Here is a 57,671-nt window from a genome sequence, read left to right on the forward strand (position 1 = left end):
GAATTTACATATTCATAAAAAGTAGTATTCAGTTCGGTATTTATGTAATAGGAAAGTTTTTTGTCGGTAGTTTCCAATAGTGAAGCAGTTTCTCTCAAAGAAAGATTTTGTTTCTTAAAAACTTGGTCTGTATCGAAAAGCTTTTCTAATTTTTCTTTTAATTCTGGAGAATTAGAAACTTTGCTTTTTTCTTTTTCTTCTGCTGGTACCTCAAGAATTTTCTCTTCTTTATTAAATTCTCTTTGCAATAAAAAGACTTGTGTTTGATTCAAACCATAATATCCAATATACCATATTAAGGCAGTTAAGAATAGGAGATTAAAAGCTAATACAAATTTTAAAGATGAATAAACAAGTAACAATCCACCCGAGATTCCATCAATAAGAACAAAAATAATCAGTCCATATAACCAAATAGACAGCCATTTTAAATCGATGTTTTTTATGTAAGAATAGTTTTCTTTAACCTTTTTTCTATTAGTTTTTAAAAGTTTAAAGCTTAGGAATAAATAATATATAAAATACCCATAACCCAAAAAAGGAATGATAAAACTTAGTAGAATAATATTGTTTTGATAATTACTGCTGAGGTTTGGTATAAAATACCTTGGAATACTAAATAATAAAAAGCCAATAAAAAAAGGAATCAAATTTTTAATAGTCTTTTTGGTATCAATTGCAGAATTGTATATAGATTTTATATAGTTAAATAGGAGGGGACCTAATGCTAATGGAACTATAGTTCCAATTGGTGTTATAAAAAAAGAGAGGTTTGTATATTCTAAATAATATGACGAGTAGGTTAGAAATAAAATTAATAAGCAAAAAAATATTCCAATTAGAATCTTGTTAGAAAAATGCTGATGTATACGTTTTAAAATTAAAACAATTAATAAAACACATAAACTAAAACCAGAATAAAAAAGGAAATTGAATAGCTCTTTCAAAAGTCAGGGATTTTATTTACAAAGATAAAAGACTCCGTTTATTTAATAACAGAAAACCCTATATGAATGTTCCCTGTTTCTTTATCTACAAACAATTCTCTTTGTTTTACTGTTCCATGACAAGTTGTTTTTGAGCAAAATAGAGAGCCACCAGCAAGTCTAACTAAATCACCTCTTTTAGTTTCGGTTATATCCCATACATTTCCTAAAATATTAACTTTGTTTACAGGAGATATAGGGAGTTCGTTTTCAGAAACAACCACTCTTTTATCCGTTTTAATTAATTCCCAGTATTCATCATAATTAGGCAATCGAGTACCAGACCATTTACAGTAGGCTATGGCATCGTTATAACTTACTTGAGTTACAGGTAAGTCTTTAGAATTTATGGTGTTTATACCATCAGGTTTTTTCCAGTTGGCGCCATCAACTTTTTTAAAATCATAAACATTTACTTGTACTATAGACCATCCGTATTTTTCAGCATCAGTTTTATAACCAGTTTGTTCTACAAATGTTGCAAATTGAGCATAACTTACAGGGGATAAATCATGATGATTTTTCTTACAAGAAAAAACTATGGATAAAGCTATAAAAGCTATGAGTTTGGTAAGGCTATTAAATTGTTTTATAAAGTACATTTTATGAATTAAGAGTCTTGAAAAATAAATATAAATAAAAAAGACCGCTAAAAACTAATTTAACGATCTTTAAACAAACAACTAAATTCTAAAACCTATAAAGTTATAGAAGCTTTTTAATAATAGTTTACCAGATAATAATTACATAATGAGATAAACTATTTTATTCTTTTTAGAAGCAATATTTATTTTCTGCTTTTAACTTTTCTGCAATTGTATTACGTAACTCAACAACGTTAGGATAGTTCGCATACTTTGTAAAACGCTTTAATCCCATTAACATCATACGTTGCTCATCACCTTCAGCAAAAGAAATAATTCCTTCTCTTCCGTTTTTAGTAATAATTTCTACAGCATTGTATAAGTATAATTTTGCCATTGCAATCTGTTCTTTTTGAGCTTCTTCACCAAAACGTTTTGCGTTTTTCTCAGTTCTCAAAATACCAGACTCTGCCATGTAAATTTCAATTAAGATATTAGATGCAGCAGTTAATAATTGTTGGTGTTGTTCTAATTCAGTTCCAAATTTTTGGATAGCAGCACCAGCAACCATTAAAAATACCTTCTTTAATTTTGCTATAATTTCTTTCTCTTCTGCAAACAACTCAGAATAATCTGGTGTGTCAAAAGATGGAATACCCATTAACTCTTCACCAACAGCCATAGCAGGATTTAATAAATCTACATGTCCCTTCATGGCTTTCTTAACTAACATTCCTACAGATAATAATCTGTTAATTTCGTTAGTTCCTTCATAAATACGAGCAATACGAGCATCTCTCCAAGCAGATTCCATTGGAGTTTCTTCAGAGAATCCCATACCTCCGTAAACTTGGATTCCTTCATCAGAACAGTTTTGAACGTCTTCAGAAACAGCTACTTTTAAAATTGAACATTCAATAGCGTATTCCTCAACACCTTTTAATTCTGCTTCTTGATGTGTGTTTCCTTCCGACTCACGGATAGCGATTCTATCTTCAATGTTTTTAGCAGCTCTATACGATGCAGACTCTCCAACATAAGCATTGGTAGCCATTTCAGCTAATTTCATTTTAATAGCTCCAAATTCAGAGATAGGAGTTTTAAATTGTTTACGTTCGTTAGCGTAGTTTACAGCATGATCAATAATTCTTCTTTGAGAATCTAAACAAGCAGCTGCTAATTTAATACGTCCAACGTTTAATGCGTTCATAGCGATTTTGAATCCACCACCACGAACTGATAACATATTTTCTACTGGTACTAATGTATCGTTAAAGAATACCTGACGAGTAGAAGAAGCACGGATACCTAATTTATGCTCTTCCTCACCTAAAGTAACTCCGTTAGGATTGTTTTTATCATATTCTAAGATAAAACCAGTAATGTTTTTATCATCTTCTATACGAGCAAAAACGATAAAGATTTCAGCAAAACCTGCATTGGAAATCCACATTTTTTGTCCGTTAATTTTATAATGTTTACCGTCTTCAGTTAATTCGGCAGTAGTTTTACCAGAATTAGCATCCGACCCAGCTCCTGGCTCAGTTAAACAGTAAGCTCCAAAACGCTCACCCATTGCTAAAGCAGGAACAAATTTTTGCTTTTGCTCTTCTGTACCATATAAAGTAATTGGCATTGTTCCAATACCTGTGTGTGCACCAAAAGCAGTACTAAAAGAACCAGTTCCACTTGAAATATAATCACAAGTTAACATAGTAGAAACAAATCCCATTCCTAATCCACCGTAAGCTTCAGGAACAGAAACACCTAAGAAACCTAATTCACCAGCTTTACGCATAGTTTCTTCAGTTAAGGCATAATCTTTCTTTTCAAAACGTTCTTTATGAGGAATGATTTCACGGTCGTTAAATTCTTTAACCGCTTCTTTCATCATATTTTGCTCTTCAGAAAAATCTTCTGGAGTGAATACATCTTCACAGTTTGTTTCCTTTACAAGGAATTGACCACCACGTAAAATATCTTTCTTTAATTCTGACATAATATTTTTAGATTTTAGTAATCAGTAGTGAGTATTGAGTTACTAACTACTTTTTTGATTTTAAATTTATTTTTTAGGAGTAGAGAAAAACCTCAATACTCATTACTTATATCTTATTCCTAGTTTAAAAATTCGAAAATACCAGCAGCACCTTGTCCAGTACCTACACACATAGTTACCATACCGTACTTTCCTTGCATGTTACGCTTACGCATTTCATCAAATAATTGAACTGATAATTTAGCTCCAGTACAACCTAATGGGTGTCCTAAAGCGATTGCTCCACCATTTACATTAATGATGTCTGCATCTAATCCTAATTCGCGAATTACTGCTAATGATTGAGAAGCAAATGCTTCGTTCAATTCTATTAAGCTAATATCTTCTTGTTTTAATCCAGCTTGTTTTAACGCCTTTGGAATAGCAGCAACTGGTCCAATTCCCATAATTCTTGGTGGAACACCAGCAGCAGCATAACTTACCATACGTGCTATTGGTTTTAGGTTTAATTCCTTAACCATATCTTCGCTCATAACCATAACAAAAGCAGCACCATCACTTGTTTGTGAAGAGTTACCCGCTGTAACACTACCACCAGCAGCAAATACTGGTTTTAAGCGCTCTAATCCAGCTATGTTTGATCCTTTACGTGGACCTTCATCTTTTGTTACTGTAAATTTTCTTGTAGCTCTTTTACCATTAGCATCTACATAAGTTTCTTCAACTTCAATAGGAACTATTTGGTCTTGGAAACGATTTTCTTCTTGAGCTTTTAACGCTTTTAAGTGAGAGTTTAAAGCAAACTCATCTTGATCTTTACGAGAAATGTTATATTTCTGAGCAACCTCTTCGGCTGTATTTCCCATTCCCCAGTAATAATCAGCATGACCATCAGCTACGATATCGTAGTTTAATTCTGGTTTAAACCCTGTCATAGGTACAGAACTCATACTTTCAGCTCCTCCAGCAATAATACAATCTGCCATTCCAGATTGAATCTTTGCTACTGCCATACCTATAGTTTCTAGTCCAGAAGAACAGAAACGGTTTACAGTTACTCCAGGAACATCTTCAGTTTTTAATCCCATTAAAGAAATTAAACGAGCCATGTTTAATCCTTGAGAACCTTCTGGCATTGCGTTACCAACGATAACATCGTCAATTCGTTTTTTATCGAACTCAGGTAACTGCTTCATCATATAATCGATTGTTTCAGCAGCTAACTCATCAGCTCTTTTAAATCTGAACGCACCTTTTTTAGATTTACCTACGGCGGTTCTATATCCTTTTACTATATATGCTGTTTTCATCTTTTAGTTTCTTAATGGTTTACCAGTTTTTAACATGTGTTGAATACGCTCTAACGTTTTACGTTCTGTCGCTAAGCTTAAGAATGCTTCACGTTCAAGGTTTAATAAATACTGTTCAGAAACTTTTGTTGGTTCTGATAAATCTCCACCAGCCATTACATAGGCTAATTTGTTTGCAATCTTTTGATCGTGCTCTGATATAAATCTACTTGCTTGCATAGAATCTGTAGCTACTAAAAATGCACCTAATGCTTGCTTTCCAAGTACTAATACATCATCTTTACGAGCAGCAGGTTGTGTATATCCAGCCTCAGCTAGTAACAATGCATGTTTCTTAGCTTCTGCAATTTGACGATCTCTATTTACAACAACTACATCTTTACCTTTTTCTAATAAACCTAAATCGAAAGCTTCATATGCTGAAGTTCCTACTTTAGCCATACCAATAGTTAAGAAATACTCTTGTAATACATTTAATTGTACATCTCCTTTACGGAAAGTGTCAGAGGCACGTAATGCCATTTCCTTAGAACCACCTCCACCAGGGATAACTCCAACTCCAAATTCTACTAACCCCATATAAGTTTCAGCAGCAGCAACAACTTTATCAGCGTGTAATGATAATTCACATCCACCACCTAAAGCCATACCATGAGGAGCAGCAACTGTAGGAATTGCAGAATAACGCATACGCATCATAGTATCTTGGAAATACTTGATAGCCATATTTAATTCGTCATATTCTTGCTCTACAGCCATCATAAAAATCATTCCAATATTAGCACCAACAGAGAAGTTTGCTCCTTGGTTACCAATTACTAATCCTTGGAAGTCTTTTTCAGCTAAATCAACTGCTTTGTTTAATCCCGCTAAAACATCTCCACCAATAGTGTTCATTTTAGATTGGAATTCACAGTTTAAGATACCATCTCCTAAATCTTCAATAACAACTCCTGAGTTTTTAAATACCTCATTTGTTTTACGAATATTATCTAAGATGATGAATGAATCTTGACCTGGTTTTTTAGTTTGAGCTTTTGCAGTTACATCATAGTAATAAGTAGCTCCTTCTTTAACTGTATAGAAAGATTTAGATCCTTTTGCAAGCATTTCAGTAACCCAAGCAGCTGGCTCTTTTCCTTCAGCTTTCATTAATTCGATACCTTTTTCTACACCTACAGCATCCCAAATTTCGAAAGGTCCATTTTCCCATCCGAAACCAGCTTTCATGGCATCGTCAATTTTATATAAATCGTCAGAGATTTCTGGAATTCTATTTTGAACGTATGCAAACATTGCTGCAAAGTTCTTACGGTAAAATTCACCCGCTTTATCTTTTCCACCAACTAATACTTTAAAACGATCAATTGGTTTATCTATAGTTTTTGTTAATTCTAACGTAGCAAACTTCGCACGTTTTTTAGCACGATATTCCATCGTATCTAAATCTAACGATAAGATTTCTTTCTTTCCTTCTGCGTTAACAGTTTTCTTGTAGAAACCTTGCTTAGTTTTACTTCCTAACCATTTATTTTCCATCATTGTATTGATGAAATCTGGTAACTTGAATAATTCGTGCGCTTCGTCGTTAGGACAGTTGTCGTAAATACCATTAGCAACGTGTACTAAAGTATCTAAACCAACAACATCAACAGTACGGAAAGTAGCAGACTTAGGACGTCCAATAACTGGTCCTGTTAATTTATCTACTTCTTCAATAGTTAATCCTAATTCTTTTACTTGGTGGAATAACGATTGGATTCCGAAAATACCAATTCTATTACCAATAAAAGCAGGAGTATCTTTAGCTAATACAGAAGTTTTTCCTAAGAATTTAGAACCGTAATCCATTAAGAAGTCAGTAACTTCTTGCTTACAGTTAGGTCCAGGAACAACTTCAAATAATTTTAAATAACGAGGAGGGTTAAAAAAGTGAGTTACAGCAAAGTGCTTTTGGAAATCTTCACTTCTTCCTTCATTCATAAATTTGATAGGAATACCCGAAGTATTTGATGAAATAATAGTACCAGGTTTACGGTACTTTTCTAATTTTTCAAAAACGATTTTTTTAATATCTAATCGCTCTACAACAACTTCCATAATCCAATCTACATCAGCAACTTTAGCGATATCATCTTCTAAGTTACCAGTAGTAATTCTACTAGCAAACTCTTTTTTGTAAATAGGAGATGGCTTCGATTTTAACGAAGCAGCTAAAGCATCATTAACCAAACGATTACGAACAGCTTTGTCTTCTAACGTTAATCCTTTTGCTTTTTCTTTGTCGTTAAGTTCTCTAGGAACAATGTCTAATAATAAGACTTCAACGCCAATGTTGGCAAAATGACATGCAATACCACTTCCCATAATACCAGAACCGATAATTGCTACTTTTTTAATTCTTCTTGTCATTTGTTTGTTGGTTTGTTTTATACAGCTTTTTTGTCAATATCATCATCGTATATTAACTTGTCTGTAATAAGTTTGTTTATTGTAGTTGTTACTTTAAAGAAGTTTTCTAATTCTTCTTCAGTAATATATTCTCTTACTTTATTGTTAAATTGATATACATGGCCTTTAGAAACTTCTCGCATTTCTTTACCATAATCGGTTAACTTAATAATAACACTTCTACCATCATTTGGGTTTTTTTCTCTACATATAACTCCTTTATCTTCCATCGTTTTTAATAAACGAGAAAGACTTGTAGGTTCCATTCCCATTAGAGGTCCTAATGCTGTAGAAGGTGTACCATTTTCAAAATCTATGTTCAATAAAACAAAAGCAGTGGCCATTGTACTATCGTGCTTTGCAGCTTGTTCGTTATACAATTTTGCAACAGCTTGCCAAGTAGCTCTTAATTGGTGATCTATTGATTTACTTTTATCCATCGTTGTCAAAGATATAAAAATTTATTATGCATGCATAGTATTTTGTAAAAAAGTTATGCGTGCATAGTAAAATTAACATACAGATAACGTAACGAAAGGCACTAAGGACTTACTAATTAGTAGTTTTAAATTGTATATGATGAAACGTATAATTGGTATTGATGTAGCTAGAGCATTGGCTGTAATAGGAATGATTATAGTTAATTTTAAAGTTGCGTTTGGAAATAATGGAAATCAGACATTAAAATACTTTACAAGTTTGTTTGAAGGAAAGGCTGCTGCTACTTTTGTGGTGTTAGCAGGAGTGGGACTGGCATTTATGTCTAACTCAAGTATTCAAAATAGAGATCAACAAAAGCTTCATAATGTTAGAAACAAAATTATAAAAAGAGCTATTTTTCTATTTATAATAGGTGTGGCGTATTTGCCTATTTGGATTGCCGATATTCTACATTTCTATGGAGTTTACATGCTTCTAACCGTATTATTCTTAACAGTAGATAAATCAAAAGTATTATTTGTTGCTGGAGCGATTATACTTTTGTATCCAGTTCTTATGCTATTCTTTGATTACGATATTGGCTGGGATTATAAAACATTTGAATATCATAATTTTTGGACACTATCCGGATTTACGAGGAATCTATTTTACAATGGTTTTCATCCAGTTATTCCTTGGGTATCTTTTATGTTAATTGGTCTTTGGTTTGGGAAACAGAATTTAGCAGATGAAAAATTTGTTAAGAAATCTATGATTGTAAGTATGTGTGTTTTTGTAATTACGGTGATTGTTTCTAAAATTCTACTTTATATATTTTCTGAAGGTAATACTGAAACCTTGAATGAGTTAAGTCAGGTTTTAGGAACGAGTCCTATGCCTCCTTTGCCGTTTTATATGATTGCTGGAAGTAGCTTTGCTATAGGAATAATCTCAATATGTATTTTAATTTCAAATAAATACAAAGAACATTTTATTATTCAGGTATTAAAAAGTACAGGTCAATTAGCCCTGACATTTTACGTAGCACATGTTGTTATAGGAATGGGAATAGTTGCTGTTTTAAATCCAGAAAATATGGGGAGTTATTCAATTACGTTCTCCTTTACCTATGCTTTATTGTTTAGTTTTTTATGTATGGTGTTTGCTTATTTGTGGACACAAAAAAAAGAACAAGGACCTTTGGAGTGGATAATTAGGAAATTAACTAATTAAAGTTCTTTACAATAAAAAAGAATTGTTCTGTGTAACAAAATGGAAAAGGAATATACTAATCTATATAAAATATGTAAGTTTGTCATTAGCTGTTCTTTGACAAACAGTAAGCAATTAATCAACTTTAAAATCTATGGATAATTTATTAGAAATTAATAATGTAGTAAAACGCTATGGGGAGTATACTGCATTAAACAATGTATCTATGCACATTCCTAAAGGAAGTGTTTTTGGTCTTTTAGGACCTAATGGTGCAGGAAAAACATCTTTGATTAGAATTATTAATCAAATAACAATGCCCGATAGTGGTGGCGTTATTTTAGATGGTGAAAAATTAGCTCCAAACCACATAGAGCACATTGGATACCTACCAGAAGAAAGAGGTTTGTACAAAAGTATGAAAGTTGGAGAGCAAGCTTTGTACTTAGCGCAGCTTAAAGGATTGAGTAAATCGGAAGCTAAAAAACGCTTAAAGTATTGGTTTGATAAGTTTGATATAGGAGCTTGGTGGGGTAAAAAAATAGAAGAGTTATCTAAAGGAATGGCTCAAAAAGTACAGTTTATAGTAACTGTTTTACACCAACCTAAATTATTAATTTTTGATGAGCCTTTCTCAGGGTTCGATCCTATCAATGCACAATTAATAGCAAAAGAAATTTTACAATTAAGAGACGAAGGAGCTACGATTATTTTTTCAACACACAGAATGGAAAGTGTTGAGGAAATGTGTGATTATATTGCTCTAATTAACAAGTCTAACAAAATATTAGATGGTAAATTAGATGATATAAAGAAAGAATTTAGAACTAATACTTTTCAAGTTGGTTTAAATACTTCAAACGGAAAAGAGGTAGAAGCGAAATTAAAAGAGAACTTTAAAGTATTACCTGCAGATTTCAGATTATTAAACGATGGTTTGAAGTTAAATGTAAAACTAACAGAAGGAAATACAGCAAACGATTTATTATCGTATTTAACAACACAAGGACAAGTACAACATTTTGTAGAATTAATACCAAGTGCCAACGATATCTTTATTGAGGCAGTAAATAAAAACAGTTAAGCTATGAGTAGATTAAAGTTAATTATAGAACGCGAGTTTATTGCTAAGGTTAGAAATAAATCATTCATAGTAATGACTTTCTTAAGTCCTTTACTAATGATTGGTATGGGAGCATTGGTGTTTTTCTTAATGAAGAAAAACGATGAGAAAGTTAAAAAAATCGTTTTTGTAGATGAGTCAGGATTGTTTGCAAAAGATGTATTTAAAGATTCAAAAACTGTAAAATATGAAGACTTTACAGCTTTAGGTCTCGAAGATTCTAAAAAGAAAGTTGAAGAAGGAGATTATTACGGAGCTTTATACATTCCTAAAAAAGATAGTTTAGAAATATTAGCAAACTCAATTGAGTTTTTCTCAAAAGATTCGCCTAGTATGACTATCATGGCAAGCTTAGAGAATAAAATAGAAAAGAAACTTAGAAACGAAAAGTTAAATAAGTTTGGAATAGATTTAGAACATATTAAAGCATCCAAAATTTCATCAGATATTAAGATGTTTAATTTCTCAGGAGAGAAGTCGTCTAAATTAATCAATGGATTAAAAATAGGAGTAGGAGCTATAGCAGGATATTTATTAATGATGTTTGTAATGATTTATGGAACATCTGTAATGCGTAGTGTTATTGAAGAGAAAACAAGTAGAATTATAGAAGTAATTGTTTCTTCAGTAAAACCTTTCCAGTTAATGCTAGGTAAAATTATAGGTAATGCTTCGGCAGGATTGTTACAATTCTTTATTTGGGGTATTTTATTCTTTATAGTAAGTTTAGTAGCATCTTCATTTTTTGGAATAGATATGATGGAAATGCAAACAGCAAAAGTATCGCCAGAACAAATGGAGGCTATGCAACAAGCAGCTGGAAGTAAAAGTGAAATGATTATTCAGGAAATATTTAGGTTACCATTATTAAAAATGTTCTTATTATTTATTTTCTATTTCTTAGGAGGTTATATGTTATACAGTTCATTATTTGCTGCTGTAGGAGCTGCTGTTGATAATGAAACAGACACGCAACAGTTTATGATGCCAATTATGTTGCCATTAATATTAGGAGTATATGTTGGTTTTGCAACTGTAATAAACGATCCTCATGGACCAGTTTCTGTGGTGTTCTCATATATACCATTTACATCGCCAATAGTAATGTTAATGCGTATTCCATTTGGAGTTGCTTGGTGGGAAATCGCAATTTCGATGTTGTTGTTAGTCGTTACGTTTGTCTTAATTGTATGGGTAGCAGCTAAGATTTATAGAGTAGGTATTTTAATGTATGGTAAGAAACCGAGCTATAAAGATTTATGGAAATGGATTAAATACAACGGATAAAAAACAAAATAGTAAAAAGCAGTTATCAGAAAAAGATAGCTGCTTTTTTTAACTAAAATTATATATTTACTACAAATATATTTTTGTGAAAGAACTAAATAAAATACTGAACTACACTTTTCAATTTAATAAAGAAATAGGTATAAGCGTAAAATCGATTCTAGTACTTATAGTTGTATTAATTTTAGCATCGTTCTTACTAAAGTATTTTAAAAGATTTGTAAAAAAAAGATTACAAACGGAGGATAAAAATAAGTTTGATACTGTTTTTTCTTTTGCAAGTTGGTTACTTTATATAATTATTTTTCTAACTACTTTAAACACCTCAGGAGTTAATGTAACAGCCATATTTGCAGCATCAGCAGCATTATTGATTGGTGTTGGTTTGGCATTACAAACCTTATTCCAAGACATCATTTCTGGTATTTTCATTATTGTTGATCAAAGTGTTCATGTAGGTGATATTATTGAAATTGATGGAAAAGTAGGTAGAGTAGAGGAAATAAAACTAAGAACCACCAGAGCAGTTACCATAGATAACAAAGTACTGGTAATACCCAATCATAAATATTTATCGAATAGTTTATATAATTGGACTCAAAATGGAACTACTACTCGTGAAAGTGTATCGGTAGGTGTGGCTTATGGAAGTGATGTTCAATTGGTAAAAGAACTGTTATTAAAAGCTGCTAACGAACATCCAAAAGTGTTTGAATATCCAGCGCCATTAGTTGTATTTGAAAACTTTGGAGACAGTGCATTAGAGTTTAAGTTGATTTTTACTTTAAATGATAGTTTTCAAGCATTAATTCCGCAAAGTGAAATTCGATTTAAAATAGATCAGTTGTTTAGAGAACATAATATTTCTATACCATTTCCGCAAAGAGATGTTCATATTATAAAGGAATAATATGAAGGTTAAGTTTTTAATTATTAGTTTTCTAGTTTTATATAGTTTTAACTATTGTTTTGGTCAGGAAAGAGATTCTATTTTTTTACAGATAAATAAAAAAGAGTTTAGTAAAATTGTTTTTATTAATAAGTCTGAGTTTTCGAAAAAGATAGACAAAGGATTTAAGTTTTCTGAAGATTATTATAATAACTATAAGGAGCAATCAATAAAAGATATCAGGGAAATAGCAAAAGAATACCCAAACTTAATTAAAGTTCATTCTAAAGATTCTATAGAAATAATAGGGTTAGATAGAAAGGAAGTAATTAAAAACTTTAAATCATTAACAAATGATAGGGATTTTGAATTTTTTAAATCTTATGCTATTGAAGGTAATTTGTTTTTTGTTGTTAACGGTTATGAAACATGGCATACAATTATACTAAACATAGATTCGTGTAAAGTTTTTGAACTTTCTAATAACCCAATGTTTTTAAATAAGAATGAATTGATTTCATTAAATCATTATTATGGGGATGATGAATTTGAGTACTATAATATTGAGAATAATAAATATTTTGGTTTTTCACTAAATGCAAGAGAAATAGAAAATTACTATATTTTAAATAAAGTAGCTTATTTTAAAGTGCTAAGGTTAGGAGAGAAACATGCTACTTATTTTAAAATTAATTTAAATGAGTTAACCGATTTAAAATAAATCAATTATTTAGAGAGTATAGTATTTGAATGCTATTTCCTGAAAGAAATATTCTATATTACAAAGGAGTAATTATGAAGAAATAAAACAGCTATGATATTAAATTTTTCATTTAAAAAAACATTAGGTATAGTTTTTGCCATATCAATTTTATTATATATGTTAATAGGATATAAATATGATTTTGAAGTCTCAACTTTCTTAAGCTTTTTATATTCATTTTTTATTTTAAGTGATTCTATAAGGTATCTTTTAAGACGAAAACAGTTAGTTGAAATAGGTGAGTTGGAACGTTTTCATAGAAAATATCTGGATTTAGTTTTTCTTTTATTGTTATTTTTTCTTCTATCAAAACTAGTAGAATGGTCAAGTTTTGTGAATTTGAGAGAGGATTTTAATGATAATTTTGTACTAGTAGTTTTTGCTCCTCAAATTATACAGTTTATAATTGGTGTATTTTCTAGAGAGATGGGTACATTTTTATATGTAACTGACAGAGGCATTTTATCAAGTATGGAGACTAAGGAATCATATCTTTGGGAAGATTTTAATAATTATAAAATAATTAAAAATCAAAAACTCTTTAGATTTGAAAAAAAGAATAATAAATACCTTTTCATTTCTTACGATGGAGAATATTTTGAAAACAATAGAAAAGAAATTCTGGAGATAATAAAACAAAATTTAAAAGAGGATGAGTAAAATATTAATCATAGAAGACGAAGCGGCAATCCGTAGAGTTTTAAAAAAAATCATTACAGAAGAGAATGATGCTTATGAAGTAGAGGAGGCTGAAGATGGTTTGGCTGGAATTGAAATGATTAAGAATAAAGATTACGATTTAGTATTGTGCGATATTAAAATGCCAAAAATGGATGGTGTTGAGGTATTAGAAAAAGCAAAAAAACTAAAACCAGAAACTGCAATGGTTATGATTTCTGGTCACGGTGATTTAGATACTGCTGTTAATACTATGCGTTTAGGTGCTTTTGATTATATATCGAAACCACCAGATTTAAATAGGTTATTAAATACAGTTCGTAATGCTTTAGATCGTACAGAGTTAGTTGTAGAGAACAAGCGCCTTAAAAAGAAGGTGAGTAAGAGCTACGAAATGATTGGTGAGAGTGATGAAATTACTCATATTAAAGATATTATTGAAAAAGTAGCCGCTACCGATGCACGTGTTTTAATTACAGGACCTAACGGAACTGGAAAAGAATTAGTTGCACACTGGTTGCACGAAAAATCAGATCGTTCAAAAGCACCAATGATTGAGGTAAACTGTGCTGCAATTCCATCGGAATTAATAGAAAGCGAATTATTTGGTCATGTAAAAGGATCATTTACAGGAGCTAATAAAGATAGGGCAGGTAAGTTTGAGGCAGCTAATGGAGGAACTATTTTCTTAGATGAGATAGGAGATATGAGTTTGTCAGCACAAGCAAAAGTATTACGTGCTTTACAAGAAAATAGAATTTCGAGAGTAGGTTCGGATAAGGATATTAAAGTAAATGTTAGAGTTGTAGCTGCAACCAACAAAGATTTAAAAAAGGAAATAGCTGAAGGACGTTTCCGTGAAGATTTATATCACCGTTTAGCAGTAATCTTAATCAAAGTTCCTGCTTTAAATGATAGAAGAGGCGATATTCCTTTATTGGTAAACTTCTTTGCCGATAAGATTTCTAAGGAACAAGGGATGCCTAAAAAGGAGTTTTCTAAAGAGGCAATAACATTATTACAAGAATACGATTGGACTGGAAATATCCGTGAGTTGAGAAACGTAGTAGAGCGTTTAATTATTTTAGGAGAAAAAACAGTTTCTAAAAACGATGTAAAATTGTTTGCTAGTAAATAGCTAAACAATAATGAATAAAAAAAGGTGATCGTTCAGATCACCTTTTTTTATTTAACAAACAAAATTCTATTTTACATCAAAACGATCAAGGTTCATTACCTTGGTCCAAGCTGCAATAAAATCGATTATAAATTTTTCTTTTGCGTCATCGGCAGCATATACTTCAGCAATGGCTCTTAGTTCAGTATTAGAACCAAAGATTAGATCGGCTCTAGTAGCTGAAAATTTCATGGCTCCCGTTCTTCTATCTCTACCAATAAATTCTTTGTCGCTAGAAGAAGCCGCTTTCCAAGTGTAGGTAAAGTCAAGAATGTTGGTGAAGAAATCGTTAGATAATGTTCCAACAGCATCCGTAAATACACCAAAGTCAGAACCATCATAGTTCGTACCTAAAACACGTAATCCACCAACCAATATGGTCATTTCAGGAATGGTTAACGTTAATAGGTTGGCTTTGTCAACTAATAGTTCTTCAGCAGCAACATTTAAATCACTTTTTATAAAGTTTCTAAAACCATCGGCTCTTGGCTCTAAATAGCCAAAAGAAACTACATCTGTTTGTTCTTGAGAAGCATCACCTCTTCCTGAAGTAAATGGTACAGTTACAGTATGTCCACCATTTTTAGCAGCTAATTCAATACCAACAGAACCGCCAAGTACAATTAAATCGGCAATAGAAACAGTTCCACTAAAGTCTTTTTGAATTCCTTCATAAACCGCTAAAACTTTAGCCAATTCAGCAGGATTGTTTACTTCCCAATCTTTTTGAGGAGTTAATCGAATACGTCCACCGTTGGCACCACCACGTTTGTCTGAACCTCTAAAAGTAGAAGCAGATGCCCATGCAGTAGTTACCATTTGTGAAATTGTTAATCCAGAAGCTTCAATGCTAGCTTTTAAAGTAGCTACTTCAGCATCAGATAAGGTATTTCCAGCAGGAATAGGGTCTTGCCAAATTAATTCTTCAGTAGGAACTTCAGGCCCTAAGTATAAGGCTACAGGTCCCATATCACGATGCGTTAATTTATACCAAGCTCTAGCAAAAGCATCTTCAAAAGCTTTGTGATCTTTATGGAAACGCTTTGATATTTCTAAATAAGCAGGATCCATTTTCAAAGCCATGTCGGCAGTAGTCATCATTAGAGCTTGCTTTCCGTTAGGATCACCTGCTTTTGGTGCCATTCGAGCATTCGACGCAGCGGTTGGTGTCCATTGATGTGCTCCGGCTGGACTTTTAGTCAATTCCCAATCGTAGTTCAATAGTACATCAAAATAATCGTGATCCCACTGTGTAGGATTTGGCGTCCAAGCTCCTTCAATACCACTAGTAATTGCATCATCTAAAACTCCTGTTCCAAAGCTGTTTTTCCAACCTGTACTCATTTCTTCTATAGCAGCTCCTGCTGGTTCTGCACCGACATAAGTATCTGGATTTGCAGCTCCGTGTGCTTTACCAAAGGTATGACCACCTGCTACCAAAGCAACCGTTTCTTCATCGTCCATTGCCATACGCCCAAAAGTTTCTCTAATATCAACACCAGAGGCAACAGGATCAGGTCTTCCGTTTGGACCTTCTGGATTTACATAAATAAGTCCCATGTGTACAGCTCCTAAATCGCTTTCCAAATTACCGTCTGCATATCGATCTTCATTACCCAACCATTCTGTTTCACTTCCCCAGTAAATATCTTGTTCTGGTTCCCATACATCTTCACGACCACCAGCAAAACCATAAGTTTTAAAGCCCATAGATTCTAAAGCACAGTTCCCTGCAAGAATCATTAAATCTGCCCAAGAAATTTTATTTCCATACTTTTTCTTTACAGGCCATAATAATAAACGTGCTTTATCTAAGTTTCCGTTATCTGGCCAACTATTTAAAGGAGCAAAACGTTGTGTTCCTGAACCTGCTCCTCCGCGACCGTCTCCAACACGATAAGTTCCCGCACTGTGCCAAGCCATACGAATCATAAATCCACCATAATGACCATAGTCGGCAGGCCACCAATCTTGCGAATCAGTCATTAAATCGATCAAATCTTTTTTAAGTGCATTATAGTCTATACTATTAAAGGCAGCAGCGTAATCAAAATCGGGATCCATAGGGTTCGATTTTGCAGCATTTTGCCTTAAAATATTTAACTTTAATTCGTTGGGCCACCAATCTCTATTTCGAGTTCCTCCTCCAGCAGTTTCTTTTTGAGTTCCTCCCATAAATGGACATTTTGTAATGTCTCCAGAAACCCCGTGTGCGTGTTTATCTTCCATAATATATTGTTTTGTAAGTTGTTGCACTCAAATTTACGATAAATCATTGAATAATTTTTATCTATATTTTTTATTTAATTATAAGTTAATGTTATTGTTGTGATTGTTTGTTTTTATGGTTAACGCCCTAAGTAATTGATTTTGTTTATGTAGCGAAGTGCAAAATTGTGGTTTTTTGGAGGCTGTTTTTGACTGTTTTTTACCACATCGAAAAAACCTATAGTGGAATAAAAAAATAAAGTTGTTTTTAAGCTTTTAAAGCTTGAAGAATAAAATATCTTTGCCGCTGTAAAAAAATTTTTAATCATTAAAATAATATAAAATGGCTACATTAGTTGGTAAGAAATTCCCAAATTTAAGCGTTGATGCAATGAACGAAATGGGAGATACTTTTAAGTTAAATGTTTTAGAAGAAGCAGCAAACAACAAGAAGAAAGTATTATTATTCTGGTACCCAAAAGATTTTACTTTTGTTTGTCCTACTGAATTACACGCTTTCCAAGCAGCTTTAGGTGAGTTTGAGAAAAGAAACACTATGGTAATTGGAGCTTCTTGTGATACTCCTGAAGTACACTTTGCTTGGTTAAACCAATCTAAAGATAACGGAGGAATTGAAGGTGTTACTTATCCTTTATTAGCAGATAGCAACCGTAACTTATCTTCAATCTTAGGTATTTTAGATATTACTAATGAAGTATTTGACGAAGCTACTCAAACTGTACAAGTTGAAGGTGATAACGTTACTTATAGAGCTACTTATTTAATTGACGAAGAAGGAACTGTATTTCACGAAGGTGTAAACCACATGCCAGTTGGTCGTAACGTAAACGAGTTTTTACGTTTAATCGATGCTTACACTCACGTACAAGAAAAAGGTGAGGTTTGTCCAGCAAACTGGGAAGAAGGTAAAGAAGCAATGCAACCTAACGCCAAAGCTACTGCAGAATATTTAGCTGTAAACTAATATAATAATAAAAGAAAGGAATCAAGTTCGTGTGAGATAAGTGAAGGGGTCGAGCACGAGCTCCTTTCGGAAACAATATAAACTATGGTACAAGAATTAAGTCAAGATAATTTAACAGAAATCGTTTCAAGCAACTCAAAAGTAGTAGTACAATTTTCGGCTACTTGGTGTGGTAACTGCCGTATTATGAAGCCAAAATTTAAAAAGTTATCTTCTGAAAATGAAGACACTGCTTTTGTAATTGTTGATGCTGAAAAGTTTCCTGAAAGTAGAAAGTTAGCAGATGTAAGTAACTTACCAACGTTTGCAACTTTTGTAGATGGTAAATTTGTAAACCAAGTTCAAACGAACAAGTTTGATGTTTTAAAAGACTTGGTAAACGAAGTAGTAGCATAATAAAACGTCATTACGAACGTAGTGAAGTAATCTTTTTTAAACTAACAGATTGCCACAGCAAATTCTATTTGCTTCGCAATGACAAAATAATAATATGAAATTACCAGTTATTAAACACTTAACTTCTTTTATTGAAGAAAACGACCAAGATTACGTACTAGAAACGATTGAAACTTTAGAAGCTTTAACTGAAGTTCCTTCTTTAAAAGATGAGGAGTTAGACGTTATAGGTGAGTTAATATCGAATATGTACGGTGCTATTGAGGTTGATAAAATGGTAAAAGATGGTACCCCTAAAAAAGAAGCGTTGAATAATTTTATGAAACGTGTTTTAGGATCAATTGATAAATAGTTTAAACCTATACTATATAAAAATCCCGAGTATGATACTCGGGATTTTTTGTTTACAGTTGTTGTAGATGAATTATTAGTATTGCTTTAATACTTGAAATTCATCGTAAGTTAACAACCATTCCCCATTTACCTTTTCCCACTTTTCTAGGTAAATTTTTCCTTCTCCAATATTCATGCTCCATTGTGATGATAAGGTAGCACTGTTGGCTGTTTTAGCTGTAAATATTGGATTGTTATATATTAAGTTCTTAGCACCTTTGGCTATTAATTGTGTCCAAAATCCTTGAATGTCTTTTTTAGCGTTTAATGATGCAAATGGTACTGCATTCATAGTTGCTTTTTCTGAATATCCATTACCGCATACAGCTCCTTTTCCTGCATTGAATCCTTGAATCCATTGTATCGATGCTTTAATTACTTCTTCTAATGCTATATGACTTGCTACTGGATTTGTTTTATTTTCTTGTGGTGTTTTAAATTTCTCTAAAACCTCAAAGTTATCGTAGCTTAGTAACCATTTTCCTTCTTTTTTCACCCATTTTTCTTGATAAATAATTCCTCTACCTACATTCATACTCCAGTTTGCCGATAAGAATGCTGTTGTTTTATTAGCTACTTCTATTTGTACATTGGTATAAATTAAATTGGTAGCTCCCGATTGTATAAAAGGCGTCCAAAATTCTGAAATTTCTTTTTTCCCTTTTTTAACTCCAAACGGTTGGGCATTCATTACCGCATTTTGTGTATAACCATTTACACATGCTTTTGCATTTCCTTTGTTAAAGTTGGTAATCCATTCTTTGCTTGCCTTTAATACTTCTAAGGCTACTTTATGTTGTGCAGTTGGTTTGTATGCTGAAAATGCTTGGGTGTTTTGTCCAAAAGTTAAGGCGCTTACTCCTAATAATACCGTAAGTATTCTTGCTCTTAAATTTCTCATATCGATTGTGTTTTATATCCGATACAAAGAAAAATAGATTGCAGGCGGCATACCTGTGCCTTTTGTCACAAGCTTAGGAATTATTTAGTAAAACAATTTCTTTTTGTCCTAAATGGAGTTGTTTATTTTTTTCTAACTTCTTTAATAAGCGGGAAATAACTTCTCGTGTAGTTCCTAATTCTCTGGCTAACTCTTGGTGTGATTTTTTTACAATATTGTTATCTGCCTTTGCAAGGAGATAATCGAACAAACGATCTTTTAAGGGTTGGAAGGCTAAGTTGGCATACTGATTTATTAAGTGATTGTAGCTTTCTCTAAATGTTTTGGTAGTAAATGTGTTCCAGGATTTGTATTTAAAATTCCAATCTCTTACAAATCGCACTGGAATGTTTATGAGGGTACATTCTTCTTCTACAATAGCATTTACAGTACTTTTACAATCTTCAAAGCAAGCTGAAAGCGATAGGGTACAGGCTTCCATAGCATTTAAATAGTAGATAAGAATTTCTCTGTCTTCATTTTCTTGGTATACTCGTACTTTTCCTTTCAATACAATTTTTAATACTTTTATGTATTGATTGTTTTTAATGATGAATTCTCCTTTTTGATGCGTGCTTATACTAGCAATTTCTCGAAGTTCGTTTTGTAATGTTTCTTCTGTTATTCCTAATTGATTTATAAAATTCTCTATCATTTATTTTTATCTACCTAACTGCAAAATTAGATAAAATTGCTTTCAGTTTTTTATTTTACTGCTATCTTATTACTAATGTTATAGAGCATAATGTAGCTGTCAGTTTAGAGTCTTATTGGTATGGACCTTACTATCTTGGTTTCTTGTAATTGGAGTATATTCTATTAAGAAAGTTTAGCAATTTGTCCAAGGATATGCACATTGATACTTTCTTTCAAGCCAACCAATAATTTCTTTTCCTTTATATATAAATTTTAGCTTAGCCCATGTTCCTGAAACAGCAATTAATTCTGTTGATAAATAGTCAGTAGCAGTGAAAACTACTTTTGATTTTTTATCTGGGTTTTCATAAAAATTCATTTTGATTCCTGAGTCTGGCCCTAAATCGGGTAGAAAAATCTTCATGTCTTTTGCTAATACCCACTTATTTTTAAATTTTCCAATATTATTATTTAATTCATGATTTTCACAACCAGGTAGAACAATGATATTTTCAATTTTTAGCCAACCTTTTTTTGAATCGGATATAGCGAACTTATACCAACAATGAAGCTTGTTTAAAGGAGGGAGTTTTGCTATTTTTTTTCCATTAAAATTATCATAAAGAACTATAGGTTCTTTATTTTTATGAGGATAAAAGCATTCAACAAAGTTACGAAAGAATATTTCTGTACGTTTTTGAGCTGTGAGATTTAATGAATTGAATATTATTAATAGTACTATTATCTTTTTCATATGTTGATTAATCTTGTTATAACGGTTTCGGCTATGGGTAGTTGCGTGGAGTAGTACTTAACTTTGTAAGTACACATCAAACTGAAAATCTGCGAGAATTTTCAGAATTAAGCGAGAACAAGCAATTACTTATAGCCATTGTTGTGTGTTCGTTTTTTATTTCCATTGTTTATTTTTCAGACTTGTCCTTTTATAAACATAACTTGTGTCCATTATTATTTTATTCCATTTAAAAATAACCTTTTCGTTTGTTATAAATTCAGGTATTGCATTCAAGTCCAAATCTTTTATTAAAACGTCAATTTCATTATAATTCGGATTGTCAATTTCAATTTTTTCGCTCTGACTCAAAAAACTATATTCAATATTTTTTATCGAATTGCCCTGAAATTCAGCAATTCCATTTTCATCTGTGGCTTTAATTTGTGCTCTGTCATTTATAAAAATATTAGAAGCTCCCAAAGAGCCGTTTTTATCAGATATTCGAATTTTTACTTTCCCTTTTAGGTTTGGATTTACTTTTCCAATGTATGTCGTTTTAGGAAATTTAGGTTGCTTGAAAGTGTTTATCACGACAGTATCCTTAGAAACTCTTTTCCAAGTTCCCTTTAAAACACTTCCACCACCAACATCGTAAAAAATATAATATTCAAAAGTGTTATCAGATTTTAGTTCAATTTGAGTGCAAGCAAAATAACTTTTTCCGCATTTACCATATAAACCAACAACTGATTTATTCGTTGAACACGAACTTAAAAAAGTCAAGAGTAAAATCAGTTTAAAATATTTCAAAATTTGGTTTTTCAAATGATGCACAACGGTCTCATATAACCATCAGTTACGGTATTAAAGGTAATAATTTTGATAAAGAACTGGCTTTAGCAATTACGAGTGGGTTCGGACGTAGTCAAATCCGCCGTAATAGTGGTTATACATTGTTGTGCTTAGTTATTTTTTCGTTTAATATATTTCTTTTTAGTTTCTTTATTAATCAGATTTCCATTTTTGTCAAACGTTCTGATTATCGTTTTCCTTTTCTTGTTTTTATAAATTTCGTATTCGTTTAACTCTCCACTTTCGTCGAAGTAATTCACACGCACGTAATTCAGAGTGTAATTTTCGTAAAAAGTTTGTGTAAGTAATTTTCCGTTTTTTCTGAATTCGTTTATTTTAATTGGTCTTCCATTTTTAAATTCTCCTACTAGTCTTTTATTTCCATTTGAGTAAAAATCAGTTTCAGTTCCATCGCAAACTTTTTCACAATTCAGATAATTCCATTTTCTTGAATGTAATACACTTTTAAAAGAGAACAGAATTTTAGGAATTCTAATTGTATCACTATTTGTTTTTATAATTGTTGAATATTGTCCAATTAAATCTCCACGTTTTGGAAAAATTGTTACCGTTTTATAGTTCAATTCAGGAAATGAATCAATTTCAAATTCAGGTTTAATTATTTTATTTGTACAAACATCATAAAATACTAAATTCAGCTTTTCTTTTCCGGTATTTTGGCTAAAACACGAGAAGTTGATTATTAGCAGAAAGATTGATTTTATTACTGTTTTCATAATTAAGCACAACGGTTTCGTATAACCGTCAATTACGGATTAATATGCGTTAATTTTTGGCTTAGCACTGACTTTAGCAATTCCGAGTAGATTCGGACGTTGTCGAATCCGCCGTAATTGCGGTTATACATTGTTGTGCATAGTTTTTATTCACATATTTTATTTTTTTCAATCCACGGGTTAATAAATTTCCTTTCAGTTCCGAGTATTGTTTTCGTTTTGGGTTCATCGAAAATCAGATAAAAATTCTTGCCTTTTTCCACGTATTTGAATTTCAATTCCGTACAAAATTTTCCAGTTCCGTGATTCACGAGCATAGTTATAATTCCATTTTCAATTTTTATATCTTTCACTGATTCCACCATAATAAAATTTAATTTTATGTCAGATGGGATTTCTTTTTCGCTATATTTTTCAAGGTCATTCATTTCAATCATCTCGTCAATGATCTCTTGAATCCATTTATTAATAGGTTTTTCTTGGTTTGTTTGGATGTTTGAAACCCCAATTAATAAAGTCAGTAAAATTATTTTCATATTCTTTTCTCAAATTATTCACAACGGTTTTGTATATGGTTTGTTGCGTGGCTTAAGCACTAAATTATATACGGTGTTACCTAATGTTTTTTAACTTATCCATCTTTCAATTTGTTCTTTTTCTTTCCATTTCCCATTTTTAAACTCATAAATTAATATTTCTCCACTTGAATCAAAGTCAAATAATCTTCTAAAAATTACGATGTATGCTAAATCATAGTTTTCATTGAATATTGGTTTAGAAATTGAACAATATCCTTTTTCGCAATTAATATCAATCCATTTCCAAAATTCACGTTTAGATTCTAATTCAATATGTTGCTTTTCTGTTATGATTTTTTTATTCAGAGTTAGTTCTTTTATTATCTTAAATTCATTGAATAATTTTTCTTGCGTCTTAAAATGTAAGCTATCTTTTATATTAAGATATTTATTAGCTTTTTCTTCATAATACAAAAAGTCTGAACTTGTAAATGCTTTTTGATTTTCGGAAATACAACTTGATGATAGATAAGAATCATTTTTATCTATCAGAACTTGAGTAATCAATTCAGTTGTTTTTTTTAAATCTAAATCAATGCTTTTCTTTATTTCAGTTTTAGATTCCTTTCTACAACTGAAAGTCAGAATAATAATTAATGATAATATGTAGGGTTTTGTTTTTCTCAAATGTTGGATAACGGTCTCGTATAACCGTCAGTTACGGGATTAAAGGTAATAAATTTTCATAAAGAACTGGCTTTAGCAATTACGAGTGGATTCGGACGTAGTCAAATCCGCCGTAATAGTGGTTATACATTGTTAACTACTGTCCATTTTCATTATTCAATACATTAAGTTCTATTTCGCAAAATGGTGTAATTGAGTTCATGAATAAGAAAAATATTATATCTTCTCCTTTTACAAATTCGAAAGCTATGTTATTGTCTAGTATCATTTGTTGGATTTCATCATCGGAATATTCTAAGACATATCCAATAAATCCAGTTTGATCATCTTCTCCATAATATCTAAAACCTGCGATTGGTAAATATTGATGTAACCTATCGATATCATGTATGTTAGTTATTTTTGAGGTATAACATTCATCAATCCTAAATGTAGGATAACGTTTTTTGATTTTATCTAACATGTGTTTTTGAAAAAGAATATCTTCTTTATAAAAATCGTATAAATAAGAGTATGGTCTTAATGGAGCATAATCAGATTGTTCAATTGTTTTGTCTTTAATTATGATCTTATCATAGGTAATCTTGCAAAACGGATCAATAACATTGAAATAAAGTAAATTCAATAAACGAAAAGCTATAATAGAATGGATTTCAAAAACTTTATGCTCCTTCATTTCATTTAATAATGAGTACTCAGGGTCTACATCAAGTGTGCCAATGTATTTGGATGCCTTTTCTTTATCTGTTATATTTTCAAGTACTATATTATAAAAATAGTTACCACGTTGTATGGAATACTTGGTTCTGGCTACACTTAATTTATATTCTGTTTTTAAAAAGTTTTCTCTTGAGTTAATTGGTCCAGGAGCAGAACCATATTGTACTATTTCTTCATGTTTTTTACTAATATAACCAATTCCTAAGCCTACAAAACCATGATGCCAATCTCCAGTTTTCATAATCTTTTTAGAATTGATATAAAATTGAAAAAAATCTGAGTATTCTTCGAGATATGTTGGGCCAGGATACCATCTATCATCAAAATTTTCTAAGACATAATTTTTTATGATTTCTTTTGCTTTTTTTTCGTGCATTCGGTGAGCATTGTAGCTAAGAGTCTCGGCTATGAGTAGTTGTGTATTTTAATAGCTAAAATAGTAAATAAATCACAGATAAAAAGTCCTCTTGGGCTAGTATTAGCACTGAATTATAGCCATTGTTGTACGTAGTATTTTTATCTTCTATTAATTAGATATTTTTCGTTTTGTAATAACTTATCAATTTCTATAGTTAATTTTTCTAATACTGGATGATAATAACCACTCATTAAAATGACTTTTTTTGATTCTAAACTATCTCCACTAATTTCAAGAACTTGTCTACCATGAAGATATTCTCCTATATAGAATTTCTTAAGTGTATCTGTTCTTAATTCTTTTAGTTTTTCATAGAAGTTATAAGTTTCTTTTTTACTTAATTTTCTATTATAGATAATTGTGTCCTTGCAGTTCTCAAAATCACAATCGTAATGAATTCTTACACTGTCCTTATCAATGACATACTTTAACATAAATCCTTCTGATCCATACCAATTTGTAAACGCTAAATCGAAACTGCTAATTGAGTAATCTCGATTGCATGAAGTTAATATCATTGAACCAATAAGTATCAAAAAATAAGTATTCCTCTTTTTCATATTACGTACAAAGTCTCGTATAGCAAGCGTAGTTTGCCGTCAGGCAGCTATGATTTGTTATACATTGTTAGTAGCTTTTTTTCTTGTTTTAATCTCAACTTGGCATTCGATACCTACTTGGTTTAGTTCGTCCGCAATATTTTGAAACTCTGGAAAATGATCACACCAAGCTTTTTTTTCGGTGTAAATTATTTTTTCTTCATTATTAACCATTTTTAAAAGTTCCTGACTTGAACATTTAATCACTGATTTTAGTTTTGATAAATATTCCTTTTTGTAAGGAATTTCTAAATGAAAATATTCTTCTAAATTTTGAATATCCAATTCAAAAAGATAAACCCAGTCTACAAAAGGATTAGACCCCATTCTTTCAAATTTGTCAGACTTCTTAGCAATCATTAGAGAACCAGCTCCAATCCATCCAGTTCTTTTAACATTTGAAATATATTTTTCAGACTTCAGACACCAATGAATGGAGTAACATAATTTATATTCCTGAATTGTTTCTCTTAATCCACAGAATAGATAATCAAAATTTTTAGAGTTATATTCTTCTTCAAAATATTTATCCGCTCTAAACAAAACTTGATCTAATATATCATCCGAAATTTTCGATTCAGGATTTGCTTTTGTTTCTTTAATCCAATCGATTATATTATTAATTTCTGATGATTCATATTCGCTAGATGATTTTTTTAGTTTCAATTTTAAAAAGGGCAGAACATCTGTATTATGATTAATTTTAAAGATAGTATCAAGAGTTAAGTCCATTATAAAAACTATCTGTTTTGATTCTTCATCGTCAGAACTATAACTTCCAGAAAAATCTTTAAATACATTATTATCATACTTTGAATCAATCCAATTAAGTATAGGTTTACCTATTTTATTGGATAACACAGAACCGTCCTGTCTTTTTAGGCTGATTAGGTCATTTAATAACTCTATACCAATTAACCAAGATGTTTTGTTAATGGAAAATAGGTTCAACAATTGAAAAATCAATTCCTCTAAAGTATTGATTTCAATATCTCCTTTTAGTTCCTTAAAATCTTCAATTTTGTTTACATTCATTTTTAGCAAATTGCTACTAACGGTCTCGTATAACCGTCAGTTACGGGTTTTAAATTACTGTTTTTCGATTAAGCACTGACGCTCGCAATTCCGAGTGGATTCGGACGTAGTCGAATCCGCCGTAATTGCGGTTATACTTTGTTGTAACATGTTTTATTTATCAAAATCAGATTTTTTTATAATCGTAGAATATGTCCCTTTTCCTTTATCAAAACTCCAATTCTCATTTTTTAAAAAATCACGATTTGAAGCACCCTTACCCATTTTAACAATGAGTTCGTCTATATCATTTTTGACATCATCAAAATATGGTCCTCCAAATGATTCAATTCCATGGGTCGTGTTGAATAAAAGTATTGTCGAATCATTTGGAATAATATAGGTAGAATCAATGTTGAATGTTTTAAGATGTACACCAACTATTGAGTTAGATTTGTTTGTTATTCTATACGAATACCTATATGAATATTCACAACTCGTAAGTATCGATATTGCTCCAATAAAAAGAAATACTTTTTTAGCTAATATTTTATATCCGTTTTTTAATTTTTTCATCAGTCTACTTAAATGTGTTACAAAGGTATCGTATAACCGTCAATTACTAGTTAATATGCGTTAATTTTCGACTTAGCACTGACTTTAGCAATTCCGAGTAGATTCGGGCGTAATCGAAACCGCTGTAATTGCGGTTATACTTTGTTGTAAGTTATTATTCTATCAATTTGTTATCTTTTATTTTGATTTCAATAATTTTTCCAGTTAAATCGGTTTTAATTTGGCTAATAATCTTTTCGGGGTACTTAGTTGCTTTATAAGGTACATCGTGATAATTAGAGTCTATTAATTCATTCAATCTAAAATTATATGTAGAGTCATTTGAATTCAATAATTCAACTCCAAAATCATGTCCAATTCTCCCAAGATTCGATTTATTTCTGTTGTTTAAAATTAAAAGTACTTCAACGAAATCCAGTCCACGATCAAATGTAAAAATAGTATCATTTCTTTTGCCAATGAACAGAGAATCGTAGAAAGATAAATTCAGTTTGTAAAATTCCAAATCTTTATAAAACCTTACATTTTTAATCTTTTCAAGTGTATCTATTTCAAATTCAAAATCTGTTAATTTTCCGTTTTGATTTTTAGCTTTAGAAAAATTAAGACTATACTTCAATCCGTTCGTGAATAATTCAATGTTTTTTTCAGTTTTAGGTTCTTTTTTACAAGAAGTAAAAACACTAAGTATTAATATTGAAATTAGAATTTTCATAGACTTTCGCTAATTACTTACAATTTTTTATTCTTTCAGTTTTGTTTAACTCGTCAGTTTGTTCACTATCAAGCTCTACCATAAGATATGCTTCTCCAAATTTGAAACAAGTAAGATATTCGGTTTCGAACATTTTAGAAAGTCCAATAATGTTTTGATAAAAGTCAACACATTTTAGGTACTCTTTAGTGTATAGTATTATTCCTGTTCGGTCGAATGTCATTTTTACTTTTTAGGAGTTTAATTTACTAAACTTAGGTTGTTGTTGCAAATGAGCTTGATAGAGTTTAAATATATTTAAGAAAGTTATCTGTAGATAATATTAATTAATATTAACCTCTTAATTATATAGTTATCTAAATTAATTTGATTTTTTAATAAAGAGTCTGACATTATTATGGGATGCCAATAATCTCCAATGGTTTCAGTAAAATCTATATAATACTTAATAAAGTTCGATTTAACTTTTATTGCTTTCAAAGCTTTTAAAAAAAGACCAACCAGATTTGGCTGATCGCTATTCTTTGCTCTTTGAATAACTGATTCAATATTTTCTAATTCTTTGTGAAAATAAAATTCTGATTTTGTTTCTATTACTTTGTTGTTAGCTTTTAAGCACTTGTATTTAGTTATTACTGCTTTTTTATTGTTATTAGCAAAATTAGATTTACCAACATAAACTGAGTCAGAAATACAAAAAATGTGTTTTTTTAAAATACTTTTGTTAAAAGTGTTTTTCATTTTTGTTGAGACCACTTTTTTTAAAGTTATTTTTTCTTTCACAATTTCTGTTAAGAACTCTTTGTATGCATCTTTGATTTCAAGTTTTGGGTACTTATTTTTTAAAACATTATTTTCAAAATCATTTAAGAAGAAATTCAGAGTTTCTATGTTTTTTTTGCCTAATACTTTTTCGAACTCTTTTTGTTGGGAATAGGCTAGTGTCGTTGTAAATATTAATAAAATCAGTATTTTAATTTTTTTCATAGCTTTTAAATTTATAAGTTCAATATATTAAACTAAAGTTAGTGTTATAAGAAACTAACTAGGTTTTTGGTATTAAAGTTTATAGTTTTTAGAATAGCAATTAAATATAGATATTGTTAATAATAGTTTTATTTAGCTACTAATTCTTTTCCATGAAAGGGACAAAAGTTCCAGTTTCCATTCATTTCATTGTTGTCTACTGGACATTTCTTTTTATCTATAAGAGAAGAGAGCGGTAAATTCCAAGTAAATTTATTTTGAGAATGTTTAATTATGAAGCTCCCTTTTTTAAATTCATTAATAATATTTTCCCCTTTGTTGTTTTTTACTTTAAAAAGAAAAAGATGCATTCCTTTTCCCATTTTTCCAAACATTTGTGAAAACATAGGAGTTATATTTTTTAATAGACTTTTGGTATTGTAGGAGATTTCACTTTCATTCAAAAAATTATATTCTTTATTGTTAGAGTCTATCAAAGAAAGACTCTCACCCAATTCAGTTTTTGTTTTAAAAGTCATATTCCCTCTTGCACCAATATTGATATCAACTATGCATATAAGAACATAATCCTCAAAAGCCTTTTCAAGCATTTCAATTGTGTTTTTAGGGATGTTAGTATTCCCTTCAAGAGCAATTTTCCAATAGCTATTTGGAATCCAGAGTGATCCACTCATTTTATTGTTTTGTTTTTTCCAAATAGTTAAATCTTTTACTAATTCAGTTTGATTAATTTTCTTTTGTCCGAATAGTGTAAAACTAGTTAATAGTATGATTAATGTTAATTTTTTCATTTTTAAATTATTACGAATGGTCATGTATAACCATTTGATACGAGTTTTGTATGTGATTAATATTTTTGTGTTAAGTTTTTTTAGTAATTCCGATTAGGTTTGAAAGTGCGCGAATTCATGGAAATAGCGGTAATAAATTGTTAGCTAGCATCATTATTTATTTTTTCAATCCAATTCTGTTCAAATTTCTCTTTTAAAAAGTTTTTATTTCGTTCAGGATAAACTTGTGGATAAATATGCTTGAAATAAAATCTATTTTGCGATTCTGTTTTAAATTCTTGGAAATTTCCTTTTTTAGTTTGACTATACATTATAAATTCTATTGTGTCAATCATTTGTTCATTTCTGCCATAGAAAGTCTTACTTAAAAAATCAATTTTTGAATCTTGATTGAAATCATATAACTCAAATTCAAAACCTGTTTGAAACCTTCCAAAATAACTTTCACTTTTTGTTTTCAAATCATAAATCAATTGATAATTTATTCTACAACCAAGACCTGTACAAGGTTCATTGGTAAGTACAAAGCCAAGTATAGAATCGGATTTATAAAGCTTAATTTGTCTAATGTTATTTGCAAAATTTACACTGTCAACACTTTTTCCATAATTATAATTCAGAGTAATTTTTTTTGAAGTATTTATTTTAGTTCCATTGATTATAATTTCTAATGCATTGTCTTTTTTCTCCCATTTGATTTCATTATCATCAAGTCTAATACTAGATTCTTTATTTGAATAATATGGATTATTAAAAATTAGAGTTGGTTCATACTTTTTAGATTCAAGATATTCAGAAATCATAATTCGATATTCAACTTTTTTTGTAAAGTTATTTTTAGGTTTATTCTTATTTTCTCTAGAACAACTAAAAATTAAAAATAGTATGAATATTAATTTAATTACGTATTTCATCTAATGCTTAGTAATACTTTGACTGTTATTTATGCTTTACTAACTGATTTAATAAATAAAATTCGAATAGATAATACTTACCTATTTTGTTTAATTAATTGAGTGTTAGTAATGAATTATATACGTTGTTGGCAATAGTTTATTTAACTTTAGGTTTAAACTTTTCCTTTTTTAAATTAATAAAATAAGTTGTGTAAGAGTATTCTTCAAATCCATCTTTATAAGAGAAGGAATAGTATATTTTTGCCTTTTTTCTGTCGAGTGGATTGTTTTTGTCAAGTTTTGTATCACTACTGTAATATAATCCACCAATTTTTTCTTTTTGAGGTTTTATTTTCCATTTTAAATTATAACAATCAAAAATTCCTTGTTTGTCTTTATTTTCAATACTTGAAAACCCAAATAAATGACTTGAAGTAATAGGATTAGCCATTAATTTGTTTTTAAATTTCGTTTTATTTTTATTGCTTTTTAAACTCCACATATCATTGTTCTCTTGAACAAAAAACCACAATTTTTCTTTGTCTTTAGCAAATTTATTTAAAGAAATTTCCTTGTATTTAAAATTAAATCCTTTTAATGTCTTTCCAGATTTATCAATAACCCCATATTTTCCATTTTTATTTTTAACTATAGCGAAGTATTTGCCTTTAAATTGAAAAGGTCTAATATTCCAAGAATGTTCTTCACTATTGTAATATATATCAGAGTAGTTTAATAAATTCCCATTTTCGTCTATTTTAAAACCTTTATATCCATCAGAGGAAGAAATGATTTTAATGTTAGAGGTATCTTCAGATTCATCAACTTCCATTATGTAGCTTTCTTTTTCAGGTTTATCTCCTTCAAAATTGATTACTCCATTTTTTCTCACGGTAAAACTTTCGCCTTTATAATAGCCTTCCATTGTTGGATTGAAAAAGTTTAATTTTCCATATTTAGGTGGAATTATTATTTCTTTGGTTTTACTATTTAAATATCCCCATTTACTATTGATTTCGAAAGGTATAAGCTCATTGAAAGAATCACTTTTTATAGTTGAAAAATCTTTAGTTATTTCATTTTTAATTTTTTGGAATTCCTTTTCAGAACTTTGACTATAAGAATTAATAGTTATTAATGTAACTATGAATAGTCTAAATATTTTTTTCATTATTTATTGTTTTGTTTAATTATTGAAAACTTATTTATAAGAGGAATTTTAGGGAATCATAAGCAAATATATAAGTAGATACTAAGTGTTAAAGTTTATAGCATTGTTTTTAATGTTTCTTCTTCTGCTTTTGGGGTTCAATGTACTAAACTTAGTTTGGCGATGCAATTAATTATAGATGTTGTTTATTGCTTTAAGTTCGCAATATCACTTTTAAAAATTATTTCAAATTTTTCTTTAATATCTTGTCTGTTGTCTCCGATTAAACTACAAATGAAGTCTCTAATTGTTAAAGCCCTTGTATTAATTGACGGTTTCTCATTTTTTAAAAAATGCCCGAGTATATGATCAAAACCAACTACAATTAAGGTTCCTAGTAAAAAAAGAGCCATAAAGAGTTTAGGATAAGCTAATGAGAAAAGCATAAGAATTTCTTCTTTAGAAACAATTATTGCATAGACAAGCCAGGGGAGAAGAAAAGCACCTAGAAGAAGCAAAGAATATAAAAACAACTTATTATCCTCCTTAAGAGGTAGAGGAATTTGGCTTTTTATTGTATTATAAATTTTAATTCTGTCTTTGTTGGCAATTCTTTTGTCTAAAAATGAATCGAGAGATGCTTCGTTTTTAAAATCATTTCGTTCTTTCAAAGAATTTAATATTCTTGATTTTAAAAATAAAAAAGCAAGATCATGACGCAAAATGATATTACTACGAATGCTTTCTAATTTTTGTTTATTTATTGGAAAAACAAAATTGTGTTTTTTTTCAAGCTCTTTTATGTTTTCTGGATAAGTTCTCATTTAATAGTCTTGATTAAAAATGAAATAGAATATTAATTAAGCAGTAGATTTGGAGTTAATTGAACCTAACGTAATTATGATTGCTTTTTATTGTAACTTATTTTTATTTGATTTAAACTCTCCATCTGACTTTCAAATCCTTTAAATGATTTTTCTAAATCATAAGAATACTTGTTGGGTATCCAATCTTCATATAAATCCAAATATTTTTCTATTTCATTTGTTCCATTAAGTCGATCAGTCCATTTTAGAGCAGACATTGCGTCTGTTTGGTCGAAATATAAATGCTTCTGAGTTAAGTAATAGTCAAGATATTTTTTTAGATATTCAATTCCCTTTTGAGTATTGAAAGAAGCTAAAGTTAAACAATAGCCTGTTCCAGCATAACAAACTTGACTTTTTAAAAGGTGTGTTCCAATGATATCTTCAACTTCTTTTAAATCCATTATCATAGAAAAATATGCTCCGACTATTCGCGTTCTCCAATTAAAATCGCCAAGCAAACCCTTAACCACTTCAGTATTCAAATCGGCTTTTATCGGTTCAAGTTTTTCTATAAATTCATTTGTATTATTTATTTGAAACATATAAAACGGGACACACCATTTTTTTATAAAATCAACTTCGAGCTCTTTTTCGTTTGAGTAATGTTCCAATTCCTCAAATGAACTTAAGTGTCTTATGGTTGCTCCAGCAGAATGTAGTTCGATTTGTTTTTTTGTTTTTTCGTCCATTTTTTATTTTAAAACAGTGTGCAACTTATTTATATAAATAAAACTTTTATAAACTCATAGTCAACTTATAAATAGATGTTAAGTTTTATATTAACTGTATTCTGTAGATGTTTAAGGAAACAACAAGAATTATTTCTTATAGATTTCCATTATTTTGACAGGTAATTTCTCTTTTGATTTTATTAATTCCAAACCGTATTTTTTCAGTTCAGTATGTATTGTTTTTGGGTCTTCGGCTTGCCATTCAAAATTTATGTCATACAATCCATTTAAGTTTGTTTTATCTAAAACAGGAATTGAGGTAAAGTTTTCTAAATATTCAGCTATTTGTGATATTTTAATTTTCTTAGCTTTTAAAATTGTTCCCATAAACATAAACTCTTTTGCTTCTGAATTGGATGGCTTTATTGAGTTATCAATGTTTTTTAGTGTGTAACATTCTAAAGAGTCAACTCCCATTTTAGCATTGAAGTCAAAGTTTTTATTAAGAAAATCAATTCCAATTTCTCTCCATTTTTGTTGGTGTTTCTCAGAAACTTGAATCATAAAATTATATTTATGTTCTTTTTCATAAGGGAAATCTTTTTCACTTAAACTGTCTTTAAAAATTATTCTACTTGGAGAGGCTACATCAAATAAAGTTTGATAAAGTCTAGGAATTGTACTATTCCACATTTCAACTCCATTTATATTACCTTCAGTATCTTTTAAAAATTTTGACCCGCCTCTTTTTTCTTGATCATACCCTTTTAGTTCGATAGTATAATTTGAATTAGCAATAGTTTTTATTGTTTTAACCTCTAAATTTGGATCAATGTAGAAATCATCTTTTAGTTCTAAATTAATTTCATTGTTAGTTATGAAGTTTTTAATGACCTCTTTATTGATGTTTACTGGATTCGTAATAGCTCTAACGATACCTTCTTTATCTATGATAATAGAGTGTGGTACAACATTAAATTTAAAGTTTTTTGAATGTGTGGTATCAGAAACAATTCTTAACGATGTTTTTGAGCTTTTAATAAATTTTTCTAAACGTTCATTACTTTCATTTGAGATAGTTATAATTTCAATTTCATTTTCAAATTGATTTTGTATACTATCTAATTTTTTCATTGCTGGAATACAAGGTCCACACCAAGTAGCCCAGAATTCCAATATAACTGGTTTTCCTTTTAAATTGTGTAGTGAAATTTGTTTTTGTTTACTGTTTAAAATATTTTTAAACGTGTAATTTGGTACTGGTTTTCCTAATTCAGCTATTTCGTTTTTGTTTTTGCAAGAAGCTATGCAAATTATTAAAGTTAGTAGTAGAAAATTCCTTATCATTTTTCAGTTTTTAGATTATTGCTAACTTAATTTTAGGTTGAACTTTTTAGTTATTTAAAGCCAACTGGCTTTAAATGGGATTAAAATAAATGTAAGTATAGCATTGTTTTTATCTTTCTTTTTCAGTTTTAGGAGTTCAATGTACTAAACTTAGGCTGGTCTTGCAAATGAGTTAGAAACTAAAGAATTTTAATTTTTATTCAGACTCTATTATCTCTATTGTTTCATCCTCTTCATCAGATTTAAAGTATATATCATATACAGAATGCAGAAACCCAAAAAGTTCAATTCCTAAAAAAAATAGAATGGTAAACTTTGTTCCAAAAGAATTATGGGATTTAATAGCTAATAAAACAAATAGAAAAATAATTAATGACTGTCTTATAAGAATTGGAGTAATATCGTTTTCATCATCAAAATCTCCCCATAAAAATGTTCTTATGTAAGAATATAATGTAGTTGTAATTATTGTAATTATGTAGATGATTATCGAGGAGAAGAGAATACATAAGTCAAAATAGGTATCATTTTCTTCTATAAAATTTGTTAGATAAGGATAGAGAAGAGATCCTAAGTAGATAACTATTAATACTCTTAAAATTCTTAATGCAAACTCTTTTAATAAACTTTCTTTTTTCATAGTGCTAAACATTGTGGCTATATACTTTTATATTGCTTCATATTTATTTCCAACAAACTTTAATTTCTTAACACATTCATTCAAACAGTCAGCAAATTGTGTTTTCCATATTGTCAATTCGATAAAACTACCATCCTTTTTAACAATTCTATAGTTACCTATTCGAAAATATATTTTAAATCGAAATAGCATAATTTTAATTTTTGATTTACTTTCAATTATTTCCTCTCCATTGATAAATTCCATATAATCAAATCTATCAATATCTTTTCCTAGTATTTTAGTAAGTATGTTTTTATTAATATAATAAACATACTTGGTGGTTATAAGAATTTCCCTCGATCTATTTAGTTTGATGGAAAGAACTTCTAATTCATTATCATCTAGTAGTATATTTTCTTTAAAATGATGATTTGGATTGTCAAAAAAAGTGATTCCTCTTTCTTTACGATAGTACTCTAGCTTTTTTAAAATTTGCTTTTTGATATTTTCCTTTCTCTTTTTCAATAACTTGGTTTTAAAATTCATTTAGAATTTTGGAAGGTTAAATTTACAGCTTCTAAGCTCGTGTAACAAGGAGAGTTCTAAAAATAATTTTGCCTCTAAGTGAAATAAAATTTTCAATAGAAGCAAAATAAAAGAGATTAAAGTTTTTTGGATTTATTAAATCCAGCCATAATAGAGGCATACTAAAAAAGGAATATCAATAAAACCATGTAAAGCAATATTGAACCATAAATCATGCTTTTTAATATGAAAAATAACTGCTAAATACATCCCCACAATACCAGATAGAATTTGGCCGCTTATACCTTGGTATGCATGTGTTAATCCAAAAAGAAATCCTAATAGTAAAACATTCAAAACAAGACTTATTTTACTTGAACCGAAAAACTTGGTAAACTGCCTCATTAAATAACCTCTAAATACAATTTCTTCCCCAAAAGCAGCCGATGCAATCACATAAATTAATAAACTTAATATAGCTGGTAAATTTCCTTTAAAAGATTCGAACTCAGAAAAATCTATAGCTTGTCCTGTAAGTGAAGTAACTACGGGTAGCATTACAAAGGAATAAAATAAAAAAGTACCAATACCTAATAGCGGAGCTATAATAAATAGATTTTTTACGTTTACTTTTTTACGTTGAAATCCTAAAGATTTAAAAGCATCTTTTTTGTATTCTATAATACTAGCTACTATCAATATTAAAGCAGCTATAGTCATTTGGAAATATCCTGATAAGTATAAAATATAGCAAAGAATAATAGCTATAATGGGAGTCAATTTTGTTCTTAGAAAGGTTTTGTTCATTATTTTATCGTTTTAAATTTTAAACGAAGTAACAATAATGAAACATGAAGAACATCAGGAAACACAGGGTTTTTGACCGAATGGTATTAAAAAAATAGCTGAATAACCAGTTGGTTTTATAATTTGTTTTCAAACCAATTCATAAATGCATGTTTCTTATACCGACTAATATTTATTTGAAAAGTTTTTTGATTGGAAATTGTTGGTTTGAGTTGTACAGACAGTTTTCCATTTTCTATTGATTTTATTTCTTCAATAGAACGTGCATGAAGAATGATTTGCCTGTTAGCTCTATAAAAACTTTGTTCGCTAATTTTAGTTTCAACTTCACTTAAAGTAAAATCTGTAATTATTCTAGTTCCATCAATTTTTACAATAGATACTATTTTATTCTCGCTATATATAAATGCTATTTCAGAATATTTAACCAAGGTTATTTTTCCACCTTGTTGCACTTTAAGTGTTCCTTTGATGGTTGAAAGTTTGTGAAGTTTATAAATATCAGTTGAAAACAACAATGTAATTCCAATAGCACTGATAAGCAAGCTAATTGTAAGTCCTGTTAATAGATGATAAAGATTGTATGAATCAATTCCATTAATCAATCCATTTAAACCATAATATAAAAAGAGGTACAATATTGTTATGTAGCCTAAAGTTGAAAATAAGAAACGTAATAATATTTGCGAATTTATTTTCTTACTAAAATGTTTGTCTTTAAAATGATTGAAATTAAAACGAGCAATGAGTACAATTAGACTTCCTGCAATAATAGAAACTGTAATAGGAAACAGAGGGAATTTGTAATCTTTATGAAAGGGGAAGCTTTCTGGTTCAAAAAGATGGTTTACTAAAACAGAAAGGATTATAATGATTAAGCCATTTCTAATCCAAAAATTTGAAAAATTAATATGGTTCTTAAAAGAATTAATTATTGTTTTCATTTAGTGTTTTAATCGATCGTCTTGTTTGTAAGTTGGTAGTGATTAATAATCAGTTTTCATATTTGACAATGTTTTAATACACCTCATAATTAAGAGGTGTATTTGTTAGTTTTTAGTCTAGTTTACTGAAAAAATAATTAAATGAAAGTGTAAAATAACTGTTTTTAGTATTATCAACAATATTACTAAGGCCAAAAGTTCTCCCAATTTTAATGGCAAACCTTTCACTAGTGTTTATTCCAATTCCTATTAAAAAACCAAAATCAGTTTTTTTAATTTTATTAATTAAAGAAATACTATTTAAGTCAGTAATATTATGTTTAATACTAGTTCTGTAATTAATATCTAAACCACTTTCTAGAGTGAAAGTTTTATTTAGAGCGTAGTTAATTTTTAAAGGAATATTTAAAACACTTGATGAAAAACCAATAGCATTAACATCATTACCAAATGTATCTTTGATTCCAGGTTTTTTTATAGAATAATCATAAAAAGGAATAAAACTGATATCTGCATTTAAGGACCATTTATCACTTAATTTAGTTTCAGTTATAAAACCAATGGATCCACCTCCGAGTTGCCAGATATTGGAAGAATCATTAAAGTTTATTTTAGAATTTATACCAAATCTAGTTTGTGAAAATGAATTTAATACTATAAATAATATTACTAAGGTGGTTAAGTTTTTTTTCATGTTTTGAATTTCTCATAGTTTTTGAGCTTTCGAAAGTACTACAAAAATGAATAAAATGGGAAGTAATTTATTGAAAGTTAGATTTCTTAAATTTTGACTGAATGATATCCCTAATAATTCAATTTATCTTTTACGTATAAATGTGCTTTGTAGAACTTTGTTTGAAAAAACTTTTGCCTCTGTGCATTCAAAATCTAATATTTTAGAAAGTTCACCAAATAAAGAAAATCCACCGCCTAATAATTTCGGAATCGTAGTAATAATCATTCTATCGATTAAATCTTCTTTTAAAAAACTTTGTATTGTTTTACCACCGTCAATATACAAGTTATAATGTCCGTTTGTATGAATTTGAGCGAGTATTTCTGTTAATGTTCCCTTAACTAAAAATACCTTGTCTTTTAAATCTTCTGGAACTTCTTTTAGGGTATTACTTAATACATATACTGGTTTAGTATAAGGCCAATCGATATCAAAACTACAAACTGTTTCAAAAGTTGTTCTTCCCATAACTAATGCATGTATTTGCGAAGTAAAATCTGCATAACCCATATCTGAATTATCAGGATTTGGTATTGAGTGTAACCAATCTATTCCTCCATTTTTATCTGCTATATATCCGTCTAAACTAGTTGCTATAAATACCTGATTGCTTGTTTTCATATTAGAAAGTTTTATTATTTGACTGCAAAACTAGTTGATAGTTGTTGCAAATAATTGTACAGAATTTACCCTTGAATTGTATTTGTAAATTCCTTTGGTGTGCTCCCATAAAACTTTTTAAAGAGTTTTATAAAATGCGATTGATCGTAAAAACCAGCAGCCAAAGCAATTTCTGTTAGTTTTTCTGAAGTTCTGTTTTTTAGTAAGTGAATAGCAGTATTTACTTTTTTTAATTTTATGTATTCACTTGGAGTCAATAAATAATGTTTTTTAAACTTTTGAATGAAGCTCTTTTGTGAAAGAGGGATTGAATGATTGAAGTTTTTCAGAGTTCCTTTTTCAAGTATTTCTGAAGAAAGATATTCTTCAAACTTTAGTAAGTTAGTATCTAGTTGCGATTGCTCAAACAGCTTTAATAAATAGTTTTCTGCTAATTCAAAATTAGGCGTTTTTGTATTAAAAACATGTTCATACAATATTTCCGAAGTAGTATTCATTAAAGAGCTATCGAATTTACGAAGGAGCATTCCATAACAAAAAGGTTTTAGAAGTAGTCCAACCGAACCATAGGTTCCCGATACTGTTGTTTGAAAAGGTGTTGTTTTTAATCCAGAAATAATTTGATGATGTCCTTTGTTTGACAAAGTCTCGGTATTCTGACCTTCTACTATAAACGTATCTCCATAATTAAAAATGAGTTCAGTAAACATCGGGGCATGATGACTAGACTTTAGGCTTAAATTAGAAGCTTTGCCTATCCATATCATATCCACAAAATAATTCAATGGCGCATTTGGGCGATATGTTTTTTCTAGAATCAAAGCCTGTAATTATTTATAGTCTATTAAACTCAACATTTAACCTAATGTATATTATCAAAGGTTTTTATAGATAAATCCTTTACATAATAAACCTCATTATTTAATATCCAAGGACCTGCTGTCATAATATTTTTATAAACTTTTATCTTATTATTAGATAGTGAATTAGTTATTAAAGATGAATTATTATATGTGATAATTTCATTGTTATATACACCTAATATTTTAAAATAATTATAAGGTAATATATATTTTTCTTTTACAACTAATTTTTTTAAATCTAGTTCTAAGATTTTCTTTTTAAACTTAAAGAAAATACCCTTGTCGTTATTTGAAATTATATTAGAGTCGAAATCAATGTTTTGTTTTAATTTCCATTCAATATTAAAATTGTTTTTATTTATGGAAAAAAACTCTCTAGATACAATTGATTGACCTGTTCCAAAAATTAGGTTGTTTTGAATTTGCAAGATATTAGTGATAATAGTTTTAGGTAAATTGATTTCAAGAAGCTTTGATTTGTCCTTTAATTTATATGAATATAAAGTATTTTTATTATTAGATTTAAATTTTCCCGAAACGTAAAGAGTATCCTTATTGATTAAAATTTTTGAGTTTGTCAATATTGTTGAAGATTCTGGTAATAATGACCATACTATTTTTCCTGTAGATTTAGAAAAAGAATAAACCCCGTATAATGAAGAAGCTATTATTTCATCTTTGTATATATATAAATTATCAGTAGTAACCGTAAAGTCTTCTTTTACAGTGTAATTAATAGCTCCAGTCATTTTATCAAGTGAAATCACTTTATTTGGAGTTGTGTAATAAATATTATTTTTGGAATTTAAAACTTTAAGTGATAGTTGATAAAGTTTTTGATGTTTCCACACCACTTTTTTAGTTTGACTATTTTTTTTAACTATATATCCATCATTATTTTCATAATAATGGAATTTATTTTCTACAGCTATTATTGTCTTAATTGTATTTTTAATTTTTTCGGTAGTATTATAAATACAAGAAGAAAAAAATAAAAATAATAGTACTAAAAGGTATTTATAATTCAATTTTATAAAATAATTAATTCATTAGGAAAAGAGTCGGTAAATTTAAGAAATGTATTAAGTGTTCTCTTCAAATTCAGGACAATCTAATCGTATTTCTGATTTTAATAATTTCTTATTCAATAAATTACAATAATGCGAATCTTGTTTTTTCTCATAGAATTTGCAGCCATAACAAGTTCGTTGTACACTTAGAATACCATTTTTATTTAACCTATATATCAGTGTACTTAAAGTATCAAATAAGCTTTCCTGTTCTTCTTGATTAAAAAGATTTATTTGTTGTTGTAAAGGGTTTGAAAAATCGTGTACTTGTTGTACTATTTCCTTTCCTTTATCTGATAGCATAATAGCATAGCTTCTACTATCTGCAGAAGAATAATCTTTAATAATCAGTCCTTTTTTGTCTAATGCTCTTATAGCATCGCTAATGGTAGGTTTTGTTACATTAAACTCTTTAGCCAGATGACTTACATTGCACAAGTGTTGTTTGTGAAACGTAATAAAAATAAGTATCTGAATTTGAATAGGACTTAACCCAACCAATTTGGCTTTTTCCCACAATAAGATTTTAAATACTTCTGAAACTCGTTCTAAACCTGCAACGATTTTACTTGAAATATTATTTTCTTGCTCTTCTGGATTGAAATTACTGTTATTCATTGAAATAGCCTGCGAAGTTTGTTCGACAGGCAAAGTTAGTAATCCTAATTAAATTAATTACAATTTTCCATTTCTATAATTGTATAGTTGTCTTTTTCTATTGCAACAACCATTGCTTCTGTGGCTTGCTCAATATGACAAAGACGACATTCGTTTGTAGTTAATTGATTAGTTTTAAAAGGTTTTGTTTTTAAATATTTCATACCATAATTAAATATGGTTTGTTCTTCGGTTATATAATCTGGTACAAGAATATCAAAATGCATTGTTTTACCATCTTCTCTTTGTACATAGGTGTCCCAAACTGCTACTTTCATCATTTTACTTTTTAACTTTATAGGGAAGAGATAAATTACCACTTGCTACACTAAAAACTTCATAAACTCCTAACATAGGTAAGTTTTTATTACTTGTATTTACTTTCATAAACGCAGTTACGCCATCGTAATTGAAATCTGTTTGATTGTTCATACGGTAATTTGGTACTACTACTTTTATAGTATTGCCTTTTGTGGTAACTGGATATCCTGGGGAATCCATATACATAGGCATTCCAGGATTTGTTGGTGGTAAAACCACCGTTTTATCTGCTTTTTTAAATTGTTTAACCGATAAGCCTCCCGCAACCCTTTTGTCTTGGTGTAATATTACCCAATGAGGATGCCAGATAACACCATCGTTATTATAAATTTGATCGTTGTTTTCATCCCAAAGAGGTGTATCATCAAAATCGGGATGTGAAGTCAAAGCTAATGCTACTATTCCATCTGTTTGATTAAAACCTACATCAGTTGGTTTTAAACTCGTTGGGAATACATAGCCTAGTACTGGAGCACCGTCGAGTTGATCATTTTTGATAGGAACTGTTTTTCCTGCTGTTCCATTTACACTTATTTCCCAAACCGTGATTCCTAAGCCGGAGTGTTGTGTTACATTGACCTTCTTAATTGCAAAATCGTTGTTATTGTAATTACTCTTTTGAGCACAAGAAATACTAGTACTTAAAAATAGTATTGCTGTTAGTATTGATAGTATTGTTTTCATATGATTTGTTTTAATAGTTAGGATTCTATTTTAAATTAGGAATCCTAACTATGTGGTTTAAAAAAATTAGCCTTTTACATCTGCCATGGAAGCTCCAAAGTTAATATGTAAAGTATTTCCTGTTGGTGTTACTAATGCTGGTACCGATTTAACTCCTGCTTTTTCTGCTTCGGGAATTCTACCTCGGTCTTCACCAATATTAACTATTTCTACATTTTGCTCTCCAACTAGATTAATAATGTCGTGCTCTGCACTGATGCATACTGGACATCCTGCGTGATAAAAAATTGATTTACTCATACTGTTCTATTTTTTTATGTTTTTATTGTTTTACAAATATAGTAAGGAATCCTAACTTTAAAAGAAATTTCTGTATTTTTTTAAATTATGTACTTATAAGATTTAGTTATTTAGATTTTTTAAAGCTTTAAAATCAGTGTTTTATTTATGGTTGAATAGAAAATGCGTAGAAGAATATATAAAAGCTTTATTTTTTATAGTAATCTATTTTAGAATAAAATGTGAAAGAATGGAAGAGGTCCAAAAAAAGTAAGCACGTTTGTTTATTGTATACAAACGTGCTTACTTTATTGTTTAAGTAAGATGTTATAGTACTTTTTTTAAGAGATTTTTTCCAGTTACAGCTGTGGCTGATAATACTCCAGAAAATAAGGCACCTCCTATACCAGCGGTAACAATATCTTGTCCAGTTAAATAGAAATTTTTAATAGGTGTTTTTGGTTTTAAGAAAGGTTGTCTAAAACGAGAAGGGCTGTGGTCTAATCCGTAAATTTCACCTTTTTGATAGTTTACAAAATGCTCAGTTGTAAGCGGACTAGATAATTCATAATGTTTTATTTTTCCTTCTACTTGTGGTAGTTGTTTATACAATTCCTTTAAAAGACGTTGAGCTATTTGTTCTTTAATTTCTTCGTAATCGTCACCTCTTTTTTTCCATGATGTTCCTTTCCATTTTTCAAACATTTCATAAGGAACAAGGGTAATAATATCAATAGCACTTTTACCAGGATACCTATTTTTCCAATCAGGATCTTTAGCAGCAGGGAAAGACATATATACTACAGGAAATGGTTTTGATAAATCTTCTAAGTAATTATGTACACAAGTATCGTGATCTTCTTTGGCTGGATATACCCAATAATTTGTTTTTGGTATTTGAAGTTCTTCTGGAGTACCTTCTAGTCCTATATATAAACTTACATGTGCTACGGATGGATTAACCGTTTGTAAATGTTTTTTTAATTGATATTTCTTTACAATACTAGTAGGTAAAAGTTTATTGTAAGTAGTGATGAGTCCGGCATTACTAATAATATTTTTAGCTAAAATTTGTTTACCATCTTTCATTTGTACACCTATAGCTTTGCCTTTATTTATAAGAACTTCATCTACCTCTGCACTTACTAATATAGTTCCACCTCCAGCTTCAATAACAGGATCTATTGTTTTTACAATTTGTGACGATCCTCCAATAGGATAACTTCCTCCATCAAAATAATGACGTGCTACGGATGCATGCATAGAAAAACTGCTTTGTTTAGGAGGTAATCCATAATCGCCATATTGTCCTGTTAGCACTTTTATAAGTTCTTCATTATCGGTTATTTCTCGAAGAACTTCATAGGTGGTCTTGTCAGAATACTTATAAAATGGTTTTCTCAAAAAACCACCTGCTATTGCATTGGGTATTGTAGAAAGCGTTTTACTTATATAATAGTTTTTACTCGCTTTTACTGCTTCAAAAACAGTGTCAACATATTTATTAATTGCTTGCTCTTCCTCTGGGAAATAAGCAATTATTTGTTTTTTAAAGTTCTTTACACCTTTTACAAAATCATACTGTTTATTACCAATAATAATTTTATCATAAACATCTCCCATGTCTTCCCATTTTAGGTCGCCATTACTTACATAGTCGAATAGTTTTTTTAAAATGCTTTTGTCTCGTTGTACATCTCCTATATAATGTATACCGACATCCCATTCATAACCTTTTCGTTTAAAAATATGAGTAAAACCACCAGCTGTATAATGCCTTTCTAAGACTAATACTTTTTGACCTTCTTTAGCAAGAATAGCAGCTGTAGCAAGCCCGCCCATTCCAGAGCCAATAATTATAGTATCGTATTTTTCTTGTAGCGTTGGTTTTTTCTTGTAGGATTGAATCATAGGGGCAGAATAGTTAAAGTTTTGTTAGTTATGGAACTAAATATACATCAATTATTCTTCCTACACCATTTCTTAGTATAATCTGTAAATTTTTCTATTTATAATCTTGCAATTTTTTTAGTGTGCTACTTTTTGTAGAATAATTAAATGTGAATTATTAATCTAATAATTATGATAGAAATGGGGATTCCTATTGAGTACAACAAGGAGAAATAGAACAAGTTTCTATGCTTCGTAGATATTTTAATTTTTTTGTAATTTTTATAAGCTATAAAAGCAGTTATAAAGGGGCAAATGAGAATTAAAAAGAAGGTAAGAAGGTAGCTAAAGACGCTAATGCTGTCCATATATTCATTATATCTGTTAAGATTATTAATGCTAGAGATATATAACAAAAATAGATGAAGAATATATGGTTTTTATTAGGAGTAATCTCTTCTTTGTTTGACTCTATTTTTTTCATTTTTAATCAAAGATTATTTTTTGAGTGTCTTCAAAAGATAAGTTTAGTTTTATTAAACTTCTAAGTTTAGATAACTCATTTATAATACTTTTTGTAATTTTAGTATTAGGAGGAATTGTTTTTACATAAAAATCTTCATGTATTTTATACGTATAAAAGCCATTATTGACTAAGTCAATTTTTTGAGTAATTTTCTGATGATTTTTATAATCTTCTATAACGTTCATTGGTATAATGCCAGAACCTTTACTTGAAAATAATCCATAATTTCCATAAATATCTTTAGCAATCCAATCGAATTCAGAATTAATAAAATCTAATCGTTGATTTTCTATTTTCTGATTGTTTTTTAAGTATTCTTCTGAACCAATGTAGTTTATTTTTTCTTGAAGTTGTGTGTCTTTTAGTTTTTCAAGCAGCGAAAGAATAGTTGCTTCATTTTCTGATCTTTCTTTTACTAATTTATTGTTTAGATAAATCCTCCCTGGCATTTTTCCATCAGGCCCACTTATTAAAATATTGTGTTGTTGAATATGTATAGTGTATTTTTCATCAATTTCATTTTTACATATAATGGAAACTGATCCACCATCCATCCATCTTTGTATTTTGTATGTTTTTATATTATTTTCAATCATAGCCTTTTCCAATATTTTAAATGAAATTGAATTTTATTCCAAAATAAATTCCATTCATGTTTTATTCCTCCTAGATGCCAATTGATATCGTATTTTTTAATTTTATTAGTAGCATATGGTGGGACTTCTATTTTGCAATGAAGCATAGGAGGGGTATTTTCTATCGTTTTAAAAAAATCTGTATCTAAAGAAGACTTTAAAAAATACCTTATTTCAATTAATGTATTAGTTTTTTTACTTTGATATACAAAAAGATTTATATCGTACAAATTGCCATAGATTTCTTTTAATTTTTCTGAGGCTTCTTTTAATGTAACTGGCTTCTTTTTAGAATTTAATATTTTTCGTTCTTTTTGTCGCTGTTCAAGATTACTTTGATTGATTTTTATTTCTGATAATATATAACTTGTACGATTAGATATTTTGTTTGAACACGAGTTTCTAGCCATTTCTAGTAAAATGGTAGTTCCTTCTTTTAATTGTTTTTCAAGGTTTTCTTTTGTAATATTTTTCAATCTATATTATGTTTTTTAAGCTGATAAATTGAAAATAAACCAAGTAATAGCTCTGCTGTAATTCCAAAAACATAACCATTTGTAGGGATGCCATCTGCAATCATACTTAATCCTCGTCCTGTTGCTAGTGTTAACATAAATAAGATGTTTAACTCAGTAGCTCTTTTCCAATATTGGGTTTTCCAAATACCTAAAATCCATACCAATGAAATTCCAAAATATAAACACATAATAGCTTTTAGCATATTTGAAAGGTCTATTGTATTAACTTGAATATCTAATTGTTGAGGTAGAATGGATGGTGAACCATAGATAATTGCAGTTGGCACAACAATACCTAATGAAATGAGAAGATGTAAGTTTTTAATAATCCAATTGTATATTTTCATAGCCTGCTTTTTAGTTCCTTAAGTATTTTTGAAACCAATCTAATACTTCTCTGTTTACCTCTTTTTTATTTTTTGTTAAGCCATGGTTACCTTCTTTATATATTTTTAAGCTATATGGTATATTATATTTATCCAACTCTTTTGAAAGTTTAATTGGATTTGATACACTCACCCTTTTATCAGCATCACCATGTAGTATGAGGAGGGGAATATTTTTAGGAAATTTGTTTGCAAAATATAAAGCTGATCTCTTTTTTAATTCTTCCTGTTTGTTTTTCCAATAATTTGGAATAAGTGGTGCATATACATTTGTTTCCATTTCAGCTCTATCAATAATTGTTAAATCTGTGGGAGCTCCACCTATTATTGCAGTTTTAATTTTACTAGTTTTGGTTAATGACAAATAGGTCATCATACCTCCGCGACTCCAACCATACATTCCAATTCTAGTTGTGTCGGCTTTAGGGAACTCTTTAACAACTTTGAGTAAGTTGAGTACATCATTAACGTCTTTTCCTCCAAATTCATCTTTTCCTTCACTTTTTCCACTTTCTCTATAATTACAACCAATAACAATGTAGCCGTTACTTGTTATTTTAGAGAACATAGGAGGGAAGAAAAGTTTATGTTTTTCTTTGGTTAATGATAAAGCACCAAAATCCCTATTTCCTCCTCTGTTAAATATAATTACTGGATATTTTCCTTCTTTTTTGGGAAATGTTGCAAAGGATTGAATTTTTAAACTATCACTTAGGTAAGTAATTTCATATAATTTTACATTTTGTAAAAATTTAAATTGCGCTTTGAATTGTGTTTGTTCGGCATCTTGAAATAAACCCTTATAGTTTTTCCAATCAATTTTTTCCTTTTTTACAATTATTGATTCTTGTGAGCTACATGAAATACTAACTATAATTAGTAAATGTAGGATAAACTTTTTCATTTTATAGCAATTTTTTAATGGTGATTAAGTTGGCCTAATTAAAATAGTTTTGTTTTAATGATGAGTAAGCTTTGTAATTATTGCTTCATGTTGAGGGAATAATTGTATTAATTCTTCTCTTTTAGGTAAAACAAAATCGTTAAAATCAAAACCAGGCGCCACTGTACAACCTGTAAATGCGTAAGAATTTTCTTTAATAACTTCAGCAGCAAACCAATAGGTTGCTGGTACAACAAACTGTGGTTGTTCGTTATTTTCTAAATCATTTCCTATCAACACAAAAGAATATTCTCCTTTAGGAGAAATCATATGAAGTTTTAAGGTAGTGCCTTTGTAAAAGTGCCAAATTTCATCCTGATTTATTTTATGAAAAGCAGAGAATTTATCAGAAGTTAATAAGAAATAAATAGAAGTACTGTAATTTCTATCACCAACAAAATCTGAGCTTAAATTTTCATTTTTAATAATTCCGTTACTTCTATAAGTTTCTTTAAAGTAACCGCCTTCTGGATGTTCTGTTAAATTGAATTTATGTATTATTTGTTGTGCTGTCATTTTTTTTCTGTTCGTTTATTTTTTTAATCAATGCTTTTAAACGTTCCTTATTACGTTGTTTTTCAAGTTTTACCTTGTTTTCTTTCTGTTTCATTAAGCGTGTATGTTTCGCCTTATTAACAGTGTTTTTTGCTTTTCCTTTCCCTTTTTTAGGCATTACGAGTTTGTTTAATAGCTAATAAACCTAAGAAAGTTATTAGTCCGTTTAAGATTAAAACAAAGAATTCAAAATCAAAACTCCATAAAGTATTTGTTAGATAGTTTATTCCAAAAGCCAAAAAAGGTGATAAAACACAAACTAGAGGAACTAATTTGTCTTTTACGTTTAGTTTGGTAAATAAACCAAAAGCATAAAGCCCTAATAATGGACCGTAAGTATATCCTGCTGCTTTAAAAATATTAGATATAACACTATCATCTGCAATTACATATTTAAAGAATAGTATAGTTGCGATTAAAATAAATGAGAATAATACGTGTATTTTTTTACGTATTTTTTCTTTTTCCTGTCCGTCTTCTTTTTTATCAATTTCTAAAATATCAATACTAAAAGAAGTAGTTAATGAGGTTAAGGCGCTGTCGGCACTTGAGTAAGCTGCTGCTATTAATCCTAATAAGAAAAATAGGGAAGTAGCTATACCCAATTCACCACTCATAGCTATACTTGGGAATAAATTATCTTTATGAGCATCAATACCATTTGAAGCAGCATAGTCGGTTAATAAAACTCCTAGAGCTAAAAAGAAGAAGTTAACGATAACCAATACTATGGTAAACCAAAACATATTTTTTTGTGCATCTTTTAAGTTACGACAGGTTAAGTTTTTTTGCATCATGTCTTGGTCTAATCCAGTCATAACAATAGCTATAAAAGCACCAGAAAAGAATCGATTCCAAAAATAATTTCCTGCTTTAGGGTCGTCAAAAAAGAACATTTTGGATAGTTTATTTTCTGAAATATAAGAGAATAAACTTTCTATTTGCATTGCATCTTTAATCATTACAATACAAACACCTACGGCAATTAGCATGAATAAAGTTTGTAGAGTGTCAGTCCAAACAATGGTTTTGATTCCCCCTTTAAACGTATATAACCAAATTAATAAAATAGTAATAGTAACAGTTACCCAAAATGGTATTCCGTAAGCATCGAACAAAATTAATTGTAATACATTGGCTACTAAAAATAAGCGAAAAGCCGCTCCAACTGTTCTTGATAATAAAAAGAATGAAGCTCCTGTTTTGTATGAATACCTACCAAAACGATCTTCCAAATAAGTATAAATAGAAGTTAGATTTAGTTTGTAGTAGAGTGGAAGTAATACCAGTCCAATAACGGCATACCCTAATACGTAGCCGAACACCATTTGCATATAACTCATTTGTTGTCCTTCTACCCAACCAGGAACGGAAATAAATGTAACTCCAGAGAGTGACGCTCCAATCATACCAAAGGCTACTAAATACCATGGAGAAGAGTTATCTGCTTTAAAAAATGTATTGTTATTTGCCGACTTTCCTGTGATGTATGAGATAAGAATTAATACACCAAAATAGGCTAGAATAAGGAGTAATATATGTAGTGGTTGCATACCGTTAAATTATGAATTACGAATGTACTAAATTTATCATTCGCAATTCATAACTTAAATTATATAGATTATAATTCTATAACAACTTCTGCTGTTTTTCTACGAACTTTTTTCAGGTCTTTCATATAATCATCTTCAGCTCTAAATCCAACTGGTAATACTAAAACCGATGTTAAGTTGTGTTTGTCTAAACCTAAAATTTCATCATACTTCTCTGGAATAAAACCTTCCATTGGACAAGAATCTATTTGCTCGTTTGCTGCTACAGTCATTAAATTTCCTAAAGCTATATAAGCTTGATTTTTATTCCAACTTCTTAATTCTTCTGAAGTTTTATTTGCTATTGAAGAACTAAGCATTTCCTTAAATGGATTTAAAATTTCATCAGGTGTATTTCTTACTTCTTTTACCAAAGTAAAATAACTTTCAACATCTTTCACTGTGTATTCTTTAGGGATGCATAAAACCAATACATGTGATGCTTGTGCAACCTGACCTTGGTTCCATGAGTGTTCTACTAATTGTTGTTGAAGTTCTTTATTTTGAATTACGACCATTTTAATTGGTTGTAATCCATATGAAGTAGCTGTTAAATTAAAAGCTTCTTTTAAGGTGTTTATTTGAGTTTCTGTAAGTGATTTATTTTCGTCAAATTTTTTAACAGCATAACGCCATTCTAAACTTTCTATACTATTCATTTTTTCGAATTTATTTGAGACACAAAATTACAATTGCTATTAAGAAAAATAATGATTTGTTTATTACAATAATTGATAGTCCAATCAATTTAATCTTTTATAACGATCTATTATTTTAATAAAAGTCTCTGGTTCTGGTCTTACTCGATAATTATCAGTTAAGTCTGCAAAGATAATTTTATTGTCTTCATCAGTAATAATTACAGTAGGTAACACTACATCCGAGTCGTAACCAAAAACTTGAAAACCTGCTGGTAATCCATTTTCATGTAAAATGCCTAGCTGTTTAGCTACTTTATTTTTTACATCTACTAAAAACTTAAAAGGAACACTATGTTTTTTTGCTAAACTCTTAGTGAATTTATGAGGTTGTGAACTTACCAAAACCATAGTTGTATTTCTTTTTTCTAGTTCTCTATATTGAGCAACGACTTCTTTAATTTGTGCCATACATAATGGACACCAATTTCCTCTGTAGAATAAAAAGACTTTAAAATCACCTTTTAAATTTTTTAGCGTAATTTTTTCTGAGTTTTCGTTTTCTAATACAAAATCAGGAAGTGTTTTACCTTCTTGCAAAATGCTTGTATCTCTCGAATTAAAGGAAGAATACCAAGTTAAATAAGCTAACCATCCTAAGGCCAAACCAACAGAAATAACCAATGTTTTTTGCTCAAAATTGAAAAGATTCAGAGCAAACCCAATTACAATAAATGTAGAGTAGAAACTTAAAGTTTTAGTTGTTCTTGCTACTGGTTTTATAAATAACATAGCAAAGAAAATAACTACTGTAATTGAAGAAATTAGTAAGCCTATATTGCTACTATTAAAGTTTGCATTAGCGATTGTTTTTATAAAAATAATCAAAGCGAAAACTGGAAATGCGCTGATAAAAAGCGACTTAGTGAAATTTTTCATATCTTAATAGTCGTAAAAGAATTGCTAATTTACGGTTATGAAAGAGGAATTTCTACATTTTTTGTGGCAATACAAATTATTTAATATAATTAATTTGAAATCAGTTCACAATGAAAGTATTCAGATTGTCAAGTCGGGTATGCATAATAAAAACTCTGGACCAGATTTTTTAAATGCTCAATTAAAAATAAACCATCAATTATGGATTGGTAATGTTGAAATCCATATCAATTCCTCGGATTGGTATGCGCATAAACATGAAGAAGACGAAAATTACGATGCGGTAATTTTACATATTGTTTGGAATCATGATGCTGAAGTGTTTATGAAAAATAACTTACCGCTTCCTACCTTAGAACTTAAAGAATTAGTTCATGAAAATGTGATGAAAAATTATGAACAGTTATTTTCCAAACAACTACAATGGATTTCTTGTGAAAATCAAATAGTAGATGTTGATTCATTTTTAATTAAAAATTGGTTAGAACGATTATACTTTGAACGATTAGAGAATAAATCGATTTTAATAAAAGAATTGTTAGCGAATTCTAAAAATGATTTTGAAGCAGTTTTGTTTCAGTTATTAGCTAAAAACTTTGGGTTAAAAGTGAATGGAGATGCCTTTTTACAATTAGCGAAATCATTTGATTTTTCGATTCTACAGAAGATTAGATTTAATGAATTTCAGTTATCTGCTTTGTTGTTTGGCCAAGCAGGTTTTTTTGAAGAAACTATTGAGAATGAATATTTTCTTAGTTTAAAGAATGAGTATGATTATTTAAAGCATAAATATCAATTAACCCCCATTCATAATAAACAATTTCAATTCTTTAGAATGCGTCCCAATAATTTTCCTACAATACGGATAGCTCAACTGGTTGCATTATTTCATAAATATCAAAATTTATTTTCTAAGCTTTTAGAGTTAAACAGGAAAGAAGACTTTTACGATTTATTATCTGTTGAGGTTAATGATTTTTGGCAAGCACATTATACATTTGAAACATCTTCAAAAAAGCTCACAAAAAGATTGACAAAGTCATTTATTGATTTACTTCTAATCAATACAATTATTCCCTTAAAATTTGTGTATGAACAATACAAAGGAATATTGAATGAAGAAAAGATTTTAAAACTAATACAGCAGATAAATCCAGAGAAAAATTCAATAATATCTAAGTTCTCTGACTTGAAATTGATAGCTAAAAATGCATTTGAAAGTCAAGCTTTATTAGAACTTAGAAATAATTTTTGTGTGAAAAAACGTTGTATAAACTGTGCTATTGGAAATATTTTACTTAAAAAACATATTTAATTGGTAATTAAAAAAGGGGCTTTGTACATATACATTTCATTATTATCAATCATAACTTTTTCAAAAACATCAGTATTGTTTTTAATATGAAAATCAATTAACTCATTAATTTCTAATACCGGTGAAATACAAATATCTTCGTTTTCAAAAAAGTCTACCCATTCGTCTCTAGTTTTGTTTGAGAATAAATTTTCCAGTAATGTTTTGTCAAATGCACCAGCAATTAAATCAAACTGATTATTTGTTTTCCAAGAAGGTTCATCTATTTTATCACAGAAAGAATTCCAAAATTTAGTTTCCAAGGCTCCAAGCGCAATCCATTTTTTATCGGCACATTCATAAACATTATAGTTTACCATCATACCACTTAGAATAGGAGTTTTTTTATAAGACGCTCCTTGATATTCCATACCTTGTGCTATTGCATTTAAAGGCATGGTGGCTTTTGATAAATTTACATCTACATATTGTGCTTTTTGTTGTTTATGTTTGGCTAACAATGCCGTAGTACAAGCAGCAACTAACATATACGACCCACCAGCAATGTCTGCTACTTGATAGCCTGGTATAATTGGTTTTCCTTTTTCGTCTTTATTCAAATCTAATAAGCCAGCTTGTGCTATATAGTTTAAATCATGACCCGCTTTGTTTTTAAATTTTGAGTTTTGTCCATAACCAGTTACTGAAATATAAACAATGGTTGGGTTTATTTTTTTTACCGTATCAAAATCTAAGCGAAAACCTTTCATTACTTCAGGTCTAAATTGTTCTATAAAAACATCACTTTCTTTAATTAACTCAATAATTTTTGAATAGCCTTTTTCTTCTTCATAATCTATAATCAATGCTTCTTTACCATAATTTAGTGTATAAAACATTGTAGAAGTTTGCTCGATTTTTGGTTCATAATATCGAGTATAGTCCATACGTTTAGGACTTTCAATTTTAATAACTTCAGCACCTAATTGTTTTAATATTTGTGTGCCTAATGGCCCTGGTAGCAAACGCGAAAAGTCTATAATTTTTATTCCTTCTAATGGTAGCATAATGAACTATTCTTCAATTTTTTTAATTAACTCTTTTAAGGTATTAGGTACTGAGATTTTTTTGTGATTTTTATAATCAAAAACTATGATTTCATGAGTTTGTATGGCAACCAATTTATTTTGTGTGTCACTAAAAAAATATGATTTCATTATAAATCGATCTTCTTTTATTTCTTCTGTAATAGTCCCAATTTTTATAATATCAGGATATACTACTGGTGCTATATACTTTACAGATTGAAAACCTAAAATGGGAGCGAATTCCATTTCTTCAGGAGCAGAATTGAAAAAATCGATACTTTTAAAATATTCAATACGAGCAGTTTCTCCCCATTTAACATAGGTTACATTGTTCACATGTCTAAAAGCATCCATATCACCCCATTGGACTGTTATATAAGTTTGAATAGGAAAATCGTTAATAGTCATCATATTGGTTATTTTTAGAGAAAATTATTTGTGATTTTTTTTCATAGCTTTTAACTTTTGAAATAGTTCTTTATATAATCCTCTAGCTATTAATAATTTCATAATTTCATTAGTCCCTGCATAAATTCTAGCTACTCTATTATCGGCATACATACGTGCTATAGGGTATTCCCACATGTAACCATAACCTCCAAATAATTGTAAACATTCATCTACAACTTTACCATGCATATCGGTTGCTGAATATTTTGCCATTGAAGCACTTTCAGCAGATAATTTATGTTGTGCTAAATCTTCAATACATCTATCTAGAAAAGCTTGGTGTAACTGTAATTCAGTAGCACATTCAGCCATTTTAAATTGAGTATTTTGAAAACCAGCAATTGGTTGTTTAAAAGCAGTACGAGTAGAGGTGTAAGAAAGAGTGTCTTCTATAGCTCCTTGCGCTCCACCAATAGCAGCAATAGCAACAGACATACGTTCTCTTGCTAATTCAGTCATCATAATTTTAAAACCCTGTCCTTCATTTCCAAGTAAGTTTTCTTTGGGCACTTTTACATTATCGAAAAATAATTCGCAGGTATCTTGGGCTTTCATTCCTACCTTTTTAAATGGTATTCCTTTTTCAAAACCTTCCCATTTACTTTCCATAATCAATAAAGATACTCCTTCTTCAGCTGTACCAGGATTTGTTTTTACTGCTACAACGGCCATATCACACATATATCCATTGGTAATAAAGGTTTTTTGTCCATTAACTAAATAATGATCTCCTTTATCTACTGCAGTAGTTCTGATGGCTTGCAAATCTGATCCACAGTTAGGTTCTGTCATACCTATAGCTGTAATGATTTTACCAGTAGCCATAATAGGTAAATACTTTTTCTTTTGTGCTTCATTTCCCCATTTTAAAATATAAGGGGCAATGATATCAGAATGTAAAGAAAAACCAGGTCCTGAAATATTTTTTCTAGCAAATTCTTCAATCATTAACGCATTAAAAGTAAAGTCTAGTCCAGCACCTCCGTATTCTTCTGGCATATCCATACACAGTAATCCTAATTCACCAGCACGTTGCCAAATTTCTCTACTTACCATGCCATCTTTTTCCCATTGTTCTAGTTGAGGCTCTACTTCATTCGTTATAAAATCTTGTATCATGCTACGCATCATACTATGTTCTTCTGATGCGTATATTTTTCTTTCTAATAATATATTTTGTAACATTTGGATACTTTTTAGGTTAAAAATTAATTTTTGTAAAAGATTCTATTGTTTTCAGCTTTTGAAATTTTTTCTTTTAAACTTTCTGGTAGCTTAAATCTTTCACCGTGTTTTCGAGCTAACTTTTCTGAATATGCTAAGAATTCATTAGCGCCTATATAATCTATATAAGACATAACACCACCGGTATAAATTGGAAAACCTAGCCCTAGTATTGAACCAATATCTGCATCTTTAGGTTCTTTTAAAACTCCGGATTCTAAACATTTATAAGAGTCTATTACCATGGCAAATAATAAACGTTTACCTATTTCTTCTTCGTCATATTCCTCTTTTACAGGAAAAATAGTTTTCCAATTTTCCCAAATATATTTTTTCCCTTCTTTCGGGTACTCATAAAAACCAGCTCCTTCTTTTTTTCCTGTTCGTTTATGAATGGTTGTAATATCGTAAATGGTTTTTTCTAGCTTTTTTTCAAAATCAGATAGGGTAGGGTCTTCTCCCATGATATCTAGCATTAATTTTAGATTAACCTCGTCGGAAACTGCTAATGGACCAACAGGCATTCCAATTTTTTTAGCAACATTTTCAATTACAGCAGGAGGAAGGCCTTCAGAAAGCATTGCGATTCCTTCATTAACAAATTTTCCAAAAACTCTAGAAGTAAAAAAGCCTCTACCGTCATTAACAACAATTGGAACTTTCTTAATTTTAGTAACATAATCTATCGCAGCAGCTAAAGTTTCATCTGAGGTTTCTTTCCCTACAATAACCTCTACTAGAGGCATTTTGTCTACTGGTGAAAAGAAATGTAATCCAATGTATTTATCTGGTTTAACAGAAGCTTTGGCTAAGGTTGTTATTGGAATTGTAGAAGTATTAGAAGCATAAATTACCTCTGGTTTTATAATAGCTTCAGTTTCTTTAGTAACTGAATTTTTAAGTTTTTCGTTTTCAAAAACAGCTTCTATTATTAAATCGCAATCAGCTAAATCTTCTACTTTATCTGTAGGTTTAATTTTTTCTAAAAGAGCATTCATTTTTATTTCTGTTGTACGCCCTTTAGCTAATTTTTTTTGCTCTATTTTTTCTGAATATGATTTTCCTCTTTCACTACTTTCTATCGATACATCTTTTAAAGCTACTTCTATACCTGCTTTAGCGGTTACATAAGCTATTCCTGCTCCCATCATTCCTGCTCCTAAAACACCTATTTTTTTATAAGAAGCTCTTTCAAAACCTTTTGGTTTAGCTTTTCCTTTAGCAGCATCACCAATAAAAATAAACGATGAACGGATAATATTTTTAGTTTCTTTAGAAAATAAAGTATCAACAAAATAACGAGCTTCTATTTCTAAAGCATTGTCTATGTTTGTTGAACCTCCATGATAAATAGCACTCAAAACATTTTTTATATGCGGCATATTTCCATGGGTAGTTTTGTATGCCATGGCATTTGAAACGGAATAGAATTCTGTAATTCCCGACATTTGTCCAACACCATTTGGAGTTCCTGGAACCACAAAACGTTTGTTGTCCCATGGTTGACTAGCATTTGTATTATCTAAAATCCATTGTTTAGCTAGCTCATTAATATCATCAGTTGGCTCACAAATTTGGTTTACTAATTTGTTATGTAATGCTTGTTCAGCTGTTAATTTTTTTGATTGCGTTATGAACTCAATAGTTTTTTGTGCTCCTAGCATACGTAAATAACGTTGTGTACCACCAGCGCCTGGAAATAAACCTACAGAACATTCTACTAAGCCCATTTTATTTTTAGGGTGGTTTACCATTATTCTATGATGACAAGCCAAAGCTATTTCTACACCACCACCTAAAGCTAGTCCATTCATAGCTGCAACTACCGGTTTTCCTGAGGTTTCTAACAAACGCATTGCTTTGTGAGTTTCCATAAGCATATCAAAACATTCTTCACGAGACTTGTCATAATTTAAAAACCATTTAAGGTCTCCACCAGCTATAAAGTCTTGCTTAGCAGAATTAATTACAATTCCTTTAACAGCAGAATCATTTACAGAACGTGTAACGGTAGTAAAGAATTCGTTCATGGTTTCTTGATTCATTATGTTTACTGGGCTGTTGGCTACATCCCAAGTAATAAATGCAATTCCATCTGAGTCTATTGTATATTTTATATGTTGCATGTTTTTCTTTTAAATACG

At 29.7% G+C, this 57,671-nt stretch carries 67 protein-coding genes and 1 pseudogene (2 of these 68 cut by a window edge); 11 read left to right on the plus strand and 57 right to left on the minus strand.

Annotated elements, in window-relative coordinates; translation table 11 throughout:
- The 8 genes and pseudogenes from Q0958_RS15770 to Q0958_RS15795 form a co-directional block, all read right to left on the minus strand.
- On the minus strand, window positions 1–947 hold the 5' portion of the coding sequence (locus tag Q0958_RS15770; RefSeq protein ID WP_299124767.1) for a helix-turn-helix domain-containing protein. 187 nt of this gene lie to the left of the window's left edge; the window shows 947 of its 1,134 coding nt (coding positions 1–947); the start codon lies at window positions 945–947; the stop codon falls past the left edge of the window.
- A 38-nt stretch (window positions 948–985) separates the two neighbouring features.
- A complete protein-coding gene (locus tag Q0958_RS15775) occupies window positions 986–1,588 on the minus strand; it encodes an SUMF1/EgtB/PvdO family nonheme iron enzyme (protein ID WP_299124769.1) in 603 nt (200 codons plus the stop codon).
- A 172-nt stretch (window positions 1,589–1,760) separates the two neighbouring features.
- A complete protein-coding gene (locus Q0958_RS15780; protein ID WP_150900857.1) occupies window positions 1,761–3,569 on the minus strand; it encodes an acyl-CoA dehydrogenase family protein in 1,809 nt (602 codons plus the stop codon).
- A gap of 119 nt (window positions 3,570–3,688) precedes the next feature.
- On the minus strand, window positions 3,689–4,879 hold the full coding sequence (locus Q0958_RS15785) for an acetyl-CoA C-acyltransferase (RefSeq protein WP_150900858.1): 1,191 nt from the start codon (window positions 4,877–4,879) through the stop codon (window positions 3,689–3,691).
- Window positions 4,880–4,882: 3 nt separating this feature from the next.
- Window positions 4,883–6,109: an enoyl-CoA hydratase/isomerase family protein gene (locus tag Q0958_RS18950; protein WP_366140163.1), complete on the minus strand. Its 1,227-nt coding sequence runs from the start codon at window positions 6,107–6,109 to the stop codon at window positions 4,883–4,885.
- Entirely contained in the window at window positions 6,106–6,222 is a 117-nt protein-coding gene (locus Q0958_RS18955) for a hypothetical protein (RefSeq protein ID WP_366140165.1), read from the minus strand. The genes Q0958_RS18950 and Q0958_RS18955 overlap by 4 nt, the downstream gene beginning before the upstream one ends.
- 160 nt (window positions 6,223–6,382) lie before the next feature.
- Window positions 6,383–7,291 (minus strand): annotated as a pseudogene (locus Q0958_RS18960) (3-hydroxyacyl-CoA dehydrogenase family protein); the annotation flags it as partial.
- Between the two features lie 17 nt (window positions 7,292–7,308).
- On the minus strand, window positions 7,309–7,770 hold the full coding sequence (locus tag Q0958_RS15795; protein WP_272150164.1) for a MarR family transcriptional regulator: 462 nt from the start codon (window positions 7,768–7,770) through the stop codon (window positions 7,309–7,311).
- A gap of 139 nt (window positions 7,771–7,909) precedes the next feature.
- Between Q0958_RS15795 and Q0958_RS15800 the strand changes: the two genes are divergently transcribed.
- The 7 genes from Q0958_RS15800 (at window position 7,910) to Q0958_RS15830 (ending at window position 14,840) form a co-directional block, all read left to right on the plus strand.
- Entirely contained in the window at window positions 7,910–8,983 is a 1,074-nt protein-coding gene (locus Q0958_RS15800) for a heparan-alpha-glucosaminide N-acetyltransferase domain-containing protein (protein WP_299124777.1), read from the plus strand.
- Between the two features lie 133 nt (window positions 8,984–9,116).
- Window positions 9,117–10,046: an ABC transporter ATP-binding protein gene (locus Q0958_RS15805; RefSeq protein WP_235276000.1), complete on the plus strand. Its 930-nt coding sequence runs from the start codon at window positions 9,117–9,119 to the stop codon at window positions 10,044–10,046.
- Window positions 10,047–10,049: 3 nt separating this feature from the next.
- The gene (locus tag Q0958_RS15810; RefSeq protein WP_299124780.1) at window positions 10,050–11,372 is read left to right on the plus strand and encodes an ABC transporter permease; all 1,323 of its coding nucleotides are present in this window, start codon (window positions 10,050–10,052) and stop codon (window positions 11,370–11,372) included.
- Between the two features lie 85 nt (window positions 11,373–11,457).
- On the plus strand, window positions 11,458–12,282 hold the full coding sequence (locus Q0958_RS15815; RefSeq protein WP_299124781.1) for a mechanosensitive ion channel domain-containing protein: 825 nt from the start codon (window positions 11,458–11,460) through the stop codon (window positions 12,280–12,282).
- 1 nt (window position 12,283) lies between these two features.
- The gene (locus Q0958_RS15820; RefSeq protein WP_299124784.1) at window positions 12,284–12,982 is read left to right on the plus strand and encodes a hypothetical protein; all 699 of its coding nucleotides are present in this window, start codon (window positions 12,284–12,286) and stop codon (window positions 12,980–12,982) included.
- Between the two features lie 93 nt (window positions 12,983–13,075).
- Window positions 13,076–13,684 (plus strand): hypothetical protein, encoded by a 609-nt coding sequence (locus tag Q0958_RS15825; RefSeq protein ID WP_299124786.1) that lies wholly within the window; start codon window positions 13,076–13,078, stop codon window positions 13,682–13,684.
- Window positions 13,677–14,840: a sigma-54 dependent transcriptional regulator gene (locus Q0958_RS15830; protein ID WP_150900868.1), complete on the plus strand. Its 1,164-nt coding sequence runs from the start codon at window positions 13,677–13,679 to the stop codon at window positions 14,838–14,840. Before Q0958_RS15825 ends, Q0958_RS15830 begins: the two co-directional genes overlap by 8 nt.
- 66 nt (window positions 14,841–14,906) lie before the next feature.
- Here the strand turns inward: Q0958_RS15830 and katG are convergent, their stop codons facing one another.
- Complete coding sequence (gene katG / locus Q0958_RS15835; protein WP_299124789.1) at window positions 14,907–17,108, minus strand: catalase/peroxidase HPI; 2,202 nt, start codon at window positions 17,106–17,108, stop codon at window positions 14,907–14,909.
- Window positions 17,109–17,430: 322 nt separating this feature from the next.
- Between katG and Q0958_RS15840 the strand changes: the two genes are divergently transcribed.
- The 3 genes from Q0958_RS15840 (at window position 17,431) to Q0958_RS15850 (ending at window position 18,820) form a co-directional block, all read left to right on the plus strand.
- On the plus strand, window positions 17,431–18,072 hold the full coding sequence (locus tag Q0958_RS15840) for a peroxiredoxin (RefSeq protein ID WP_150900870.1): 642 nt from the start codon (window positions 17,431–17,433) through the stop codon (window positions 18,070–18,072).
- Between the two features lie 84 nt (window positions 18,073–18,156).
- A complete protein-coding gene (locus Q0958_RS15845; protein WP_150900871.1) occupies window positions 18,157–18,468 on the plus strand; it encodes a thioredoxin family protein in 312 nt (103 codons plus the stop codon).
- Between the two features lie 94 nt (window positions 18,469–18,562).
- Complete coding sequence (locus Q0958_RS15850; protein ID WP_150900872.1) at window positions 18,563–18,820, plus strand: hypothetical protein; 258 nt, start codon at window positions 18,563–18,565, stop codon at window positions 18,818–18,820.
- 75 nt (window positions 18,821–18,895) lie between these two features.
- On the opposite strand, the gene Q0958_RS15855 is transcribed toward Q0958_RS15850, so the two are convergent.
- The 43 genes from Q0958_RS15855 to Q0958_RS16065 all read right to left on the minus strand — a co-directional run bounded on the left by Q0958_RS15855 (window position 18,896) and on the right by Q0958_RS16065 (window position 51,471).
- Window positions 18,896–19,762: a hypothetical protein gene (locus Q0958_RS15855; protein WP_299124794.1), complete on the minus strand. Its 867-nt coding sequence runs from the start codon at window positions 19,760–19,762 to the stop codon at window positions 18,896–18,898.
- A gap of 73 nt (window positions 19,763–19,835) precedes the next feature.
- Window positions 19,836–20,456 (minus strand): Crp/Fnr family transcriptional regulator, encoded by a 621-nt coding sequence (locus tag Q0958_RS15860; protein ID WP_299124796.1) that lies wholly within the window; start codon window positions 20,454–20,456, stop codon window positions 19,836–19,838.
- A gap of 174 nt (window positions 20,457–20,630) precedes the next feature.
- Window positions 20,631–21,191 carry a hypothetical protein gene (locus tag Q0958_RS15865; RefSeq protein ID WP_299124798.1) on the minus strand — a complete coding sequence of 187 codons (561 nt, stop codon included), beginning with the start codon at window positions 21,189–21,191 and terminating at the stop codon, window positions 20,631–20,633.
- A 156-nt stretch (window positions 21,192–21,347) separates the two neighbouring features.
- The gene (locus tag Q0958_RS15870) at window positions 21,348–21,983 is read right to left on the minus strand and encodes a hypothetical protein (protein WP_299124800.1); all 636 of its coding nucleotides are present in this window, start codon (window positions 21,981–21,983) and stop codon (window positions 21,348–21,350) included.
- A 152-nt stretch (window positions 21,984–22,135) separates the two neighbouring features.
- The gene (locus tag Q0958_RS15875) at window positions 22,136–22,762 is read right to left on the minus strand and encodes a hypothetical protein (RefSeq protein ID WP_299124802.1); all 627 of its coding nucleotides are present in this window, start codon (window positions 22,760–22,762) and stop codon (window positions 22,136–22,138) included.
- A 146-nt stretch (window positions 22,763–22,908) separates the two neighbouring features.
- On the minus strand, window positions 22,909–23,298 hold the full coding sequence (locus tag Q0958_RS15880; RefSeq protein WP_299124804.1) for a hypothetical protein: 390 nt from the start codon (window positions 23,296–23,298) through the stop codon (window positions 22,909–22,911).
- Window positions 23,299–23,388: 90 nt separating this feature from the next.
- The gene (locus Q0958_RS15885; protein WP_299124805.1) at window positions 23,389–23,967 is read right to left on the minus strand and encodes a hypothetical protein; all 579 of its coding nucleotides are present in this window, start codon (window positions 23,965–23,967) and stop codon (window positions 23,389–23,391) included.
- 136 nt (window positions 23,968–24,103) lie between these two features.
- Window positions 24,104–25,063: a hypothetical protein gene (locus Q0958_RS15890; protein ID WP_299124806.1), complete on the minus strand. Its 960-nt coding sequence runs from the start codon at window positions 25,061–25,063 to the stop codon at window positions 24,104–24,106.
- A 140-nt stretch (window positions 25,064–25,203) separates the two neighbouring features.
- Window positions 25,204–25,665 carry a hypothetical protein gene (locus Q0958_RS15895; RefSeq protein ID WP_299124807.1) on the minus strand — a complete coding sequence of 154 codons (462 nt, stop codon included), beginning with the start codon at window positions 25,663–25,665 and terminating at the stop codon, window positions 25,204–25,206.
- Between the two features lie 57 nt (window positions 25,666–25,722).
- Window positions 25,723–26,739: a hypothetical protein gene (locus Q0958_RS15900; protein WP_299124808.1), complete on the minus strand. Its 1,017-nt coding sequence runs from the start codon at window positions 26,737–26,739 to the stop codon at window positions 25,723–25,725.
- A 153-nt stretch (window positions 26,740–26,892) separates the two neighbouring features.
- Window positions 26,893–27,294 carry a hypothetical protein gene (locus Q0958_RS15905; RefSeq protein WP_299124809.1) on the minus strand — a complete coding sequence of 134 codons (402 nt, stop codon included), beginning with the start codon at window positions 27,292–27,294 and terminating at the stop codon, window positions 26,893–26,895.
- A gap of 154 nt (window positions 27,295–27,448) precedes the next feature.
- Window positions 27,449–28,009, minus strand: coding sequence for a hypothetical protein (locus Q0958_RS15910; protein WP_299124811.1), 561 nt, complete (start codon window positions 28,007–28,009; stop codon window positions 27,449–27,451).
- Window positions 28,010–28,022: 13 nt separating this feature from the next.
- Window positions 28,023–28,232, minus strand: coding sequence for a hypothetical protein (locus Q0958_RS15915; protein WP_299124813.1), 210 nt, complete (start codon window positions 28,230–28,232; stop codon window positions 28,023–28,025).
- An 83-nt stretch (window positions 28,233–28,315) separates the two neighbouring features.
- Complete coding sequence (locus Q0958_RS15920; protein ID WP_299124815.1) at window positions 28,316–28,996, minus strand: hypothetical protein; 681 nt, start codon at window positions 28,994–28,996, stop codon at window positions 28,316–28,318.
- A gap of 128 nt (window positions 28,997–29,124) precedes the next feature.
- Window positions 29,125–29,787 (minus strand): hypothetical protein, encoded by a 663-nt coding sequence (locus Q0958_RS15925; RefSeq protein WP_299124817.1) that lies wholly within the window; start codon window positions 29,785–29,787, stop codon window positions 29,125–29,127.
- Window positions 29,788–29,927: 140 nt separating this feature from the next.
- Window positions 29,928–30,701, minus strand: a complete 774-nt coding sequence (locus Q0958_RS15930; RefSeq protein ID WP_299124820.1) for a hypothetical protein — start codon at window positions 30,699–30,701, stop codon at window positions 29,928–29,930.
- A gap of 139 nt (window positions 30,702–30,840) precedes the next feature.
- Entirely contained in the window at window positions 30,841–31,854 is a 1,014-nt protein-coding gene (locus Q0958_RS15935) for a hypothetical protein (RefSeq protein WP_299124822.1), read from the minus strand.
- A 185-nt stretch (window positions 31,855–32,039) separates the two neighbouring features.
- Window positions 32,040–32,657 (minus strand): hypothetical protein, encoded by a 618-nt coding sequence (locus Q0958_RS15940; RefSeq protein WP_299124824.1) that lies wholly within the window; start codon window positions 32,655–32,657, stop codon window positions 32,040–32,042.
- Between the two features lie 74 nt (window positions 32,658–32,731).
- Window positions 32,732–33,391, minus strand: coding sequence for a DUF6000 family protein (locus tag Q0958_RS15945; RefSeq protein WP_299124826.1), 660 nt, complete (start codon window positions 33,389–33,391; stop codon window positions 32,732–32,734).
- Between the two features lie 129 nt (window positions 33,392–33,520).
- The gene (locus Q0958_RS15950; RefSeq protein WP_299124828.1) at window positions 33,521–34,720 is read right to left on the minus strand and encodes a redoxin domain-containing protein; all 1,200 of its coding nucleotides are present in this window, start codon (window positions 34,718–34,720) and stop codon (window positions 33,521–33,523) included.
- 196 nt (window positions 34,721–34,916) lie between these two features.
- A complete protein-coding gene (locus Q0958_RS15955; RefSeq protein WP_299124830.1) occupies window positions 34,917–35,372 on the minus strand; it encodes a hypothetical protein in 456 nt (151 codons plus the stop codon).
- A gap of 15 nt (window positions 35,373–35,387) precedes the next feature.
- Entirely contained in the window at window positions 35,388–35,867 is a 480-nt protein-coding gene (locus Q0958_RS15960) for a hypothetical protein (protein WP_299124832.1), read from the minus strand.
- A 156-nt stretch (window positions 35,868–36,023) separates the two neighbouring features.
- Complete coding sequence (locus Q0958_RS15965) at window positions 36,024–36,674, minus strand: CPBP family intramembrane glutamic endopeptidase (protein ID WP_299124834.1); 651 nt, start codon at window positions 36,672–36,674, stop codon at window positions 36,024–36,026.
- Window positions 36,675–36,790: 116 nt separating this feature from the next.
- The gene (locus Q0958_RS15970; RefSeq protein ID WP_299124836.1) at window positions 36,791–37,618 is read right to left on the minus strand and encodes a LytTR family DNA-binding domain-containing protein; all 828 of its coding nucleotides are present in this window, start codon (window positions 37,616–37,618) and stop codon (window positions 36,791–36,793) included.
- 112 nt (window positions 37,619–37,730) lie between these two features.
- The gene (locus tag Q0958_RS15975) at window positions 37,731–38,312 is read right to left on the minus strand and encodes an outer membrane beta-barrel protein (RefSeq protein ID WP_299124838.1); all 582 of its coding nucleotides are present in this window, start codon (window positions 38,310–38,312) and stop codon (window positions 37,731–37,733) included.
- Between the two features lie 123 nt (window positions 38,313–38,435).
- Entirely contained in the window at window positions 38,436–38,975 is a 540-nt protein-coding gene (locus Q0958_RS15980) for a dihydrofolate reductase family protein (RefSeq protein WP_299124840.1), read from the minus strand.
- 65 nt (window positions 38,976–39,040) lie between these two features.
- The gene (locus Q0958_RS15985; protein ID WP_299124842.1) at window positions 39,041–39,796 is read right to left on the minus strand and encodes a helix-turn-helix domain-containing protein; all 756 of its coding nucleotides are present in this window, start codon (window positions 39,794–39,796) and stop codon (window positions 39,041–39,043) included.
- 41 nt (window positions 39,797–39,837) lie between these two features.
- Complete coding sequence (locus tag Q0958_RS15990; RefSeq protein ID WP_299124844.1) at window positions 39,838–40,866, minus strand: PQQ-binding-like beta-propeller repeat protein; 1,029 nt, start codon at window positions 40,864–40,866, stop codon at window positions 39,838–39,840.
- Window positions 40,867–40,920: 54 nt separating this feature from the next.
- Window positions 40,921–41,526 (minus strand): MarR family winged helix-turn-helix transcriptional regulator, encoded by a 606-nt coding sequence (locus Q0958_RS15995; RefSeq protein WP_299124846.1) that lies wholly within the window; start codon window positions 41,524–41,526, stop codon window positions 40,921–40,923.
- A gap of 53 nt (window positions 41,527–41,579) precedes the next feature.
- Window positions 41,580–41,843 carry a DUF2024 family protein gene (locus tag Q0958_RS16000; protein WP_299124848.1) on the minus strand — a complete coding sequence of 88 codons (264 nt, stop codon included), beginning with the start codon at window positions 41,841–41,843 and terminating at the stop codon, window positions 41,580–41,582.
- A gap of 4 nt (window positions 41,844–41,847) precedes the next feature.
- Window positions 41,848–42,570, minus strand: coding sequence for a hypothetical protein (locus tag Q0958_RS16005; protein WP_299124850.1), 723 nt, complete (start codon window positions 42,568–42,570; stop codon window positions 41,848–41,850).
- A gap of 66 nt (window positions 42,571–42,636) precedes the next feature.
- Window positions 42,637–42,870, minus strand: a complete 234-nt coding sequence (locus Q0958_RS16010) for a conjugal transfer protein TraF (RefSeq protein ID WP_235275976.1) — start codon at window positions 42,868–42,870, stop codon at window positions 42,637–42,639.
- Window positions 42,871–43,176: 306 nt separating this feature from the next.
- Entirely contained in the window at window positions 43,177–44,760 is a 1,584-nt protein-coding gene (locus tag Q0958_RS16015; RefSeq protein ID WP_299124853.1) for an NAD(P)/FAD-dependent oxidoreductase, read from the minus strand.
- Between the two features lie 301 nt (window positions 44,761–45,061).
- Window positions 45,062–45,223 (minus strand): hypothetical protein, encoded by a 162-nt coding sequence (locus Q0958_RS16020; RefSeq protein ID WP_299124855.1) that lies wholly within the window; start codon window positions 45,221–45,223, stop codon window positions 45,062–45,064.
- A 2-nt stretch (window positions 45,224–45,225) separates the two neighbouring features.
- Window positions 45,226–45,861 carry a hypothetical protein gene (locus Q0958_RS16025; RefSeq protein ID WP_299124857.1) on the minus strand — a complete coding sequence of 212 codons (636 nt, stop codon included), beginning with the start codon at window positions 45,859–45,861 and terminating at the stop codon, window positions 45,226–45,228.
- Window positions 45,858–46,376, minus strand: coding sequence for a hypothetical protein (locus Q0958_RS16030; protein WP_299124859.1), 519 nt, complete (start codon window positions 46,374–46,376; stop codon window positions 45,858–45,860). Before Q0958_RS16030 ends, Q0958_RS16025 begins: the two co-directional genes overlap by 4 nt.
- The gene (locus Q0958_RS16035; protein WP_299124861.1) at window positions 46,373–46,765 is read right to left on the minus strand and encodes a DUF4345 domain-containing protein; all 393 of its coding nucleotides are present in this window, start codon (window positions 46,763–46,765) and stop codon (window positions 46,373–46,375) included. Before Q0958_RS16035 ends, Q0958_RS16030 begins: the two co-directional genes overlap by 4 nt.
- A 10-nt stretch (window positions 46,766–46,775) precedes the next feature.
- Window positions 46,776–47,708 (minus strand): prolyl oligopeptidase family serine peptidase, encoded by a 933-nt coding sequence (locus Q0958_RS16040; RefSeq protein ID WP_299124863.1) that lies wholly within the window; start codon window positions 47,706–47,708, stop codon window positions 46,776–46,778.
- Between the two features lie 54 nt (window positions 47,709–47,762).
- Window positions 47,763–48,263, minus strand: a complete 501-nt coding sequence (locus Q0958_RS16045) for a cupin domain-containing protein (RefSeq protein ID WP_299124865.1) — start codon at window positions 48,261–48,263, stop codon at window positions 47,763–47,765.
- The gene (locus tag Q0958_RS16050) at window positions 48,238–48,420 is read right to left on the minus strand and encodes a hypothetical protein (protein WP_299124867.1); all 183 of its coding nucleotides are present in this window, start codon (window positions 48,418–48,420) and stop codon (window positions 48,238–48,240) included. The genes Q0958_RS16045 and Q0958_RS16050 overlap by 26 nt, the downstream gene beginning before the upstream one ends.
- Window positions 48,413–49,855 carry a sodium:solute symporter gene (locus Q0958_RS16055; RefSeq protein ID WP_299124869.1) on the minus strand — a complete coding sequence of 481 codons (1,443 nt, stop codon included), beginning with the start codon at window positions 49,853–49,855 and terminating at the stop codon, window positions 48,413–48,415. The genes Q0958_RS16050 and Q0958_RS16055 overlap by 8 nt, the downstream gene beginning before the upstream one ends.
- Before the next feature lie 68 nt (window positions 49,856–49,923).
- Entirely contained in the window at window positions 49,924–50,553 is a 630-nt protein-coding gene (locus tag Q0958_RS16060; RefSeq protein ID WP_150900906.1) for an NAD(P)H-dependent oxidoreductase, read from the minus strand.
- A gap of 84 nt (window positions 50,554–50,637) precedes the next feature.
- A complete protein-coding gene (locus Q0958_RS16065) occupies window positions 50,638–51,471 on the minus strand; it encodes a peroxiredoxin family protein (protein WP_299124875.1) in 834 nt (277 codons plus the stop codon).
- A gap of 37 nt (window positions 51,472–51,508) precedes the next feature.
- On the opposite strand from Q0958_RS16065, the gene Q0958_RS16070 reads away from it, so the two are divergent.
- Window positions 51,509–52,786 (plus strand): DUF2851 family protein, encoded by a 1,278-nt coding sequence (locus tag Q0958_RS16070; RefSeq protein ID WP_299124877.1) that lies wholly within the window; start codon window positions 51,509–51,511, stop codon window positions 52,784–52,786.
- On the opposite strand, the gene Q0958_RS16075 is transcribed toward Q0958_RS16070, so the two are convergent.
- The 5 genes in view from Q0958_RS16075 to Q0958_RS16095 are tightly spaced (at most 23 nt apart) and all read right to left on the minus strand, a layout consistent with a single transcriptional unit that may run on beyond the window.
- Window positions 52,783–53,832, minus strand: coding sequence for a CoA transferase (locus tag Q0958_RS16075; RefSeq protein WP_299124879.1), 1,050 nt, complete (start codon window positions 53,830–53,832; stop codon window positions 52,783–52,785). The two genes, Q0958_RS16070 and Q0958_RS16075, sit on opposite strands and share 4 nt — an antisense overlap.
- A gap of 6 nt (window positions 53,833–53,838) precedes the next feature.
- Window positions 53,839–54,264, minus strand: a complete 426-nt coding sequence (locus Q0958_RS16080) for a thioesterase family protein (RefSeq protein WP_299124882.1) — start codon at window positions 54,262–54,264, stop codon at window positions 53,839–53,841.
- A gap of 21 nt (window positions 54,265–54,285) precedes the next feature.
- Window positions 54,286–55,488 (minus strand): acyl-CoA dehydrogenase family protein, encoded by a 1,203-nt coding sequence (locus tag Q0958_RS16085; RefSeq protein ID WP_299124884.1) that lies wholly within the window; start codon window positions 55,486–55,488, stop codon window positions 54,286–54,288.
- 23 nt (window positions 55,489–55,511) lie between these two features.
- Window positions 55,512–57,653 carry a 3-hydroxyacyl-CoA dehydrogenase NAD-binding domain-containing protein gene (locus tag Q0958_RS16090; RefSeq protein WP_299124886.1) on the minus strand — a complete coding sequence of 714 codons (2,142 nt, stop codon included), beginning with the start codon at window positions 57,651–57,653 and terminating at the stop codon, window positions 55,512–55,514.
- A 9-nt stretch (window positions 57,654–57,662) separates the two neighbouring features.
- Window positions 57,663–57,671, minus strand: partial view of an acetyl-CoA C-acetyltransferase gene (locus tag Q0958_RS16095; RefSeq protein ID WP_299124887.1) — the final stretch only. Its footprint extends 1,191 nt past the window's final position; 9 of the gene's 1,200 nt are visible here — the last part of the coding sequence; its start codon lies off the right edge, out of view — the gene reads right to left on this strand; its stop codon occupies window positions 57,663–57,665.

This window comes from uncultured Tenacibaculum sp. (assembly GCF_947499065.1).
In the GTDB taxonomy this organism is placed as follows: domain Bacteria; phylum Bacteroidota; class Bacteroidia; order Flavobacteriales; family Flavobacteriaceae; genus Polaribacter.

Coding starts and splice junctions, on each gene's coding strand:
- Q0958_RS15895 (WP_299124807.1), bottom strand. CDS start 25,665: ATGAAAAAGAGGAATACTTATTTTTTGATACTTATTGGTTCAATGATA.
- Q0958_RS16040 (WP_299124863.1), bottom strand. CDS start 47,708: ATGAAAAAGTTTATCCTACATTTACTAATTATAGTTAGTATTTCATGT.
- Q0958_RS15945 (WP_299124826.1), bottom strand. CDS start 33,391: ATGGACGAAAAAACAAAAAAACAAATCGAACTACATTCTGCTGGAGCA.
- Q0958_RS15825 (WP_299124786.1), top strand. CDS start 13,076: ATGATATTAAATTTTTCATTTAAAAAAACATTAGGTATAGTTTTTGCC.
- Q0958_RS16055 (WP_299124869.1), bottom strand. CDS start 49,855: ATGCAACCACTACATATATTACTCCTTATTCTAGCCTATTTTGGTGTA.
- Q0958_RS15785 (WP_150900858.1), bottom strand. CDS start 4,879: ATGAAAACAGCATATATAGTAAAAGGATATAGAACCGCCGTAGGTAAA.
- Q0958_RS15925 (WP_299124817.1), bottom strand. CDS start 29,787: ATGAAAAAATTAACATTAATCATACTATTAACTAGTTTTACACTATTC.
- Q0958_RS15900 (WP_299124808.1), bottom strand. CDS start 26,739: ATGAATGTAAACAAAATTGAAGATTTTAAGGAACTAAAAGGAGATATT.
- Q0958_RS16090 (WP_299124886.1), bottom strand. CDS start 57,653: ATGCAACATATAAAATATACAATAGACTCAGATGGAATTGCATTTATT.
- Q0958_RS16025 (WP_299124857.1), bottom strand. CDS start 45,861: ATGATTGAAAATAATATAAAAACATACAAAATACAAAGATGGATGGAT.
- Q0958_RS16010 (WP_235275976.1), bottom strand. CDS start 42,870: ATGAGTAAATCAATTTTTTATCACGCAGGATGTCCAGTATGCATCAGT.
- Q0958_RS16045 (WP_299124865.1), bottom strand. CDS start 48,263: ATGACAGCACAACAAATAATACATAAATTCAATTTAACAGAACATCCA.
- Q0958_RS15865 (WP_299124798.1), bottom strand. CDS start 21,191: ATGAAAAAGATAATAGTACTATTAATAATATTCAATTCATTAAATCTC.
- Q0958_RS15830 (WP_150900868.1), top strand. CDS start 13,677: ATGAGTAAAATATTAATCATAGAAGACGAAGCGGCAATCCGTAGAGTT.
- Q0958_RS16050 (WP_299124867.1), bottom strand. CDS start 48,420: ATGCCTAAAAAAGGGAAAGGAAAAGCAAAAAACACTGTTAATAAGGCG.
- Q0958_RS15795 (WP_272150164.1), bottom strand. CDS start 7,770: ATGGATAAAAGTAAATCAATAGATCACCAATTAAGAGCTACTTGGCAA.
- Q0958_RS15775 (WP_299124769.1), bottom strand. CDS start 1,588: ATGTACTTTATAAAACAATTTAATAGCCTTACCAAACTCATAGCTTTT.
- Q0958_RS15875 (WP_299124802.1), bottom strand. CDS start 22,762: ATGAAAACAGTAATAAAATCAATCTTTCTGCTAATAATCAACTTCTCG.
- Q0958_RS15975 (WP_299124838.1), bottom strand. CDS start 38,312: ATGAAAAAAAACTTAACCACCTTAGTAATATTATTTATAGTATTAAAT.
- Q0958_RS16075 (WP_299124879.1), bottom strand. CDS start 53,832: ATGCTACCATTAGAAGGAATAAAAATTATAGACTTTTCGCGTTTGCTA.
- Q0958_RS15965 (WP_299124834.1), bottom strand. CDS start 36,674: ATGAACAAAACCTTTCTAAGAACAAAATTGACTCCCATTATAGCTATT.
- Q0958_RS15890 (WP_299124806.1), bottom strand. CDS start 25,063: ATGCACGAAAAAAAAGCAAAAGAAATCATAAAAAATTATGTCTTAGAA.
- Q0958_RS16070 (WP_299124877.1), top strand. CDS start 51,509: ATGAAAGAGGAATTTCTACATTTTTTGTGGCAATACAAATTATTTAAT.
- Q0958_RS15850 (WP_150900872.1), top strand. CDS start 18,563: ATGAAATTACCAGTTATTAAACACTTAACTTCTTTTATTGAAGAAAAC.
- Q0958_RS15940 (WP_299124824.1), bottom strand. CDS start 32,657: ATGAGAACTTATCCAGAAAACATAAAAGAGCTTGAAAAAAAACACAAT.
- Q0958_RS16085 (WP_299124884.1), bottom strand. CDS start 55,488: ATGTTACAAAATATATTATTAGAAAGAAAAATATACGCATCAGAAGAA.
- Q0958_RS15995 (WP_299124846.1), bottom strand. CDS start 41,526: ATGAATAACAGTAATTTCAATCCAGAAGAGCAAGAAAATAATATTTCA.
- Q0958_RS15805 (WP_235276000.1), top strand. CDS start 9,117: ATGGATAATTTATTAGAAATTAATAATGTAGTAAAACGCTATGGGGAG.
- Q0958_RS16080 (WP_299124882.1), bottom strand. CDS start 54,264: ATGATGACTATTAACGATTTTCCTATTCAAACTTATATAACAGTCCAA.
- Q0958_RS16005 (WP_299124850.1), bottom strand. CDS start 42,570: ATGAAAACAATACTATCAATACTAACAGCAATACTATTTTTAAGTACT.
- Q0958_RS15810 (WP_299124780.1), top strand. CDS start 10,050: ATGAGTAGATTAAAGTTAATTATAGAACGCGAGTTTATTGCTAAGGTT.
- Q0958_RS15855 (WP_299124794.1), bottom strand. CDS start 19,762: ATGAGAAATTTAAGAGCAAGAATACTTACGGTATTATTAGGAGTAAGC.
- Q0958_RS15955 (WP_299124830.1), bottom strand. CDS start 35,372: ATGTTTAGCACTATGAAAAAAGAAAGTTTATTAAAAGAGTTTGCATTA.
- Q0958_RS15840 (WP_150900870.1), top strand. CDS start 17,431: ATGGCTACATTAGTTGGTAAGAAATTCCCAAATTTAAGCGTTGATGCA.
- Q0958_RS15820 (WP_299124784.1), top strand. CDS start 12,284: ATGAAGGTTAAGTTTTTAATTATTAGTTTTCTAGTTTTATATAGTTTT.
- Q0958_RS16060 (WP_150900906.1), bottom strand. CDS start 50,553: ATGAATAGTATAGAAAGTTTAGAATGGCGTTATGCTGTTAAAAAATTT.
- Q0958_RS15980 (WP_299124840.1), bottom strand. CDS start 38,975: ATGAAAACAAGCAATCAGGTATTTATAGCAACTAGTTTAGACGGATAT.
- Q0958_RS15950 (WP_299124828.1), bottom strand. CDS start 34,720: ATGATAAGGAATTTTCTACTACTAACTTTAATAATTTGCATAGCTTCT.
- Q0958_RS16015 (WP_299124853.1), bottom strand. CDS start 44,760: ATGATTCAATCCTACAAGAAAAAACCAACGCTACAAGAAAAATACGAT.
- Q0958_RS16065 (WP_299124875.1), bottom strand. CDS start 51,471: ATGAAAAATTTCACTAAGTCGCTTTTTATCAGCGCATTTCCAGTTTTC.
- Q0958_RS15800 (WP_299124777.1), top strand. CDS start 7,910: ATGAAACGTATAATTGGTATTGATGTAGCTAGAGCATTGGCTGTAATA.
- Q0958_RS15970 (WP_299124836.1), bottom strand. CDS start 37,618: ATGAAAACAATAATTAATTCTTTTAAGAACCATATTAATTTTTCAAAT.
- Q0958_RS15915 (WP_299124813.1), bottom strand. CDS start 28,232: ATGACATTCGACCGAACAGGAATAATACTATACACTAAAGAGTACCTA.
- Q0958_RS15930 (WP_299124820.1), bottom strand. CDS start 30,701: ATGAAATACGTAATTAAATTAATATTCATACTATTTTTAATTTTTAGT.
- Q0958_RS15920 (WP_299124815.1), bottom strand. CDS start 28,996: ATGAAAAAAATTAAAATACTGATTTTATTAATATTTACAACGACACTA.
- Q0958_RS15935 (WP_299124822.1), bottom strand. CDS start 31,854: ATGAAAAAAATATTTAGACTATTCATAGTTACATTAATAACTATTAAT.
- Q0958_RS15905 (WP_299124809.1), bottom strand. CDS start 27,294: ATGAAAAAATTAAAAAACGGATATAAAATATTAGCTAAAAAAGTATTT.
- Q0958_RS16035 (WP_299124861.1), bottom strand. CDS start 46,765: ATGAAAATATACAATTGGATTATTAAAAACTTACATCTTCTCATTTCA.
- Q0958_RS16020 (WP_299124855.1), bottom strand. CDS start 45,223: ATGAAAAAAATAGAGTCAAACAAAGAAGAGATTACTCCTAATAAAAAC.
- Q0958_RS15845 (WP_150900871.1), top strand. CDS start 18,157: ATGGTACAAGAATTAAGTCAAGATAATTTAACAGAAATCGTTTCAAGC.
- Q0958_RS15880 (WP_299124804.1), bottom strand. CDS start 23,298: ATGAAAATAATTTTACTGACTTTATTAATTGGGGTTTCAAACATCCAA.
- Q0958_RS15780 (WP_150900857.1), bottom strand. CDS start 3,569: ATGTCAGAATTAAAGAAAGATATTTTACGTGGTGGTCAATTCCTTGTA.
- Q0958_RS18950 (WP_366140163.1), bottom strand. CDS start 6,109: ATGAAAGCTGGTTTCGGATGGGAAAATGGACCTTTCGAAATTTGGGAT.
- katG (WP_299124789.1), bottom strand. CDS start 17,108: ATGGAAGATAAACACGCACACGGGGTTTCTGGAGACATTACAAAATGT.
- Q0958_RS15860 (WP_299124796.1), bottom strand. CDS start 20,456: ATGATAGAGAATTTTATAAATCAATTAGGAATAACAGAAGAAACATTA.
- Q0958_RS16000 (WP_299124848.1), bottom strand. CDS start 41,843: ATGAAAGTAGCAGTTTGGGACACCTATGTACAAAGAGAAGATGGTAAA.
- Q0958_RS15910 (WP_299124811.1), bottom strand. CDS start 28,009: ATGAAAATTCTAATTTCAATATTAATACTTAGTGTTTTTACTTCTTGT.